The following is a 57671-nucleotide window of genomic DNA, read 5'->3' on the forward strand; positions in this document are numbered from 1 at the left end:
ACACTAGCTCAGTTGGTAGAGCGCAACCTTGCCAAGGTTGAGGTCACGAGTTCGAACCTCGTGTGTCGCTCCAAATTATTCAGATATGGCCATGGCGGTATCTCGATGCCAAGTGCATCAACTTAAAACCAGCGAAAGCTGGTTTTTTTTGTATCTGAAGACTGATAAATTCATACCATCTCTTTTTCATTACCTGTGAGCTTAGCAACCCCATCTCTGTCACGAGTTTCTGATATTAAGTGTGACCTGGTGTTTCGCACCTCAACCAATTTCAGTTTACAATACGCGCTTCCAAAGTATTTGACGAAGACGCATGAGAAATACCGACGATTACATCATTTTCTATCACTTGATCGAGCAAGGTTCATTTAGTGCTGCTGCGAGACATATGTCACTGACTAAATCGGTCGTCAGTAAACGCATTGCCAAGCTTGAACAAGAGCTTGGTGTACAGCTTCTCTACCGAACAACGCGAACGCTAACGTTGACTGAAGCAGGACGAGCGTTTTTTACTCATGCAAAAGCGGTTTATCAAGCGGTGGCAACGGCGGAAGAATCCATTGTGGGTTTAGGTAAAAACTTATCTGGAAACATTAAAATTTCGGTGCCTACTATCTCTGGTGAATTAATTCTTCCTCAAGTGATTAATGAATTTAATCAGAAATACCCAGACATCAATATCGATATGGATCTAGATAATCGTTTCGTCGATATTGTGAATGAACGTTTTGATTTGGCAATTAGAACGGGTGTGTTGCCAGATTCTAGTCTGATTGCAAGAAAGCTGGTGGATGCGAATTGGATCATTTGCGCGTCACCCCAATACCTAGCTAAACATGGCCTACCTAAACAACCTCAAGCCTTGGCTAAACACAATTGTTTAGTCTATTCCTACCAAGAAACCGGAGCGCATGAGTGGGCGTTTAAAGATGGAGACGAGGTATATCAAATCACCGTCGACGGTAACCTCTGTACCAACAATTCTTCTGTATTGAGAAATGTGGCGCTGTTAGGGCAGGGAATCATCTATGTACCGCGTGTATTGGTTTATGAAGACTTAAAGCAAGGCAGTCTGATTCAGTTATTTAAAGACGAAACCGCCAAATGTTTGGGTATTTATGCGGTGTATCCTTACACTCGTCAACAACCAGAAAAAATTAAGATCTTCATTGATCATCTATACACAAGCTTTCAAAGTCAAAACCATCGATTTTAAGCCAATAACTCAACACCGATCGTTATATTGGTGTTGAGCTTATGTTTCCATCTTCATTTCTAAGAATCCTCTTAAATTTAGGGGCTTACGCTTCTCCTCGTTTTCTTCACTAATATTGATAACAAGATACCCCGCACAACTGTTAACAAATGGTTTTGCTATTGTTTCTTTTAAGAAACGGTCTGTTTCTTACGTTAAATTTCTCAAATGTGAAAGATAAGTGACAGAAAAATAAAGAATTATTTTGTTTGTTGTTTATTGATTACGTATTGGTCGTCCGTCTGACATAGACGCAGAGAAATGGACTGCTTATAGTGGCTCAAACGCCATGCCTGCCGCTAAGCGGTGTTGTGAGCGAAGTACAATAACTAGAGATACGGATATGAAACAAAAGCAGCTGATTGAAGAATTTAAAGCCATCGTTGGGGAAGAAAATGTTCTAACCGACGAGGTTAAAACGAAATATTACCGCTCGGGGTTTCGTTCGGGTAGTGGTAATGCGCTTGCTATCGTGTTTCCTAACACTCTTCTGGAACAATGGAAGATTATTAAACAGTGTGTTGAAGCAAACTGCATCATTATCATGCAGGCGGCTAAAACAGGTTTAACAGAGGGCTCGGCTCCGAGTGGTAATGATTATGATCGCGATGTGGTTGTGATCAATATTACCAAAATCAAGAAGATTCACTTATTAGATGGTGGTAAGCAGGCGGTTTGCTTGCCTGGTGCGAGCTTACACTCTTTGGAGAAAGAGTTGAAGGCAGTGAACCGAGCACCGCATTCTATCATCGGTTCTTCATCGCTAGGTGCCACTGTGGTCGGTGGTATCGCTAATAACTCAGGCGGTGCGCTAGTTAAGCGTGGTCCTGCTTATACGGAACTGGCGATCTATGCGCAGGTGGATAAGCAAGGCCAGTTACATTTGGTGAACCACCTTGGTATTGAAGGATTAGGTGAAACGCCAGAAGAAATTCTAACAAACCTGCAAGAAGGGAACTTTGACCCAGCGAAGATCATTCATGATGAGCGAATGGCGTCAGACAAAGAATACGATGAACGTGTTCGAGACGTGACTTCTGACATTCCTTCTCGCTTTAATGCCGATGAACGCCGATTATTTGAAGCCAGTGGCTGCGCCGGTAAGTTGGGGGTTTTTGCCGTTCGGGTGGACAGCTACCCAGTCCCCGAAAAAGAGCAGGTTTTTTACCTTGGCACCAATGACCCTGCGAAACTAACGAAGTTGCGAAAAGACTTCTTATCTACGTTTGATAACTTGCCTGAGATGGGAGAATACTTGCATCGAGATATCTTCAACATGGCAGAGAAGTACGGCAAGGATGTGTTCTTATCCATCGACTTGTTAGGCACAGATAAGCTACCAAAAATGTTCGCACTTAAAGCTAAGGTAGAAAATTTCTTAGAACGCATCCCGTTTGTCAGTAAATATCTACCAGACACCATTTTGTACTACGCGAGCAAGTTGTTCCCACAACATTTACCAGAGCGAATGCTGGATTTCCGTGACAAGTATGAGCATCACCTGGTATTGAAAATGAGTGATGGTGGTATTGCTGAAGCACAAAAATACCTCAAAGAAGTTTGGGCTGTTGAAGACGACTGTGATTTCTTCGAGTGTACGCCGGAAGAAGGTAAAAAAGCTTATTTACATCGCTTTGCAGCAGCAGGTGCAGCAATTCGTTACGAGACGATTCACCGAAAAGACGTAGAAGACATCGTTGCACTTGATATTGCATTGCGACGTAATGATGAAGAGTGGCTAGAAACTTTGCCTGAAGAGGTAAGTAAGAACCTTGTTCAAGCGCTCTATTATGGTCACTTTATGTGTTACGTCTTCCATCAAGATTACATTTTCAAAAAAGGGACTGACACGAAGTTGATGAAAAAGCTGATGCTTGAGCACCTCAATAGCCGTGGTGCCAAATACCCAGCAGAACATAACGTGGGTCACTTGTATGAAGCCGAAAACTCGTTGCAGAAGTTTTACCACGAATTAGACCCAACCAATACCTTTAACCCTGGTATTGGTAAAATGGACAAATATAAGCGCAATTGTAACTGCTGTGCGTAATGTGCTGTCTCTCCATGATTAATAATCGTTGTTCATCGTTAAAATGATGGGCATAAGATAAGCCCTGATGACACTCGTGACATCAGGGCTTTGTGTTTTGGGTCTTTTTATTGATGACTGGTATCGGCGTTGAAACAGCGACTAAAGAGCACGTACTGCAGCGGCGGCGATGATGCCTGCTGCAATTGCGGGTAGAGGCTTTTTCACGATGAACATGACAACGGCAGTAGAAAACAGTGCTGCTCTAGCACCATTATCACCCTCTACTGCTAGCGGAGCTAAAAGCGCAACCAGTACGGAACCTGACATCGCAGTAATGAAACGTTGAACCCGTTCGCTAATTGGAATGAATGACATAACATACACTCCGCCCCAGCGGGTTATGAGCGTGACTAACGCCATAGCGATGATGATAAGCAGTGTGCCACCTAAGGTTGTTTCGATGTTCATGCTTTCTTCTCCTTCCAACAAGCACCCAAGACTCCGCCAGTAATGGCGCCAACCACTACGTGGCTATTCTCTGGCAAATACCAATACGCCAACATAGAAGAGGCTGCTGCTATGGCCCAAATAGCAAAGATTCTTAAGTCTTTCGGCCCGGCCACCACCATAGACAGCAGGAAGCATCCCATAACCATATCGAGCCCTAGGCCCACCGGATCTTTGATTGCGCTACCAAAATAAATGCCGATCCAGGTGCCCACAATCCAAAAAGACCACATCGCTAAGCCGCCACCAACAAGCAAGCCAAAGCCTGGTTCTTTTCTACCAAATGCATTGAGTGCCATTGCCCAGTTAGCGTCTGATGCTACCAGCATTACACCGTAACGTTTTGTTGGTGGGAGTTGTCGTAACCATGGATAAAGTGTGGCTCCCATCAAGAGGTGACGAGCATTAATCGCAAATACAGTAATAAGTACTGGAATGAGAGGGACTTCTGCTCCCCACATTTCTAACGTGGCAAATTGTGAAGCACCGGCGAAGACCAGTGTGCTCATCAACATAGTGGGAAATACATCTAGTCCAGTCTGTACGGCAGCAACACCGAAAGCGAGGCCAAATATGACCACGAACATAGAGAGGGGTAAAAGTTGGGTGAATCCGTTCCAGACGTCAAGCCGATTAAATTCGTGCAACTCAGTGGAGGAGCGTTGAAGATGTTGAGTATTTTCTGTCATAGAGATACCTAGCTAGCAGGCAAAGGGGCAGTGCCATACGAGTGTGTTTGTTATTCTTTTGTAAACTTCATGTTTAACATCAATTAGAGGGGCTTTCAAACACTAAGTGCTATATAAAATTGAGCCATCCAAGCGGCTTTAAGAAACAGAGTGTAGAGAGTCGCACTTGGTAGTGCTAAAGGAGAGTAAAACAACAGAAATAGTAAGCTCTGTTCAATTGATAACATCACGAGCTAGTACAGATTAGTAAATAAGAAAGAAAGCGAGCACGAGGCTCGCTTTTTCGCTCTGTTACGAATAACTGAATAGGTTTATTTTACGTAGACACGAGGGTTCGCGCTTCCCCAAACCGTGTATAGTTCAGGGAAGATGACTTCTGCGTGTTTTTCCATCTCAGCAGCTGAAATCGTTTTGCCTTGTTGGGAGCCAAACAAAACAACTTCAGAACCAGGCTCAACATCTTTGATACCTGTAACATCTACCATTGTAGTGTTCATTGAAGCAACGCCCGCAACTTTTGCACGTTGGCCATTGATCAGAACTTCTGCTGTATTCCCCATTTTTCGTGGATAACCATCAGAGTAACCAACAGGAATGTTCGCCATTAAGCTTTCTTTGCTTGTTGTGTAGCTGCTGTCGTAACCGACTGTGCTATTTTTTGGAAGGTGGTGAACGGATGCCACGCGTGTTTTGAAAGACACGATAGAAGGGTACTCAGGGTTAGTTGGTAAGTCTCCGTATAAAACGCCACCAGGACGAACCATATCAAGCTGGGCCTCAGGAACATTAAGCGCGGTGTAAGAGTTTGCTACGTGCAGTAAAATGTTGTCGCGTTTTAGATTCGCTTCTTTAATCAGCCATGCAGAACTGTCTTTGAATGAAGCTAACTTTTGGCGCACGTCGTCTGCATTGTAGTTAGGGAAATGAGTCATGATACCAACAATACTAACGCCAGCTTGTTGAGCGATTTCTAGCGCTTCTTTCTTGCCCGCTTCTGTCGTCATATCAACACCATTACGTCCCATACCACCGTCGTTCAGAGCAAGGTGAACTTTGATTTCTTTACCAGCTTTCTCGGCTAGTTTAGACAGTGCTTTAGCTTGCTCTGCTGTGCCTATCAACTCTTCGACATTTAGGTCGATTGCGGCTTCAATCTCGCCAATATCCGCTGAGCGTACACGCATGAGTTGGCCTTTAAAGCCACTGTCGCGAACAGTTTGTGCTTCGGCGTTACTTGCAACGGCAACGCAAGGAATTTGTTGTTCGATAATAGTCGGCATCAGGCCTGCGATACCATTACCGTATGCGTCGGCTTTCATCACGGCGCAGATTTTCGTTTTGCCATCCATGTGCGATTTAAACTGCTCAATATTATCGCGGAACTGACCTAAGTTTATTTCTAGCCAAGCGTTAGCACCTTGAACTTGCTCTGCTTTTGCTGCTGTATTGCTAATTTGAAGAGGAGCGGCAGTGGCTTGCATTACAGGAACCGCGATTGCAGCAGCGATAGTCAGTGATAGTAAGGTTTTATTTAAGCGCATAAAGTCTCCGTACGCGTTTTTTGTATTGGTTATGTTATTGAGTACTTGGGGAAAGTACCTGACGAAGTAAAACGCTCCAAGTGGTGCTTTGGAGCGTTTATTAAGATAGTGATTTAATATATACCTAAATATACCTCAGTGATGACATTCAATTTAAGCAAATCGGGATTGATTTGATATCTACTAAGGTATCCACTGAGTTTAACTCAGTTTAAAGCGGCTCATTACATCTTTAAGAGAAATGGATAGCTGGCTTAGTTCGCGGCACGCCTGTGCGGTTTGCTCCGAACCTTGCGAGACCTCTTGAGATGCCAAATGTATGTTTTCAATGCTGCGGTTAAGCTCTTCTGCAACAGAGTCTTGCTGGTTACAAGCCGTGGCGATTTGGGTACCCATGTCTGAGATGTCCGAAATCGAATGCTCAATGTCGCTCATCAGCTGTTTTGATTGAATGCCTTGTTCTGCACATTCTGAAATACTGGTTCTAGAAAGTTCAGTGGCTGATTTTGCGTCTTTTGCAAGTGATTGTAGCTGCTCAATGATCGAAGTGATTTCACTCGTTGAATCTTGCGTACGGCCGGCAAGAGTTCGAACTTCGTCTGCAACGACGGCAAAGCCACGACCAGACTCACCAGCACGCGCCGCTTCAATGGCTGCATTAAGTGCAAGTAGGTTGGTTTGATCGGCGATGTCGCGGATAACATCCACGATCACGTTAATTTTATTCGATTGCTGTTCAAGCTCTGCTACGGTATCGCCTGCAGCGCCAATTACGTTTGAAACTTCTTGAATCGCGTCAACCATACCTTGGGTTTCACGAACACCGTGTTGTGTGCGGCGGTTTGCTTCGTTAGCTTGGTTCGCTGAGTCTTCAGTGTTACGAGCAACATCGGCTACGGCCGCTTTCATTTCTGTCATTGCTGTTGCGATGTGCGTAATTTGCAGCTGTTGATCTTTCATACCAGACGCAGAAATATCGGAGATTTGGTTCATCTCTTCGACAGCGCTGCTTAACTGAGTAACTGCAGCAATCACATTATCGATAACTTGGCGTAAGTCGTCTTGCATCTTAGTGGTCGCGTCTGCCAGTTCACCAAGCTCGTCATTGCCGATTGCTTTACGGTCAATGTCACTTGATAGATCACCTGTCGCGATGGCATTTGCTTGCTCAACAACAAGTTTAAGTGGGCCACAAATTAGGCGAGTCAGCACGTATGTCATGCCTACCATGATCAGTAGAATAATCACGTTACTTGCAATTGAAGAATTACTCAATCCATTTACAGAGGACAGGATATGAGTTTTGTTGCTATCCATAGCTTCTTTAAGGAGACGGATTAGTTCGCCTAACTCTGAGTCAACCGCTTCGAAAGCAGACAAGGAGTTCGCCAAAATAGGGTGGGCCTTGCTTTTGTCGTTAGCTAGCATCGCTTCATTGTACTGGTCCATAGTAACCAAGTACTTTTTCCATTGACGCATAAGACGCTGGTAAGTTTGCTGCTCTTCGCCAGGCCAGATAGTTTCACCGTAAGCGTTGAGCTCTCTAGTGATCTTTTCGCGTTCTCTAATATTGTTAGAAATTTTAGTTTTGACTTGGTCTGCGTCTTCATAAGTGTACGCAGCAAATTGAGCTCGGCGCCAGCGAGACAAGTGATCTCGAATCGAATCGACCCTTTCCATTGCAGGAAGCGTATCGTCGGTATAGTTTAAAAGCTCAGATTTGATGCTTTTGAGCTCTGTAGATAAAAATACGCCAAATGCAATGTTGACGATGGCAATGAGTAAAAACGATAGCGATATCTTTTTCGCTATAGAAAGATTCTTGATAGACATTAGTGATATACCTTGTTTTTCTTATGTTGTGTCGCCAAAGTAAACCACATCCTTATATGTGATATATGTCCATTAAATTACTGCAACTCGTGTAACGTACCATTATTTATTGATATTTTCGATAATGAATTGAGCTTTGTTTGAAAATAAAAAAAGTCAATGATTTTATAAAGGTACGACCACATTCGATATAAAGTTATCGGTAACAAAATATGATGTTCTGTACGCAGTCGTGCCAAGAGCAGGGAATCAAATTGTTACAGATGTTACAGCGGTGAAAAGATCAGCGTTCATAGCGTGATAGTCGCGTGTTTACCTCGAAGCAGTTTCGGACACTAGTATGCGTATGACTTAATAGACAATGAAAGGGAACGGGTGCTTATTGGTCTAATTGAATGCCAAATATACTAGACAGATCGCTTTTTAAGCACTTAAATCAAAAAGATAAAATTTATTGTTGACCAGATAAATTAATCCGTTAAAGTACGCCTCGTTCTCACGGCAAAGGTCGCTGAGACAGATGGTGTCTAACCCATCGCATGATTGCGTTGCCCTGGTGGTGGAATTGGTAGACACAAGGGATTTAAAATCCCTCGGCGTTCGCGCTGTGCCGGTTCAAGTCCGGCCCGGGGCACCATCAGAATCTTTGGTGACAGAGATACAAAATCAGAAAGGCGCCTTGGCAGAGTGGCTATGCAGCGGATTGCAAATCCGTGGACCTCGGTTCGACTCCGGGAGGCGCCTCCACTATTTCGAAAGCCAGTCTTAAATGACTGGCTTTTTTCGTTTTTAGTCCGCCTTTTCGTAACCCTTCGCGCTTTCCTAAAGTCTCCCATGTTTTGATCACCATTCAATATTTTTAACGCGCTACTCATTGATTTTATAAATGTTAGACAACTCAATAATTGTATAGTGTGATTGGTGATAGTTTCTCTTCGATTGTAATCCGAGCTTTTTGTATTACAGGCAGCAACCTAGCTAGCGTCATAGTTAGTATCGCTTGGTGCGTATATACAGAAAGGAGGATTCTAGTCCTCAACGTGAGAGAAAAATAATGAAAACATTCAACCTTAAACCTACACTTTTACCCTTAACTTTGCTGCTCAGTTCGCCTGTAATGGCGGCACAAAATGGCACCATGATGCAGTACTTCCATTGGTATGTGCCAAATGACGGTGCACTCTGGACACAAGTTGAAAACAACGCGTCGGCACTATCTGATAACGGCTTTACTGCGTTATGGTTACCGCCCGCCTATAAAGGTGCTGGTGGTAGCAACGACGTCGGTTATGGCGTTTATGATATGTACGATTTGGGAGAGTTTGATCAAAAAGGTTCGGTGCGCACCAAGTATGGCACCAAAGATCAGTACCTAAGCGCCATCAATGCTGCCCATAAAAACAATATCCAGATTTATGGCGATGTGGTGTTCAACCATCGCGGTGGTGCGGATGGAAAGTCTTGGGTTGATACCAAGCGAGTAGATTGGAACAACCGAAATATTGAACTTGGTGATAAATGGATTGAAGCGTGGGTAGAGTTTGATTTCCCTGGGCGCAACGACAAGTACTCAAACTTTCATTGGACGTGGTACCACTTTGATGGCGTGGACTGGGACGATGCTGGCGAAGAAAAAGCTATCTTCAAATTCAAAGGTGAAGGTAAGGCATGGGATTGGGAAGTTAGCTCGGAAAAAGGCAACTACGATTACCTTATGTATGCTGATCTAGACATGGATCACCCTGAAGTGAAGCAAGAGCTGAAAGACTGGGGCGAGTGGTATATCAACATGACGGGTGTCGATGGGTTTAGAATGGACGCGGTGAAGCACATCAAATATCAATACCTGCAAGAATGGATTGATCACCTACGTTGGAAAACAGGGAAAGAACTTTTCACGGTCGGAGAGTACTGGAACTACGATGTGAATCAGCTGCATAACTTTATCACCAAAACCTCTGGCAGCATGTCTTTGTTTGATGCACCGTTACATATGAACTTTTATAATGCGTCTAAATCGGGTGGTAGCTACGATATGCGTCAAATCATGGATGGTACGCTGATGAAGGACAATCCAGTCAAAGCGGTTACCTTAGTAGAAAACCATGACACTCAGCCTTTGCAGGCGTTGGAATCAACCGTTGATTGGTGGTTTAAGCCGCTCGCTTACGCATTTATCTTATTGCGTGAAGAAGGTTATCCATCCGTGTTTTATGCAGATTACTACGGCGCGCAGTACAGTGATAAAGGGCATGACATCAATATGGTCAAAGTGCCTTACATTAAAGAGCTAGTAACACTGCGTAAAGATTATGCCTATGGCAAACAACATTCTTATCTCGACCACTGGGACGTAATTGGTTGGACTCGAGAAGGTGATGCAAATCATCCACATTCAATGGCCGTGATCATGAGTGATGGACCTGGCGGCTCGAAGTGGATGTATACGGGTAAACCAAGTGCTCGCTACGTAGACAAGTTGGGTATCCGAACTGAAGACATTTGGACTGATGCGAATGGTTGGGCTGAGTTCCCAGTAAACGGCGGATCTGTCTCGGTTTGGGTTGGCGTTGAATAATCCATTCCTGTGATTTTGATACAGAGTAGGCAATTCTTAATAAAACTTTTCAATGAATCAATGTGTTATTTGATATTCATTCAACAAATGAGTAACTTATATTTGAGCATAATCTAGAGGAAGATAAAGAATGGAATCTATTGCTGATGTATTGGTTGTGGCTATTGTGTTCGGTGCCATATTTGGGGGCGGGATAATAAAGTTAATCTTGAACCATCGTAAAGAAGTAAGAGCGTTGGAGATATCTGAACGTAATACGATGAGCCGAGAAGAACAAGATAACCTTAACAAGCAAATTGGTGACTTGAAGCGACGTGTTGAAGTGTTAGAGCGAATTGTCACAGATAACAAATATCAACTTGAAAAAGAAATTGCCTCTCTGTAGATCACCACTTAATCGTAAAGCCGGCGAAGTCCGGCTTTTTCGTGTCTGTACGTCATACCTTTCGGATGTTTAACTCAGCGTTCATCAAAAAAGTCTTTGTCGCGAATGTATTTACTCATAAAGTGATAAGAGAACGGTCGCATTAACCAACTAAATAAGGAGCGCCCAAGCCGTATGAGCGTTGGGGTGTTCTCGTATATTCTCCCGTTATATAACCATAGCATTTTGCCTACATGCCAATACAAAAAAGGTACGGGCGGCATAAAGGTCACGATGTCGATGTCGCAACAAATCCTGTATGTTTTGTGCCCCAAACGGTAGCGTTTCTTAAACGTCCAATCCCCGACAGCGGGCTGTCCGAAAGTGACCACGCGTTTAATGCTTTTTGGGTATTTTTTCTCAATATAGTCAGCAAAAACACTGCCAATCGCGCCACCTGAAGAGTGGCCAGTAATAGTGATTCTTTTCCCCCTGAGAATAAGTGGTACAACGATACCTTCGAGGCGTTCGATCACGGTCAACCCTAACCGATCTTCATTCCGGCTCGGTAAACTTTCTTGGAACAACAGATGATAGAAACCCGCGTGAATGCGATAGTTTAGTCCCAACCTTCGACAGCTTCTCGTCCACATCGCGAAGTTCAACAACCAATCACTGATACTGTGTGAGCCTTTAATCACTACGACCACTTCACTCTGTTTTTTACTCCAGAGCACGCGAATCATAATCTTACCGTGTTCATTTCTAATGACTCGTTGCCCATTAGGATCGAACCCGTATTGAGTTTGCCTGAAGACGCGAGGGTAGGCGAGATTACAAAGCACCGCATAGCGCTCGTATTGGTATCGTTTTAATGGTTTCACGTTAACTTTCTTAGTGGAGCCTAACGGTTGACTGTAATTAATGAATATTAAAAATACGTGAACCTTGATTTAGGGTCGGTAGAGATTCTGTGTATTGGTATCGCGAATGAAAGACTCAAACTGGCTTAAATGCGTCAAGATGGTTTGGCGAGAGAGTTCATGATGTTCGCTAAGTACGTTAATTAGCTTTTTCAAAGCCTTACGATCTTGTTTATTGAGATTTGCTGTCTCTTTGAGTTGTGCGAAAAATTCAATTTGACTTGAAGTGTCGTTAAAGTCACCGAGCTTGTCTTGCAATAGTTTTAGTTGTTTCACGTTGTTTTTGTGCTGTTGGGAAGGATAGAGCGTGGAAAATCCTTCTAACAAATAACGCAGCGCTTTGCACTTTATCCGCATCGAATGAATCACACTGTCACGACTTTTGTCCGAGATCTTGCGTCGTGCTTTATCAACTTTTTTAAATTGATCGGAGATTTTTTGGCTTGCGAAGAGTAACGCAGGTACGTTGCTATCCACTCGTTCGTGTTGCGTACTTCGCAGCAGACTATTCCTGACCAAAGTGCAGTGCGTTGTGTATTCTTCTGTAGCTAGCCAACGCGTAACTTTTGCCTGTTCGTAAGCACGTTCGGCTTCGATAAAGCCAAAAAGCTGCTCAAGAGACGATTTGTGGTTTGGGAGCATTTCAATGTATTGTTTTTTGCCCAAGATAAATACGTCTAAATCACGCAGCTTATTTGTTTTCTTCATCATTATTTTTAAATGAGGTTTCAAAATACTCAGTTCAAAAGGAGGTATCAGTTCGCGAAGTAGTACGCATAGTGAGCGTATGCGCCTTAGTGTGACGCGATACTGGTGTGTATATTCAGGATCCAAGTCTTCGATGATTCCCAGCTCCAGAGAGCGTGCATAATCAAATTCACTAAGGAAGAAGTAGGGCACTACGAAGTCGAGTTCGGAATCAGTATGTAGCGGTAATTGAAATGATGACTTTCGAAACATGATGAGCGCTTATTTGTCCCCTGCAGTACGAGTTAAGTTTATACCCATACTGCCAATTTGTGCGACTTGTCGATTCCTCATTGACATGAAGTGATGAAGCAAAGTAAACGAGAGCAAAGCATGCTGATGTTCTTGTGAGCAAAATGATCGCCCTTTGTTCGTTTGAGTTGACTTTTTAACCATTTGAATAAAAGAGACTAATTTTTTGTTGACCAGATAAATTAATCCGTTAAAGTACGCCTCGTTCTCACGGCAAAGGCCGCAGAGACAGATGGTGTCTAACCCATCGCATGATTGCGTTGCCCTGGTGGTGGAATTGGTAGACACAAGGGATTTAAAATCCCTCGGCGTTCGCGCTGTGCCGGTTCAAGTCCGGCCCGGGGCACCATCAGAATCTTTGGTGACAGAGATACAAAATCAGAAAGGCGCCTTGGCAGAGTGGCTATGCAGCGGATTGCAAATCCGTGGACCTCGGTTCGACTCCGGGAGGCGCCTCCACTATTTCTAAAAACCGGCCTTGTGCCGGTTTTTTACTATCTGGTATTGTCAAACTATTCTAATACACATTTATTATTGAATAATTAATTTTTGTACAAATACCAACCTCAATTATCAGTTAATCACTCTTTAACAGGTTTTCCTGAATTGCTATCTATAGCGTTATATTATCAATGTGATTTTAGTTCAATATTGAAAATAAAGTTGTGCATATATCCTGCTTGTTTCTCTATATGTCTCTAGTTGATATTGCACTGTATCGCTCAGTCTGTCTTTTAATCGAGTATAAAACTAGGTGAGCAAAAAACTTTCACCACTTTAATTTAACGTAAATTTAACAATTAAAGATGGATAATATTACTCATGAGTTGTTGAGGTATATTATTAGAATGACTCGCTATTAAGTTAATGAATTTAAAGGTTATAACTTTATGCGATGAAATTGAGATTGTTTTAGTTAAATTTATAATTGTTTGATTTTTAATGATTTAAATTGGCTGTAGTGCAAGTGATTTATTAAGGTCATTGTTGAATACAAAGGCTGTTCATATAAAACAATCATAAGATTATTTTAAGTAACTGACAAAAATGGATAAATTTATTATTACACAAACTTAACCTAAATTACTTATCACTCTGGTTGAATTTTGACCGGTTGCTTTGCTATGATTCCGGCTCTTATATTTTTGGTGGTTATCCTTTTATAACCATGTTGATGTATATAGGAACATATTTGGCTTTATAGGCTAGGGCATTTTATTTCCTAAAATTTATATTATTTTACCCTACCATTTCTGCTTATATTGGCGGGAAGGTGAACTCGTTATTAAATTAAAATTAGGTGAAGCAGTGATAAAAAATATTAAAATAAATAGAACAATCCTAAATAAAGGGTTGTCATTTTTATTAGTAATATTCGCTTGTTTACAGAGCATCCATTACGCCAGTGCAGCAGGAAGTACGACGGGACAGCAAAATACATTGGTTATCCTGCTGAACTTCAAAGAAAACCCAAATGAGCAGCCATTAACTTTGTCAGAGGCAAATAATCTAATCTTTGGCACAGTAAATGACTTCTACCGTGAAAGCTCTTTTGAGCAAATGTGGCTGTCTGGGAAAGTCGTGGGTTGGTTTAATTTACCGTTGTCTAATCAGGTTTGTGATTTTGCCGCTGTTCAAGATGCAGCGGATCAAGAAGCCATCGCAGCGGGAGTGAAGCTTGAAGAGTACGATCGTATTGTTTACTTGATGACAAAAACGGCATGTGGTGTCGCTGGATCCGCAACTATTGATGGCATGCCTTCACGCGCGCACATCAATGGTGATTTTTCTCCGATGAACATCGCTCATGAGCTTGGACATAACTTTGGTTTGCATCACTCTCGTGCTCTTGATTGTGGCGAGCATACGCTTTCAGACAACTGTACGTTGCGTGAATACGGTGATACCTATGATGTAATGGGTGGTCCAGACATCGGCTATTTGAATACTTTCCAGCGCGAGCGACTAGGATGGCTAGAGGGAGAGCACGCTTCAAAGACACTGGAAGTTACTCAAAATGGTACATACTCCATCGCGAATTACGAGACGACTAGTGCTCAGCCAGTTACGATAAAAGTACCTCGTGGTACTGATCCTTCTACAGGTGCAAAAAAATGGTTTTACATTGAATACCGCCAGTCTATTGGGTTTGACGACTTTTTAGATGCTCGTTCTTACTCGTTCTATCGTGGGGACGTTACGGATGGCATCATCATTCGAAGCGCTGTAGAAGGCGATGGGCGCAGCAGTAATCTGCTTCACTTTAAAACTGATTCTGAATATCGTGCGGTTTTTGGCCGAAATGACTGGTTTGACCCATCTATGCCGGTCGGTGGTAGCTATACTGACCCAGACTCAGGTGTAACATTGAGTTTGGTGAGTGCAGCGAACGGCATCGCCGAAGTAAGCGTTGTCTTTGACGACTCTGACAACGGTAATATCGGGACTTGTACTGTTAATGCTCCATCAGTGACTGCGAAAGCTGCAACAAGCCACTCGGTTGCAGCCGGCGATGAGGTTCAATATCAGGTCACTATTACTAACAAAGATAGTGCAGATTGTTCAGCGAGCAGTTTTTCTGTGAACGCGTCAGTGCCAACTGGTTGGAAAGCAAGCAGCAATGCAATCACGCTAGCAGCAGGTGGAACCGGACAAGTAATGATATCAGTCGTATCTTCGGTTGACGCTAGTGATAAAGACTATGCTTTGAAGATGATCGTGACGCACGGAGAAGACTCAAGTCTGCAAACCGCAGCATCCGTGAATTACTCTGTAACCAATGAAATCTCGCCATCACCAGAGCTCGTTGCTGTTGATGATCAGGTGACTATGTCTTCGAAACAGTCGGTGATTATCGATGTGATGGCAAACGATGTTGTTGGAGAGCAAAACTCTGCAAGCGTGGTTTCTTTTACTAGACCAAGTAAGGGGCGACTAGAGCTGTTATCAGATGGCACCCTGCGTTACACACCTGAGAAGAAATTCAAAAATAATGACAGCTTTACCTATACCATAGGTGATGGTCAAAGCAGCTCGACCGCTCAGGTCTCAGTGAAGTTAGAGTCCTCATCTGGTGGCGATTCTGGCAACTCTGGTAACAATGGAAAAGGTAAGAATAAATAGAACGATATAGTTCGAAAGAAAACGCCTGACGAGTTAACGTCAGGCGTTGTTTTATTAAGTTGTAAGTAGACCTTATTCAGGGCAGTTAACAGGCTCTGGACAAGTTGGACATAGCGTACATTCTGCAGACGCTGTTATCGCTTCTACGACAACATTACCGAAGATAGTTTCACCACTCGCATCCACAGTATCTGTAAACGCTCTGACTTCTTCACCCGGTAATGGAAGGCCTTCACCATCTCCTGGGATTGGCTCGTAGTTACCAGTAAAGTCGTAACACTCAGCAGGCGCAAGCATACCAACCTGGATTGGATTCGAGTCTTTGTTGTCGATTACGACAATGCCGTCAATGGTGACATTGGAGGTATTACATACACTACCACTGTAATTGACTTGAAGACCGTATTCATTAATACCAGTATCTTCAAATCGATTCACGACGACGACACTACAGTCTTTCTCTAGAGACAATGAACCAGGGATGTTTTGGCTTGGGCATTCCCAATCTGCGTTGTCAGAAACCGCAACACCACCACCAGTTTCAAGTGCTGCGCTTACTTCTGCATAGTTAGTGATACCGTTTTGGTCAATAATAAACGAACCATTAAACTCTTGCGTTTGTCCAACGGCGAGCATCGCTAAATTGAACACATGGTCACCAGCAGCCATATCGTTGTCAACGGCTGTAGTGTCTGTTGCCACAACATCATACAATGCAAAGTCACCGGTGTTTTCTACAGTGAGTTTATAGTTGTATTTCAAAGTGTTACCATTGACAACATCACCAAATGTACAAGTTTTAGTGATTTTAATGTCTGGTACGCCTGGTGTGTAACAGAATGAAATATGACTTAAGCCATAGTATCTACCATTTTTCCCTACAGGTGAATGCAGCAAGGCATCATCTTGATACAATAATCCATCTGTGAAGTAGTTATATAGGTTTCCGTCAGGACCACCTTTAACAAAGATAGCTTGCATAATCACAGGGCTATCACCTTGATCCCAACTGAAGGTTTTTGCCCCAGGTTGTTGATCAATAACCACTTCAAGCATGCCATCACCGAAAGTGCCGTCTGTAACTGGCTCAAGCTTGTATTCTATCAAACCATCGATCCCTGGAAGTAATTGTTGACAGGTGTTATTCCCTTCAACAAATATTGGTTGCACGCCTCGGCTTGAAGGGTCGCCAGCGGATGCGTAAACAATTTGAGAGCTCAGCACTAAGCTAACCGCTATGACCCAAGTAAACAGCTTAAACATGCTGCTGATATTGATCGCTGTAAGTATATTCTGGCTACATAAAGTGGAACAACGGTAACTCTTATTGCCCCACCAAGAGTTAAATATGGTTTTCATAAAACCTCCTTGTGTAAGTGGGCTCGCTACGTCCTTGAGCCCACATACGTGATAGTTTTCTCACAGAGTTAAACTGCGTCGGTTGACTAGCATAGAGTGTTCCATATTTAACTTTTTGTATTTGTTGGTTATTTTTTATTTTTGTACAGAGGGGTGAACAGTTTGTTTATATTTTCATAAATGGTTGGGCTAAAACTTATTCGCTAAACTACTGAATATGTTTTAGTTAAATGAGTATTCAATTAGATGTGTAAAGGATGTAACACTATGCAAACAGGTGTTACACATCACCTTCACATTAGTTGGAGCAGGTGAGTAAGCGTATATTTCATATTCATAGTGGACAGTTTCAATACCGTCGTTTTTGTGCACCTGTCACAGGTGTAAACAATAAAGTGTCAATCTGTAACATTATCCTAGAACACGTATATATCTTTGTTATCGTAGGTTTTTTGTCTCTTTTGTTTTCTTTCTCTTTCTTTAAAATTGAACACTCTGTTCATTCTCTTCGCTGTTGAAAATATTTAGTTTAATAAAATCATAACCTTAAGTAGTGGCATGCTCTATGCGTTATACAAGCCGAAACGAAAGTTGTATCTCGCTTTCACTCTTTCTTAAAAGGCAATTAATGACATAGGGACCTTCGTCTAGCTTTAGAAGCGTTCTAAGGAGTAGGTTATGAATTCTTGTAAGTCAGGTATCTGGCATACGATGAAGAGCTTTCTTTATGCAATATTTACAAGTTTGCTAATAGGTAGCTCTGCATTTGCAACACCAACAGATGGCGTATTTGAGTTAGAAGCAAATGCTAATGCGATAGATGACTCTGGAGTGGGAGCTCCAGATGACTGGTCAACGCCGCCAAACAGTGGTGGAGCATTAGTATTTAGCTTTGAGAATGACACGGCAACACCGGATACAATCTTTACTGGTGGTAATAAAGACATCAAAGACATACCAGAACTCGGTTGGAAGACTGGGACGGTACTTGATAAAGGGGATATTCTTCATGCGTATGCAGCGGCATACAACATTAATAATGACCTTGTACTCACCTTTGGTGCAGACCGCTTTGGTAACAGCGGTGATGCCTTCTTAGGTTTTTGGTTTTATCAAGACTCAGTCAGTACAAACCCAGACGGTACATTCACTGGTCAACATATTGCTGGCGACCTTTTGATTCAGGTGAATTATTTGCAAGGGGCAAATGAGGGGCCAGAAATTTTGGTTCTTGAATGGGACACAACTTGTGCGAAAGCTGATAACAATAATCCACAAGATGGTCAGTGTGCTGCGACAAACTTACGTTTGAAAGTTAAGACAAATGCACTGTGTTCACCGGGCGCGCAAGATGTGTGTGCTTCAACCAATACAACTGACTCACCTGCACCATGGGCGTATACGCCAAAAAGTGGTGTCGAAAATGTCTTCCCTCCAGAAACCTTCTTTGAAGGTGGTGTAAACCTTACTGAACTTCTACAAACAGACACCTGTTTTAGCTCATTTGCAGCCGAAACAAGAGCATCAAGCAGTATTACCGCTCAGTTGAAAGACTTTGTGGTTGGTGACTTTGAGTTGTGTAGTGTTGATATCACTAAAACATGTAATCAAGCGGTCGTGAATGAAACAGAAGATGGTTACGTTTACTCATACAGCGGCGACGTGATTAATGATGGTGTTGGTACGCTATACGATGTTGTTGTAGAGGATTTAGAAGCAGGTACTACACATAGCTTAGGTGCCATTGCTTCAGGTGACAGTGCTTCATACAGCGGCAGTTTTGAAAGTACAAATAACGGTCTAACTAATACAGTAAGAGTCACAGCAGCTGCGACTCCGGGTGGTCAAGCGACCATTACTGATACAGCGAGTGATCCATGTGAGTCATTGAGCTTGTCTCCAATGATTAGTGTAACGAAATCATGTGAAAGCGGCTTCAAACTTACTGAAAACGGTATCATTGCAGAAGTGAGCTTCTCGGGAATGGTATGTAACACAACGCCTGGACTTACTTTAGTGAATGTTTCTGTTGTGGATGACTCAGGTACGCCTGAGGATACTTCTGATGACGTGAAAGTGGTAGATAATATCGAACTCGCTTCGGATCAATGTCAGTCTTATACTGGTAGTTATATCCCAACGGCATTTAGCAATGCAGAAACACAATCTTTCCGTGATACTGTGACAGCGGTTGGTTTCTTGAAAATCGATAATACTCAAGCGACGAATACAGCTTCTGCAGACTGTGACATTTGTCCTGCACCAAGCAACTAATTGACGTCTTGTGAATAAAAAGCCTGGAGTATTCTCCAGGCTTTTTCATATTGAATTGCGTGATTTAGTTCGGTTTCCCTTTACCGTTTCCACCACCATTCCCACCAGAACTCGATTGTAAGGTGATGCTAATCGTCGCGGTTGAAGAAGATTGACCGTCACTGATCGTATAAGTGAATGAATCATTATTCTTAAACTTCTTCGAAGGTATGTATTCAATGGAGCCATCGCTCAGTACACGGGCGCTGCCTTTGTTTGGCTTAGCGACCGTAATTGCAAGAGAAGTCGATTGTTCAAATGAGTCATTATTTAACTGTTGGATGCGAACGACGGATTTATCACTGATCGTTACGCTATCATTCACCGCTTCAAGTGGTGACGTTGACTCAGATAACACTGTGTAAGGTAGCTCGGTTTTGGCTGATTGTTCATTTTCAGCATCTATAACGTCAACGGCTATGCTGTAAGAGTTCGGTTGAGCATCGCTGTTTGACGTAACCATGACCGTCGTTTCTGCACTCATGCCGGAAGGAACCGTCAAGGCTCTTGCGTCATAATTCCATCCGTCAGGAACGCTTAAAGCTGTTGTATAGGTCGCGTCTGCACATTCTGTATTGTTCTGGTTCGTCACTTTAAGATTATACGCTAATGTTTCTCCGGCATTAGCATCAGAACCTGAAAGTGGGGTTAGAGAGAGTAGAGGCGATGTCGCAACGCATTGCCCTGATTCACCACCAAATATGACACTGACCTGTGCGTTTTGACCATTAGCACTTTCCAAAGTAATCGACACGCCTGTTTTTGGATCGGTGAACGTTCCACCGATTGGAAGAGCGGGGTCTTCCCAGTCATTACTCCCAAATAATTGTTTGAAAGTGGAGTCAGGCTTCATGTGTAGCAAGCGGCTACTTTTAAGATCACCGTCTGTCGCTAGGCGCACAACCACACCTTCTGTCACATCTTGGCGGTATACGATGTACGAACGGTCACGTAAAAAGCTGTCGTAGCCAAGAGCTTGTCGATATTCAACGTAAAACCATTGGCGCTGGCCTGTAATTGGATCGGTACCTCTTGGGATTTTTAAAACTTTTGATGAAGTACTTTCAAAGTCTTCATAGGCATCAATAGAGTAAACACCATCACTAGAAATGATTTGAGCAGGGGAGGTCTGCCACCCTAAGTTTTCCAATTGGAAGGCGCTAAAGTAACCCATATCGTAGTTACCCATTGTATCGTAGCTATCACCGTACTCTATGACACGGCAATCACCAGCCAACGTACCGTCTTTACAGTCGAGTGCGGAAGCGTGATGCAATCCAAAATTATGTCCTAATTCATGGGCGATAACTCGAGGCTCGAAAACCGCATTTATTGACGCTCTAGAGGGAGTTACTCCTTGACTACCAGAGCCTTCTGATGCACATCCAGTTTTGGTTGTTAAGTAGATAAAACGGTCATAGTTTGATAGTTGATATCCCGCAGTTTCAGCCATTTTGTTGGCTTCCGCAGCTACAGCATCATCATCGCAAATTTGGTTTGATATCGGCAAGGTGAATGTTCCAGCAACATCACCAGTTAGCCAAAGTTGCCCCTGGGACATTTGCGAATAGAAGTCGCTAACGGTACTAAAAACAACTTGATGGGCGTCTTCTTTAGAGATCGGGATCTCTTGAGGGTTTTCTTGGAAATTGACGAGTACAACTAATGTTTTTTGTTCACCACTAGCCACTTGCTCAACATAAGCCTCTGATGAAAAAGAATATGCTGACACGAGGGTTACAAAGCCAAGAGCTAGCAAGCGTAAATTTGACGCAACAAAGCCCAATTGAGGGAGGATGACCTTCTTCAATTTATATACCTACTTAATATTTTGATATTAAATGAAATTACAAATTCATAATGTTTTAAATAAAATAAATAACGAGCTCTACCCAAATAGAACCAGTAATTATCAAGTGTGCATTATGTTTTATAAAGTTTGTTTTATATTTGTGTGTGTTTATTACTTTTAAACACGAGGCGAGATATTATCAGAAGGGGTGGTTAAAATTCAACCATGCATTTAGGTTTTTATAAGTTAATGAATTATAATGTTTAACTAATTTTTACTGGTGGTTTTTATAAAAATAATAAGAGACAATATTGTATGCAACAAAAGTAGTTACAAAGACAGTAGTAATATTACACCGTGTAGTATGCAACACTCATAATTGTTTGTTATTTCTTTTGTTTTATATAAATTACTTATTAAAAATAAGACGTTATCAATTCCATAGAGAAAATTGTCAAATTAAAGAAATATTAATTTCAAAAAACAAGAGACTTATTATATCTGGATATAGGCAACGCCATTTTTGCCATTTTTCTTTATCTCATACATTGCATGATCGGCTTTTTGATAAACTTCATTAAACTGTTGTTTTCCTTTATCAAATAGACAAACACCGATGCTCATTCCAATCGTTACTTTATTTAAGTCCTGATTTATCACAGGAATGATGGAACTTAAGAGTCGATCACAAAGTTGAGATATTTCTTCTTGATTTGAATAAGAGCTTAAAACGACAAACTCATCTCCTCCTATGCGTCCGACTTGAGACTTGCTTGGCGCAAGCTCTGTTAAGCTATTGGCGATATTAATGAGGAGAGTATCACCAGTATGATGACCTAGCTGGTCGTTAACTGCTTTAAAATTATCTATATCAACAAACACTAAGGCAGACTGCTGAGACGGCTTGGTTTGAGGTTGATGATTAAAGTTTTCCTCAATTGCTTTTCTATTTAACAGTCCGGTCAATGGATCACTCGAAGCTAACTTAGCCAGTTGCTGCTCATATCGCTTTTCTTTTGTAATATCGATATGAGTGCCCATCATGCGCAGTGGTTCGCCATCAGAACCATACTCGACGATGCGCCCTCGATCGTAGACCCAACTATCACTGCCGTCTTTATGAATCATGCGATGAACTACCTCATAAAGGTTGGTTTTGCCAGCTAGGTGAGCTTCAAATGCACCCACCGCAAGATCATAATCTTCAGGGTGGAGATTGTTTTTCCACGTTTCAACCGTCGCGGTTAACTCATGGGGCTGATAACCTAGCATTTTTCCCCACTGCATATTGAATATCGTCAAAGTACCTGAAGGAATATGCTGCTCCCACAAACACAGTCCATTACTGTCGAGTGCAGCATTCAACTTTTCTTGTAGTCGCGCATTCTTCCGCTTCAGCTCTTCATTTTCTTTTTCTAAGCAGGCAATTCGAGTTAGATATTCTTCCATTTTGCGCATAATTTACGTCGTTTTCGGAGCGACAATATACGAAAAATACTTTGCAATTTCTATGATTGAGCTTGGAGATATAAGTATTGAATATGCGGTAAATAATAAAGAATCGGTGATGTTACTTAAGAGCTGCAAAGTAAATGCTTGGAAAACAAAGAAGGAAATAGGGGGTAAGCGAGGGGCTCTCCTGGTGCAAAGTCTTAAATGGAGGCCTTTGCACCGGGACTACTGAGGGTTAGCGGTTTAGTGCACCACAACGCTCAGGTTGGTATGTGATATCGACAATTTCAATTGTCTTCACTTGATTATTTGGCATTGGCCAGTCAAGTTTTTGGCCGACAGACAAACCGATCAGTGCGCTGCCTACGGGTGCAAAAATAGAGATATCATCACTGCTTTTCAGTTCAGAAGGGTAAACCAGTGTCTTTGTCATGGTTCTATCTTCACCTGAAAATTTAAACTCTACAGTCGAGTTCATCGTGACCACGTTATCTGGCATTTGTTCTGGCTCAAGAACTGTTGCTCGGTCGAGCTCTGCTTCTAATTCCACAAGCTCCGCTGCGATGTTTGGCATTTTATCCAACAAGGCCGTGATTCGGTTCATATCTAAGCTTGAGATGTAGATAGAATTGTTTTCTGACATTTTATGACTCCCAAATAAAAGGCCGCCTCACAAAAATGGGACGGCACTCTATATGTCAATTACGGTATCAATCATATGGACGCTATTCCATATGAACTAAACCTGATTTTAGTCTTTATAGTGCGACTTAGCTAGTAAAAAATTTTTGTTGTGAAGTTTGATTTTTCTAAATCTTTCAATCACTTCAGATATTGTTCTCTGATCACCTTGAAACGGTGAAGTCAAGTGAGTGCGTCGTTTAGAAGCAAAACAGGACTTATCGTAGGTGTGCTCGGTTTCGATGGTCAACCTAACTTCATAAAAGCAAAACGGTATAGTCCGTTGCTAGCATGGCTTCGGTTATCTCAGTTTGTTAAAACTACCAATATCCGTTAATAAATTACTTTTTATTTCGCAATAGTCAGATAAATACGTTCATCTACCCCTTTAGGGTAGTTTGAAATTGTAATTGATTTACATCATGTATTAATTTTCTTTCACAATTAACAATGAGCTCAGTGATAAGAACCTAACCCTTAGGAATTATAATGAGCAAGTTGAAGCTAGTAGTCATCGGTAACGGTATGGTAGGGCACCGTTATATTGAAGACTTAGTCGAGAAAGCTGATATGTCTAATATAGACATTACGGTTTTCTGTGAAGAACCTCGTGTCGCATACGACCGTGTGCACCTTTCCTCTTACTTTTCTCACCATACTGCAGATGAACTTTCTTTAGTAAAAGAAGGCTTCTACGAGAAACACGGTATTAACTTGCTGATCGGCGAACGCGCGATTAACATCAACCGTGAAAACCGCATTGTTTACTCAAGCACTGGCCGTGAAGTTCAATACGACAAGCTGATTCTTGCTACTGGCTCATTCCCATTTGTTCCACCTATCAAAGGTCACGAAAGCAAAGACTGTTTTGTTTACCGTACTATCGAAGATCTTAAAGCGATCGAAGCGTGTGCGAAGAAGAGCAAATCAGGCGTTGTTGTCGGTGGTGGTCTGCTAGGTCTTGAAGCAGCAGGCGCATTGAAAGCACTGGGTGTAGAAACGCATGTTGTTGAGTTCGCACCGAAGCTAATGGCTGAGCAACTTGACCTTGCTGGTGGTAACCAACTTCGACAAAAGATCGAGCGTATGGGCGTGAACGTTCACACTAGCAAAAACACGCTTGAGATTGCGCCAGAAGGCACAAACGCACGCAACGTTATGCGTTTTGCTGACGGCTCAGAGCTAGAAACAGACTTCATCGTATTCTCTGCAGGTATTCGTCCACAAGACAAACTAGCACGCCAAATGGAGCTAGAAGTGGCACCTCGTGGCGGTGTTGCTATCAACGATCATTGTCAGACTTCTGATGAGAACATCTACGCGATTGGTGAGTGTGCGTCTTGGAACGAAATGTTCTACGGCCTTGTTGCTCCTGGCTACAAGATGGCGACAGTTGCTGTTGACCACCTACTAGGTAACACAGAAAGCAAATTCGAAGGCGCTGACATGTCTGCGAAGCTGAAACTTCTAGGTGTAAAAGTAGGTTCAATCGGTGACGCGAACGGTCGTACTGAAGGCTGTAAGAGTTACGTTTACCAGAACGAAGAACAAGAAGTTTACAAACGTCTTATCGTTTCTAAAGACAACAAGAAACTGCTTGGCGCGGTTATGGTTGGTGACACCTCTGACTACGGCGACCTGCTTCAACTTATGTTGAACGAAATCGACCTACCAGAACACCCAGATGCGTTGATCCTTCCTGCTCACGCAGGCGCTGAGAAACCAGCATTAGGTGCAGACGCTCTACCAGAAAGCGCAGTGATCTGTTCTTGTTTCGACGTGACAAAAGGCAAGATCGCACAGGCGGTTGCTGATGGTAATCATACGCTTGCTGACATCAAAGCAGTGACTGGCGCAGGTACAGGCTGTGGTGGTTGTATTCCTCTAGTGACGTCTGTTCTAAATGCTGAGCTTGCTAAATCTGGTATCGAAGTGAAGAACGACGTGTGTGAGCACTTTGCATACTCACGCCAAGAGCTGTTCCACCTAATCCGTATTGAAGAGATCAAAACGTTTGATGAGCTTCTAGAGAAATACGGTAAAGGTTACGGCTGTGAAGTTTGTAAACCACTGGCTGGTTCTATCTTGGCTTCTTGCTGGGGTGAGCACATTCTTAAGCCACAACTGGTTAAGCTGCACGACACGAACGATAACTTCCTAGGTAACATCCAAAAAGACGGTACTTACTCTGTTATCCCACGTATGGCGGGTGGTGAAGTAACACCTCAAGCACTGGGTGCGTTAGCGAACGTTGCAGCAGAATACAACCTATACACCAAAGTAACCGGTGCTCAACGTATTGGTCTGTTTGGTGCTCAAAAAGACGATCTTCCAGAGATCTGGCGCAAGCTTATCGACGCTGGTTTCGAAACAGGTCAAGCGTACGCAAAAGCCCTTCGTATGGCGAAGACCTGTGTTGGCTCAACGTGGTGTCGTTACGGCGTTCAAGATTCTGTTGGTCTGGGTTCTTACATCGAGAACCGTTACAAAGGCATTCGTACACCTCATAAGATGAAGTTCGGTGTTTCTGGCTGTACTCGTGAGTGTGCGGAAGCACAAGGTAAAGACCTTGGTATTATCGCGACTGACGCAGGTTGGAACATGTACGTATGTGGTAACGGTGGTATGAAACCTCGTCACGCAGACCTACTTGCAAGTGACCTAGATAAAGAAACACTAATCAAGTACATCGACCGCTTCATGATGTTCTACATCCGTACTGCTGCGCCACTACAACGCACATCAGTTTGGATGGAAAACATGGAAGGTGGCGTTGACTACCTACGCGAAGTGATTGTTAACGACAAGCTTGGTATCAACGCTCAACTAGAGGCAGACGTAGCGAAGCTTGTAGACGAGTATGAGTGTGAGTGGACTGCGACCATCAACGACGAATCACAACTGACTCGTTTCGCGCACTTCATCAACTCTGACAAGCGCGATGACAACGTTGTGTTTGTACAAGAGCGTGAACAGCACCGCCCAGCAACCTTCACGGAAAAGCACCCTGAAGCGAAAGGCGACATCCTACACGTAGCGATCACTGAAGCATAAGGGAAGGTTGATTATGTCATTTGAAAAGATTTGCCAAATCAGCGACATCGTACCGGGCACAGGTGTTTGTGCACTGGTTGATGGTCAGCAAGTTGCGGTATTCCGCCCAACACAAGCAGAAGAAGTGCTGGCGATCAGCAACACAGACCCGTTCTTCCAATCAAACGTGCTTTCTCGCGGTTTGATCTGTGAGCACCAAGGCGAGCTTTGGGTGGCTAGCCCACTTAAGAAGCAACGCTTTAACCTGACAACAGGTGCGTGCATGGAAGACGAGCGTTTTAGCGTGAAAGCGTACAAAACCCGCGTAACCAACGGCGAAGTAGAAATCTCTGCGTAAGCTTGGTTTTCATTCCCTCCTCTTAGGGGGAGGGAATGAACTGAAACCTAGATTTAATAGACAAAGGCTTTCCAAGCATCAACTCAGGGGAACAGGGAAGCGAGGTGTTGTAGACAGCGTTCAGGTGTCAACGGGAAGCCTTTCTCTATTCAATCTTTAACTTTTTAACTTTCAATTTTGGATAAGGACACATTCATGTCTACTGATTTTAAGCCTGCAGAATTCGTGCAAACCATGATCAATGTTGGTGAAGCGAAAACCAATACAAGCACGCGAGATCTTCTGCTTCGCGGTACGATGGCTGGCGTTATTCTTTCGCTTGCGGTGGTGGTTGCTATTACCGCGATTGTACAAACGGGTATCGGCCTTGTAGGAGCACTTGTTTTCCCCGTTGGTTTCGTAATTCTAAGTGTGATGGGGTATGACCTAGTGACCGGTGTTTTTGGTCTAGCGCCTCTGGCTAAGTTTGCGAACCGTCCGGGCATCACTTGGGGTCGTATCTTCCGTTGTTGGGGTCTTGTAGGCTTGGGTAACCTTATCGGTTCTCTGATCGTTGCTTACCTAGTGGCTATCTCTCTAACAGGTAACTTCTCTCTAGAACTGAACGCAGTAGCGAAGAAATTTGTCGCTGTTTCTACGGCGCGTAGCCTTGGTTTTGAAAACATGGGTATGGACGGATGGATCACATGTTTCGTACGCGGCATCTTCTGTAACCTAATGGTGTGTCTAGGCGTTATAGGCAACATGACGGCACGTTCGGTGTCTGGTCGCGTAGCAATGATGTGGTTCCCAATCTTCATCTTCTTTGCGCTAGTATTTGAACACACCGTAGTAAACATGTTCCTATTCCCACTAGGTATGATTCTAGGTGCGGATTTTGGTATCGCGACTTGGTTGAACTTCAACCTTATTCCAACCATTCTAGGTAATATTGTTGGTGGTCTCGTAATGACTTGTATTCCACTGTACCTAACTCACGCGAAAACAGCGCCTTCTATCAACGTAGTTGAAGAAGAAGTAAAAGCAGAGCCTGCAATCGCAAAATAAACCGCTTTTATCTGGCCCTACCTATGGTAGGTAGGGCTGTTCAACGGGGTGATTTTAACCTTGAGTTAATGACTTGAGTGTTACTTTTTATGTCCAAATTTTCGATAGGCGTTGATATGACAACTGTTAACTCATCTTTAAACAGCGGCTTTGTTTCTCTTGTTGGTGCAGGTCCTGGTGATCCTGATTTGCTCACAGTAAAAGGCTTAAAAGCCATTCAAGCGGCTGAAGTTGTTGTGTACGACCGATTGGTATCAAAAGAGATTCTTGAGTTGGCTCATGCATCAGCAGAGATGATTTATGTTGGGAAAAAACTCGATTTTCACTGTGTGCCTCAAGATCAAATCAACCAAATCTTGGTGCAAAAAGCGCAAGAAGGTAAGCGCGTTGTGCGCCTAAAAGGTGGGGACTCATTTATCTTTGGCCGTGGTGGTGAAGAGCTAGAAGAGCTAGCCGAATTTGGCATCAAATACGAAGTGGTTCCGGGTATCACAGCAGCAGCGGGTGCAACGGCTTATGCTGGTATTCCATTAACACACCGCGACCATGCACAAAGCGTTCAATTTATCACTGGTCATGTACAAAAAGATGGTCGTGAAATTGAGTGGCATTCACTAGCTCAGTCTAATAACACGCTTGTATTCTACATGGGTTTGAAGCAAAGCGGCCATATTATGGATAAGCTGATCACTCATGGGTTAGATCCTGAGATGTCATGCGCCATTATTGAAAACGGTACGCGCCCAGAGCAGCGCGTGTTCCAAGGAAAGTTGAACGAGCTATCGATCATGGCAGAGCAAGCCGTGAGCCCAGCATTGATTGTGGTTGGTAGCGTGACTCAACTTCACAACAAGTTGGATTGGTTCGCAAAGTAACATTGCCCAGAAGTGACTATATTTTACAGGGGCTTTGCTGCCTCTGCATTTCTTGCTTACGCATAGGCATTTGATCAATGAGGTTGTTGATAAACGGCCAGTCTGTTTCTGCGCCCCAGCGGTGCTTTTCTAGACCATCTTTACCAAGCAAAATAGCGGTGTGAGATCCTTTTTCGACCTCATAAAGACGAGCTAGCATTTTTAGGTCGAACTCTTCTTTAAGCCAAGCAGGAAAAGTATAACCTTGTTCTGTAATGACCAGCGTGACGACATCTCTGTCTTCCAACTCACACTCATTCATAAGTGTTTCTAGCAAGAATTGTTTGACGTATTCATCATTTTCTGGCGCAAAGTAGAGCACACTTCTATGTGGCCAGTATTTGGAGTGCGCTGGATAACCAAATGCTGTCGATGACAAGATACAAGAAAGCAGTATCACTAGTAACTTTCCGCCCATGACAGTTCCCCTAGAAACCCAAATAACTTTTTATACGTTAAGTTTAGTGGAATTGGCTCATTGTGCTTTTTCCAAAACTGGCATAGGGTAGGCAGCAAATAAATTGAGCGTAGAAATAGATGAGTTCGGAAAGCAAACAAAAAATCGCCATTTTGGTTGATGTACAGAATGTGTATTACACCTGTCGCGAAGCGTATCGAAGCAATTTTGATTACAACCAGTTTTGGTATGTTGCCACACAAGGGAAAGAGGTGGTAAGTGCTCGTGCTTATGCAATTGCGAGCAATGATCCCAAGCAACGTCAGTTCCACCATATTCTTCGTGGTGTTGGATTTGAGGTGATGCTTAAACCCTACATCCAGCGTCGTGATGGCAGCTCGAAAGGCGATTGGGATGTGGGTATTACTCTCGATGCAATTGAAATTGCTCCCGAAGTTGAGGAAGTGATTCTAGTTTCGGGAGATGGAGACTTTAGTCTGCTAGTAGAGAGAATTCAGCAGCGCTTCAATAAAACGGTGACCGTTTATGGTGTACCTAAGCTAACATCCCAAACTCTGATTGATTGTGCCGACAATTTTGTCGCGATTGATGACGATTTCTTGCTGTAGTGAATAGTGCAATAAAGAAAGGCGAGTCACTCAGGCTGTACGAAACGTACAATGACTCGCCTCTAATTTATCGTTGATTTGGCTAGTTACGAAGGAATGATCATTTGCCCTAGCAAGTAACCCAAGCAACACGCACCAATCACGCCGATTAAGCCCACAGACATGAATGAGTGGTTGAAGTACCACTTACCAATCTTAGTTGTGCCCGAGGTATCGAAGTTCACAGTCGCGATATCTGAAGGGTAGTTGGGAATAAAGAAGTAGCCGTATACCGCTGGCATCAAGCCGATAAGCAGCGCAGGTTCCAAACCTAAGCCGAGACCAACAGGCAGCATCATGCGAGCCGTTGCAGCTTGAGAGTTCACCACAACCGACACAATGAATAATGCAAGCGCGAATGTCCAAGGATAGTTGGTTACCATCTCTACGATGCCAGATTTAAATTGAGGCATAGCGTACTGGAAGTAGGTATCTGACATCCATGCAATACCGAAGATAGCAATCGCCGCCACCATACCAGATTTAAATACCACCCCATTTGGTACGTCGCGCGGGTCAGTTTTGGTCGCAAGCAAAATGATACCGCCGAAGCAAAGCATCATCATTTGAATCACAACTGCCATGCTGATTGGCTTCGAGCCATCTACGATGGTACGAATGTCTGGCCACATCGCGATAACGACGATAACCAAGATCGATGCAATGAACAGCAATACAGAGTTACGAGCACTTGTTGGTAGTACTTCATCAAGAGACGTCGCAGTTGTGTTGAGGATCTTTTCGCGCCACACAGGATCTTTCAAACGCTCTTGGTATTCTCATCGTCGTCTAGCTCTTTACCACGCTTTAGGCTGTAAAGTGACATCAACAACGTACCGAATAAGGTTGCAGGTACAGTAACGAGCAGAATTGAGAGCAGAGTGATCTCGTGTTGAATATCAGAGAGTTGCGCCAAGTAGTAAACTACGGCCGCTGAAATTGGCGAGGCTGTGATTGCGATTTGAGAGGCGACAGAAGCGGCAGCCATAGGACGCTCTGGACGAATGCCGTTTTTCAATGCAACGTCGCCAATGATTGGCATAATGGAGTAAACCGCGTGGCCAGTACCAAGCAGGAAGGTCATAAAGTAAGTCACGAAAGGAGCAATAAGGGTGACGCGTTTTGGGTTCTTACGAAGCACACGCTCGGCAACTTGCAGCATGTATTTCAAACCGCCAGCGGCTTCAAGAATGGAAGCACATGTTACCACCGCTAAAATGATCAACATGACGGTGACAGGAGGAGAGGTTGGCGGCATCTTAAAGATGAATACTTCAATCACCAAGCCAATTCCGGATACGACACCAAGGCCTATACCACCATAACGTGAGCCGATATACAGCATCACGAGCAAAAATAGAAACTCAAGATACAACATGTGGATTTCCTTATTCAAAACAGAGGGCTACATAGCCAAATTACCTCTTTGTATTGTCTCGATATTCAGAAAGAAAATACTTCATGTTGTTCACAATCCGCTGGATAAGAAACAGCAATATTCAATTATTGGCAATAACTCACGCTACACAGGGAAACTGTTAACACAGTTTTATCAGGGTGTTTTTATGCTGTGTATTTTTGCGGTCATGTCAGCGCTAAATGCGAAGAGGTTTAAGAGTTTGTTGCTATTCATCGCATACTTAACCAGACCTTACAGCTTCACAGAACTCGGAAATACATTCATAACTAACCCTAAAAGTGCTTCTTTGTTATGAAAACGCAAAGGATAATAGTTTGCATTGCGATTGGTGCTTGGGTATAAAGGTGTCAGAATGACTACACCAACAATAAGCCATCATGTCTGAGCAATTTTTCCCGCAACTGTTTCAAACTTCGAGTGAGATTACACCTTACCTACACGGTGATATCGGCGAGATAGGGCAAGAAGCTATCCATATCGAGAATGATATCAACCCGATCATCCAAGGCCTTTACCAGCAAATCTCGGAGGCTCATCCGGAAGCGGGAAAAGCATATTGGTTGACAAGAACGTGGGATTTACTTTGTTGGCAGCCAGTTTATGTCGCATTCATCTCTATTTACGGTTACCACACGTTGCCAAACATTCGCGAGATAGCGCAGCACCTCAAACCTTGTTTTGTTTCTGGGTACCGATTCGCCGACGAAGCGCATATACATGGCGAGCCAGAAGCGTTGATAAAACAGGCGGGGCGTCAAATCCGAGAACTGTTCGACTTCTATCAACAAGAGATGAGTCAATGGACACGCATTCGTCCTGGCTTCACCCATCAATTGATGTCGGACGGAATCATGGCTTGTTTAATTCGTCTCCAACAGCGCTTTCCGCAAATGACTAACTCGACACTTCAGGAGCATGCGGTCTTGTGGCTAAGCGCAATGGGTTTGGATGTTGATAATAGCCGCTCACTTCATGAGACGGAATCAGATCAGTCGCTAAAGTTAGTAAGAAAAAGTTGTTGTTTAGTCTATAAGTGTGAAGGCAGAAAGCTTTGTGCAGATTGTCCTCGTTTAGAGGAAAATCGACAGCTTATGAGCAAGAAGGTGCTTAATTAACATTTATTTAACTTGTGTAACAATGCTCGATTTGAGAGTGAGAATAAGTATCATTGCATGCTCTTGTTGACAACAAAAAGATAAATACAATGATGAAAAGGACGTTTTCTTTCAATCTCATCGTACTTGCGATGAGCAGTGGATACGCAGTTAGCTCAATAGCAGCAGAAGATCTTCAACAAACATCGACTCCGAGCGATGAGCAATTGGTTGTTGTAGGCAGTGTGATGCCGAAATCGATCTCCGATATTCCAGGAACGGTTTGGTTTGTTGGCCAAGAAGAGATTGCTCAGCAATATCGTGCGGGCAAGACACTGGGTGATATTCTTTCTGCAACCATCCCTTCTTTAGACGTCGGTACCGGTGGTCGAACTAACTATGGTCAGAACCTTCGCGGTAGAGCAATGTTGGTAATGATTGATGGTGTCTCGTTACAGTCTTCTCGCCCGATTAGTCGTCAGTTAGACGCAATAGACCCATTCAACATCGAGCGAATTGAAGTACTATCTGGTGCAACCTCCATTTATGGGGCAGGCGCTACTGGTGGTGTTATTAACATTATCACCAAGAAAGCGTACTCGGATGACTTGTCGTTTGAATCCTACGTGAGTGGCACTACAGGTTTTAATAGCAGCGATGACTTTGATTACAAACTCGCTCAGTCTATCTCGGGTGGTAATGAGCGAATTACCGCTAGAGGTTCGGTTGTGTACACCGAGACACAAGGTGCATTTGACGCAAATGGCGACATTGTCACCCCAGACATTTCACAGGGCTCTTTGCAGTATAATTCAACGCTCGATGTTATGGGATCGACCGAGATTCAAATCTCCGATGCCAGCAAGTTAAACCTTGTCGCACAATACTATGACAGCCAGCAAGATTCGCCATACGGTTTGTACATTGTTAACAATAAATTTGTTGATGTACGAGAGGGGTTCGATTCCGACCGTGAACATGGTACAGAGCGAGTTCTCTTAAGTGCGAACTACGCTCACGACAGCGTATTCGGTCATCAACTGATAGGCGAGTTATCTTACCGTAGTGAAGACCAAACCTTTACTCCTTATTACCAAAGTGCCTCTCAACAAAAAACAGAAGTTTTTGCTGGGCGCTTAGCGTTAGCTAAAAGCTGGGAGTCATTCAAACTTGTTTATGGTGTCGATGCGTACTTAGACCGTTTTGAAAGTAACCAGGCTCTGTTCGATCCAACCATTGCGAACAGCTCTGGGAACTTAATTAATCGAACCTATGCCGAAGTGGGGCGTTACCCAGATGTTGATGTGGCGTCTTACGCAATGTTTGTCCAAGGGGATTACCAAATCAATCAAGATTGGTCAGTACAAGCAGGCTACCGCTACCAATACATGGACAATAAGATTGATGATTTTGTTGCCTATAGTATACAAAAGAAGATCGCATCGGGTAATGGTGTATCAGCGGATGCGGTACCAGGTGGCAGCACTGACTACTCTGTGAGCTTATTTAATTTGGGCACCATTTATCAGCTTAACGATGAATCTCAGCTTTGGGCGAACTTCTCTCAAGGTTTCGAACTCGCTGATCCTGCAAAGTACTACGGCCAAGGTAGCTACGATGCCGCGGATGCAAATGGTCACTACGCGTTGAACAATAGCATTAACGTATCTGACTCAAAAATGTCGGGCATCAAAACGGACAGCTATGAAATCGGTTACCGATTAGATACCGATACTGTCGCACTGCAAGCGGCGGGTTACTACTCGGTGTCGGATAACTCAATCAAGTATGACAAGAAGACGCTCCTAATCACCAATGTTGATGACGAGCAACGTGTATACGGTGCCGAAGCAAACATTAACTACTGGGTAAACCGTGATATTTTGTTAGGTGCATCAGGTCACTATGTGGTTTCTGAGCTGAAAACCAACGGTAAGTGGGAAGATCTAAGCGCGGGTAAAGCAAGTACATCAAAAGCGAACGCGTGGGCGGCTTACTATCAGGATGGCTATTCAGTACGTTTACAAAGCCAGACGATGTTTGATTACGAAGATGACGCAAACAATAAACTAGATGGATACACTACGTTTGATCTTCTTGGTAACGTAACACTACCTATCGGGCAGTTAGGTTTTGGTATTCAAAACCTATTTGACGAAGACTACACAACCGCTTGGGGACAACGTGCGCAGATTCTTTATGCAGCACACTACGATGCAGCAGCGTACGACTACAAAGGAAGAGGTCGCACATTCACACTGAACTACAGTGTCGAATACTAAAGCTAACTCTCTCCGAATATCAAAAAAGCCGCTGAAAGCGGCTTTTCTTTTAGGCTTGATCTGTCTGCGCTGTGTCTACAACGTTTTCCGTGTGTTCTGAAGCTTGGTTTTGTTCTTCAGCTTCCATTTTCGCGCGTTCAGCTTTGGAGATATAACGCGGCTTATTGCTCTTATGTAGCTTAGCGTTATGCTTCTTCTGCTTCGCTTTCAAGATCTGATTGATTTTCTTCTTGCGGTTCATGGTGGTGGTCCTTTAATTTAGCGAGGCAGGATAGTTACTTTTTTATCAAGTTACAACTAAATAAGCGCCGGTATCGGTCGCAAAATTCAAGTACGTTCCTATGTCCAATCATCTATCGCGTTTTAATGGAGCCCAAATGAAAACACTGTACACCGAACGTTTGATACTGCGTCTTGTGAGTGTAGATGATGCACCATTTATACTAGAACTTTATAACCACCCAGACTTCTACCGTTTTGTCGGAGACAAACAAATTCGTACCGAATATGAAGCGGCGCGTTACATAAAAGAAAACATGCTACGCATGCAACAAATTAAAGGCGTGAGTTTACTCGTTGTAGAGAAGAAAGAAGATGGGCAACCCATCGGGATTTGTGGGTTGGTTAAACGTGACACATTACAATACTATGATCTCGGATATGGATTTTTACCTTCCGCTTATGGCTTCGGCTACGGAACGGAGTCTGCAACCGCAGTGCTGGAATACGCTAGAGAGGAAATGAAACTCGATAATTTGGTTGCCATCACCAATAATGACAATATTCGTAGTATAAGTTTGCTCAAAAAACTGGGCTTTGAGTTTGAACGAGTTGAGCAGCAATATGATAATGGCCGCACGTTAGAACTTTACACAATGATGTTGTGATTTTTGGATAGCGCATGAGCGATATTTTACTTGGCAAACTCGCCACTGAATTTAAGACAGTAAAAGCCATGGTAGAGGTTTACTGTCATGACCATCATGGAACAAAACGTGACTTATGCTCAGAATGTCGTGAGCTGCTTGAATACGCAGAAGTGCGCCTCGACCGCTGTCCTTATGGAGAGAATAAACCGACGTGTAACAAATGTCCGATTCACTGCTACAAACCAGAGCCGAAAGAACAAATGCGTTTGGTCATGCGTTACTCTGGCCCCAGAATGTTACTGAAACATCCCATCTTGGCGGTTCGTCATTTGCTTCATGAAAAGCGCATGGTACCGGAAAAGCCTGCAGCGAACGCGTCAAACCGTCACAAGCGTTTATCTAAACAAAAATTCGAAGAATAAAAAAACGAGGGCGACATGCCCTCGTTTTCGTTGAGTAGAAGCGGCGTGGTTAGAGGCCAGCGGCCATACGCTGCTTGGTTTTGCTCGCAGCAAGTAGCATGTATACGCCAGTCGCAACCAAAGCGGCAAACAAGTAGCCTAGCAAGCCGTGTTCTTGGCCCATGAATTTATCAGCGACAACAGGACCAGCAACAGAGCCGATGCTGTAGCTAAACAGCATGACTTGTGTCGCAGAGACAATAAAGCGTTCATCAAGTCCTTCGCAACCTAAGTTGATTGCAATCGGGTACAAGGCAAAAGTAGCTGCACCTAAAAAGAATAATGCTGCAGCCAATACCACGGCTGACGAGGAAATAAAGGTCATACCGATCGAAAAAATACCCAAAATACAGAAAAACGCCATTAGCACTGTGCGGCTCATATATTTGTTTAACGCGGTCACCATTGGTTGAACTAGCATGCCACCTAGAATCACTAGCGCCATCAATGTACCAATGTCTTGATGGCTAATTTTACGGTTAGTTAACTCAACTGGCATTAATCCGTAGATCGCGCCTAAGGTCAAACCTGAAACAACACAACCAATAATTGCTGCATGGTTTAGTTTGGCAATTTGCTTAAATGATAAAGCGGTTGATTCATGGCTGTTTGGCTGCTCACACTCAATGAACATTAGCACCAGCATCGCCATTAGGATCAACGTCGTGATCGCAATAAACGGAACGCCGCCACTTACGCCAAGCACGCCAATACCAAACTGGCCTAATGCTGAACCACCATAAAGCGATAGCATGTACAAGCTCAAACGTTTCGCACGCGATGCTTCGTCTCCAGACATTAGCCAAGACTCAACAATGACAAAAACACCAGCAACCGCGATACCCGCAATAAAGCGAGCGGCAAGCCACATCAATCCGTTAGCAAACACGGGTAGTGTGACGATAGTTAGCGAAAATACGGCCAAGCAACCAATAAACGCGTTACGGTGACCAACTTGACGTACGATACGTTCAATAAAAATCGCACCAGTTAATAAGCCGCCATAAAACACACTCGCCAACCAACTCGCGTAATCTGCTGAGATGTTGTATTCACCGAGCATGAGAGGGATCAAGCTCATTAAATAGCCCGAAGCCACCGCATAAAGAGACAGTGCGACGACTGGAACTGTAACTCGTGGTGATGCTGCAGGAACGACTGTGTTTTCCACTGTTTTGCGCCTATAAGTTAAATGAAATCTAAGGGTTATTCGGCGCGAATATGAGGCTAATAGTTAGGCAAGTAAAATGATAAATTTAAGTCGTTTCGACAAATAATATTTATTAACTAGATAGGTTGATAAGTTGCATAAAAACGCCAACCTACAAACAAGGTTGGCGTGGAAGATTATTTAGTAAGTGCTTGATTTAACCATTGATCGAATTGAGTTTTAGGTAACGCACCATTGATCATATCAACACGTTGACCATTTTTGAAAACCATAATGGTAGGAATGCTGCGAATACCAAATTGCGCCGCAAGTTGTTGTTGAGCTTCGGTATCAATCTTAACAAAACGAGCCGTTCCGGCTTGCTCATCAGCAACATCAGAGAAAACAGGAGCAAAACCAACGCACGGGTTGCACCATGGGGCCCAAAAATCTACTACAACAGGCATATCACTTTGTAATAGAGCAGAAAAGTTATCTTGTGTACCTTCGATAGGCGAGCCGTCTAAAAGTGCACTTTTACATTTACCGCAAGTTGCAGATTCGGCAACGCGCTCATTAGGGACACGATTTAGACCGCCGCACGAAGGGCAGCGAGTTTTAAACGATGACATGACTTCTTCCTTTATTACGTATTGATGAAAACATGACTTACCAGTCAGCCTCATTATTTGTATACTTATTTTTTAACCTGCCGAAATAACGCAGCGCAGGTTTGTATTTGAGCCTAAGGTTCTAAGAAATTTTATTAAAATACAACAATAAATAGGTCTGCGATGACAAATTACTACGCTGAAATTACAGGTTGGGGGAAATGTGTTCCGCCAGCCGTGCTCTCTAACGATGATCTTAGCACTTTCCTCGATACTTCCGATGAGTGGATTCGTACCCGCACTGGTATCGAAAACCGCCGTATTAGTCATGTAAACACGTCAGACATGGCGACCGTTGCTGCTAAACATGCATTAGCTCGAGCAGGCGTCGATGCGACAGACGTGGATTTAATCATTGTGGCGACTTGTTCACCAGATTCATTGATTCCAAATATCGCGTCTAAGGTACAGCAGAACCTAGGTATTCGTGCTGCCGCTGCCTTTGACTTAAATGCCGCATGTACGGGATTTGTCTATGGCCTAGAAACGGGCACACGTTTGATTCAATCAGGTAACTATCGTAACGCGATCATTATTGGTGCGGAAAGATTGTCTTTCTACATCGATTGGGCAATGCGAGATACCGCTGTTCTATTTGGTGATGGTGCGGGCGCCGTTGTGTTATCAAGAACGGAAAAAGAAACGGGTTTACTACAGTCTCAAATCGGTTGTGACGCAAAAGGCCGCGATATTCTGTCCGTACCAAAGTTTGGTACTTGTATGGATCGCTTTGCGGAAGACAACGGTTACTGGGATTTCAACTTTGTAGGACAAGAAATTTTCAAACGTGCAGTAAAAGGCATGGGGCTAGCTGCGAAAACCGTACTGAAAGCATCACAGTTAACGACGGAACAAATCGATGTTGTGATTCCGCATCAAGCTAATATTCGTATTATTCAAACCTTGTGTGACCTGTCTGGAATTCCACACGACAAAGCGTTTGTTAACATTCAAAACTATGGCAATACTTCAGCTGCGACGGTGCCAATTGCATTGTGTGAAGCGGTAGAGCAAGGTCGAGTTAACCCAGGTGATAACATGCTTCTCGCTGCGTTTGGTGCTGGTTTGACATGGGGTGCGGCAGTATTGAAATGGGGTGACCGCGTAACGCCAGTTTCTGAAAGTGATGCGGTTCTGCCTGAATGTGAGCAATCCGCGTTAGAATTACTTGAGCGTGCCATTAAGCTGTGTAACGAACGCCGTCGCGACGAGGTGTAACGGACACTCTGCAAACATAAGATGAGTAAGGGAGCGCGAGGCTCCCTTATTTGATGATGAGTTCTACAGCTAACCTGTAAAATATCTTAAGCCATAAAACCCAGGTTTGAATGAGTAAAATTACGGATGTTCGGGAACACGTATTCCAGTGCAGCGTTATCACTCACGCCCATCCACTGTGCTAGTGTTGAACCAACTTGATCAGCGGCAATTTGGGGTATGAGTCGGCCTTGAGAGTAATCATCGTTTCCGCCCAGTATTAGTTCCGGCCATGTACCGATAGGTTGTTTCCCATTTACCGCGCCTCCAATTAATAGTTGATGGCCACCCCAGCCATGATCGGTACCATTTCCGTTGCTCATCATCCGTCGACCGAAGTCAGACATAGTGAAAGAGGTGACTTGCTTGTTTAGCCCTAACCGTTCGACCGCACGATACATTGCTAAAAGGTTTGTCGCGAGATCCTCAAGTAACACTGGATGACGTGCCAATTGCGAATCGTGCAGGTCATACCCAGAGTGTTTAACGAAAAAGACTTGTCGTTGCTGCTTCAGGACATCTTGGCTTGCTATCAATTTGTACACGGTTTGCATCTGCTTGCCGAGCGTCGATGACGTAAACAGCGGCTCGTCAGCAATGTGGTTGAGTTGCTCGCTCAGTACACTGCTCATTACCATCGACTCATCAACCATCAAATTAAAATGACCATTAAATGGATTGTCAGTTTGATGAGAGAGAAGGCGATCATAGATACCCTTGTATAGCGGGTTATCAATCGCGGTAAGCTGAACTGCGCGATCTTTTTTCAGGACGGTTTGGCGGTGTTCCATTGCCCGTAACCAAAGCGAGTTGCCATGCACACTGTATAGCGGTGTTATTTCTGATTCAGAGTTTAATACATCCAACATTCTGCCAGCCCAACCAAGATTTTTAGACTCGCTCATTCCACCAAGTAACCAAGCGTCTGTTTGAGAATTATGAGAAAACAGTTGCTCGGGAAGTGATGCTTCACCTTGCTCAATAGCTTGTTTGGTGACGGGATGGTTGAGAATGCCACTATTGAGCACGATGCTGGCATCGCCTTGTTCGAAAACGGAAGTTAACGCATTTAACTTTGGGTGTAAGCCGAGCTTCACTGGGTGATTTGAGCTATCGACAGCACTCAAATTGATAGGGAGTATGTCTTCTTTGGCGACAGAGAGTGGCCCTCTGACTTTGGAATATTGATGATAATGCGCCTCCGATAATGGCAGTATGGTGTTGAATGCATCGTTTCCGCCTGCTAAATACACACATATTAATGCTCGAAAGTCATTGGATGGCGCTGCGAGAGAGTAACCTGGCAGACTAAGAGAGGCTAATGCGCCCATTGATAGCGTGCTTTGTATAAAATGTCGTCGTGAAATATCCATAATTCACTCCTAATCCTGAATATAGAATTCGTCGCCAGAAATGGCGGTAAATATCACTAGAGCGAGTTTTGTTGTTGGCACATAGTCCCCACGATAATCATTCAGGGCGGTGAGCATGAGCTCTTTCAATTCAGCAGAAGCCGTTCCAGCAAAGAAACGCTCGTTAACCAATTCGACTAAGGCACGGTGATCGTCCAGAAGAAGATAAAACTCGTTAAGATCGAAGTGGTAGGAATCACCACCTCCTCTACGAGTGCTGGTTAACATATAGTTGACCAAATCGGTATAAACAGACCAATTGAGAAGTTCATACTCTGGAGAGTTAATACCAGACTCCGTAAACGCGTTAGACGGCTGATAGTCTGGAGAGTAAAAATTAAACACGGAAGGAGAACGAAGCGGCCCTTGATTAGCGATGTTCATCATCGTTGTTGCGTCTTCGTAACGTGATCCTTTAACCGTAAAACCTGATGCTCGATGAAAATTAGTCAGGACCAGTATCGGTTCTTTCACTTTTATAGGCGGGGTATCCGTCATCCCTAATGCTTCAGGGTCGAGCAATATGGCTCGAACAACGGCGGTTAGATCGCCTTTTTCTCCTTCCCCATTGTTGTTAAATATCGTTGCAACACGCGCGACGTACTCTGGGCTTGGATTTGAACTGACCAAACGTTGGATAAGTAATTTTGAAACAAATGGAGCAACATTTGGGTGAGACATCAACATATCAATCACTTTTGAAAGCTCTTCTTGTGCGGTTAGACCCGATGGGATCACGTTCCCTAGAAATCGCTTCTCGCCGGTGTCGTGTCGCTGACTGATAACTCGCATCGGTTTCACGAATGCGATGTCGGAATTTTTCCATCCAGTTAATGCTCGCGCGAGCTCTTGAATATCAGTTTGATTGTACGTGGGGATAGGTTTGCCTGTTGCGTGGTTTAGCTTTTTACTGCCATCTAAATTGAGTTCATACAAACCGATAGTGAATAACTGCATTAACTCTCGAGCAAAGTTCTCATCGGGAAGCGTTCCTGTCGCACTATTTTCTTTTGCACTACCGAGCATAGACAAATAGCTCCCCATGACTGGATGGATGGAAACGTCATACAACAGGTCTCGGTAGTTGCCAAACGCATGCTCAACCAACAGATCGTAGTAATTCACTAACCCTGTAGGTTTGCTGGAAAGAACGCCGCCATAACGAGAAACGACTACGATCTGACTCAATGCATAAGCCGTTCGCTGCCTAAGCTGATCTTCAGCAGTAACAACAATTTGATACCAAGCATTTTCTCGGTTTGACTGTAGGCCTTTAGAAAAAGGCGTTTGATAAAGTGGTTGATGGTAGGTTGCTGGCAGGTTGATTTGTTTCTGTATCCAATCCTCTAACCCGTTTTCCCTAACCTCATTAATTAATGCAGGTGTTGGTCCAAAAGAGGTTTGATAGAGAAAACGCGCAACGGTTTGATCGGATGGGGATTGCTGTATTTGTGCTGATACATTAGACACATGGCTCAGCAATAAGATAGCCAATCCTAGTACCCAAGCAGAGATTTTATTTAGCTTCTGACGTCTCATAGTTAACTCGCTTACCCGAAGTAACGATTTAAGTCCATTTAACGGGAGTTATTAAGCTCTTTTGAGCTGTTTAGTAAATTTATGAAAATCAAGCAGCTGCATAGGCGAGTATAGTAGCTATAAGTGGTGAACAAAAAACTCAAACGGTGAATTTGGTACTATAGTGCTAGAAGTTTTTGATGCTATTTTTTCTAAGATACTGATATTAAATATGGCCAATGAAGAGTGACAAGCAGAGATATCGCAATGGATATAGAAGGGGGACAGCTAAAGTACGGTTAACAAGAGATTGGTATGTTTGTTAAGGCTTAAGTTAGTTTCAAGAAATTATTGAGCCAATAAATAAAGTCCATTGGTTTGCACAAGAGAAAACCACACGGATGTTCTCTTGTACAAAGCAACAAAGGTTATTTTCGGGCAAGCTTATGGTGAGCACGAGAGAAGTGATCGGCACAAAATGCGCCCACAATCGAGAGTTCGCCAGCTAGACAAAGCGAAGCTGCGACTTCGGCTAACGCTTTCGCATTGCCGTTGCCGTGCAAACCCAAAATATCCAAACATGCTTTTTGCGTTGGAAGGCCAGTACCACCGCCAACCGTTCCCACCATGATGTTTGGCAAGGTCACGCACGCGTACAAGTTGCCTTGAGCGTCCACATCCATACGAGTGATTCCAATGGCAGACTCTGCAACGCAAGCGGCATCTTGACCACAAGCAATGTACAGCGCGGCAAGGGCGTTTGCGTAATGCGCGTTGACGCCAATTGTCCCGCTGAGTAAACCGCCCACTGTGGTCATTTTGCCAAATTGAACCATAGACTCCGGCGTCGTATGCAGATATTTTTCCACCAACTCAGCAGGAATGGTCACTTCGGCGGATACTTTCTTACCGCGTACCGAGCGCAGTGTGTGTGCGTTTGGTTTTTTGTCGCCTGATAAGTTGCCATCCAAGAATGCTTGAGTTGGTTTGATTGGGCTAGTCGCCAAAATATGATGGAACACTTCGTTTGTTGCGATGGTCACCATGTTTTGTCCGGAAGCGTCACCAGTCACGTATTCAAAGACCAAATAAACATGGTTTCCTTCGATATTTACATTGATGTCTTTGAGTTTGCCATGTGAGGTGGTGGATTCCGCAATTTGACGAAATACGTCAAACTGGGTCACAACCCAACTGACGAACTGGCCGGCGTCAGCAAGGTGATTAAAGGCGAATACTGGTGTTCGGCTCACCCCTTCACTTAGTAACAATGCGCTCGCGCCACCAGCGGCGGTGATAAGATTTGCGCCACGGTTGTAGGAAGCGACTAACGCGGCTTCTGTCGTTGCGAGCGGAACCAAAAAGTCATCGTTCGCATACAAGCCGTTGACGCGCAAAGGACCTGCAATGCCGACCGGCACATTAACAGTACCAATGAAGTGCTCGATGTTGTTGGAGTAAGTATCGCAATGTGACTGCGTGAAAGGATCAAGGAGATGATCTTTATTGGTCACGTGTTCCAATACTTGCCAACGGCGCGCCAAATGCTTATCCGACAGGCCAGGGCTTAAGCAGAGACGTTTCTCTGGCTTGTGAAACTTCGGTTCTAATGCCGATTGAATCTTACTGCTGGTTTCGATATCGGAAAGGGCGGAGCTTTGAACAGGGTTATCTTGGTTTAACTTCGGCATACAAACGTTAACTGAAAAATCGAACCAGAGATTGTAGTGATTGAGGCTTTGATTACAACGTTGATTATACGTTTTGCAACAAATACCACTGTGCAAGCGCCTTTATTATCCAAGTGATTTGATATTGGAGCGACGAATTTATCGGACATAAATGGGTTTTGACAATGAATGTTGAGTAAATGGTAGATCCGGGAGGTTATGGCTTTTAGAGAAACTGGCCTGTAGGTGTTTGGATTCGACAAGGTGTAAGCATGAGTGCCTTAAGAGCGGAATGGTTCAATCTATGAAAGGAATAAATTGTCTAACCCAGTCCCTTGGGCCAGACGTTAGTTTGAATCGGTTGTTCAAAAACTAGTTGAAGGCGCGAGCCACACGTCCCGCACTTTTAATACGGTAATGGCCAACGTAAGCAGGAACAAATACCGATTGTCCTTTCGCGGCGGTTAACGTCTCACCGTTATCACTGATGAGTGTCAGGTCGGCATCAATCGCCATCAAAATCTCTGCGCTATTGGCATCAACCACTTCATTGTTCGGTTGGTTAAGAATGCTGAAACTAAAGTCTGCCACTGGGACCGGATAAAGGCTTTGGCAACCATCGGCATTGGGTTCTAGAACAAGGCTGTTAAACGGCTTAGGCACAAAGTCTGTGCATTTAACCAGTTCTTCAACATCCATGTGTTTCGGCGTGAGTCCTGCACGCAAAACGTTATCTGAGTTCGCCATGATCTCTAATCCCGTACCTTTAATGTAAGCGTGTGGCGTTCTTGCGCTCAGGAACATCGCTTCGCCAGGTTGCAGCGTGATGACATTCAACAGTAATGGCGCAAACAAGCCGACATCGCCAGGGTATTGAGTGGATAGATCCAAGATGAGCTGGAAAACGTCGCTGTCAGTGCCTTGCTCCGATTGACGTGAAGCGTGGGCAAGAAGCTGTTTCAGTGCTCGCTCTTTTGTTTCTCCTTCCATGGTAAGAATGTGCACAAAGAAATCGCGTAAACCTTGTGAGTTGATTTCGCGTTTGAATGTGTCAAGAGGCGCGCGTAGCTCATCGATATCGCAAAGGCTAAATGCCTCAATAATCTCGGCATACGAGCGAAAACCGTTCATGGCTTGGTAACTTGTCAGCGCGTACACCAACTCAGGTTTGTGGTTTGGATCCTTGTAGTTACGATGGCTTGCGTTTAGTGGGATCCCGGCACTTTGTTCTTTTTCGAAGCCTATTTCGGCATCTTGTTTGCTTGGGTGAACTTGAATCGACAGTGCATGTTCGGCCGCTAAGATCTTAAACAGAAAGGGCAGGTCGCCAAATTTCGCTGCGGTTTCTGCTGATAAGTAAGCGGGTTGGTTTTGTTTGATCAGTTCAGACAAAGGCAGCGTGTTTTGCTCAATCTGAACTTCAGAGCAGCCGTTTGGGTGAGTACCCATCCATACTTCTGCTTGAGGCTCATTCGTTTCGTTAGAAAAGCCAAACAAATCGTGAATAGAAGAGGTGCTTCCCCAAGCGTAGTTTTGGATTTTGTTGTTCATTTGAAAGAAGCTATGCGATGAAATAGTGTTCAAATTCATGAATTTTTCCCATAGTTAACCCTCCGAACTGAATCGGAAGAAAAATTGAGCAGAGATACGTTAAATAAGGTGGGCGAGCGCGGTTAGGTCACTCGCCAATTTGCCCGAAGGGCGATAAGTCGATTTACAACCGAGGTTTTGGTTCGAGTGGTTTTCGTGATGGTTGCGCTTGCAAAAATGGCAGTAACAAAAGGCCAATGACGGCTGCACAAACTGAAATGGTGATGAAGAAACCCGTCCAATGATATTCTTCAAGAATTAACGCCAGTGGATAACCAGACAATGCTGCGCCCATGTAGGCGAACAAGCCCACGAATCCTGTTGCCGCGCCGGCAGAATCTTTGTGAGAGCACTCCGCCGCCGCCATACCGATCAGCATTTGTGGTCCAAAGACAAAGAAGCCGATGGAGAACAATCCCGCGGCTTGGAATGCAAAGTTAGTCAGAGGCATCAGCCAAAGCGCGGAGACAGATAAGAAAATCCCAATAGCGAACAGCAAGTTCATTGGCCCACGGTTACCGCCAAAGAGTTTGTCTGAGCCCCAACCCGCAACCAATGAACCAACAAAACCGCCGATTTCAAACATCGACAGAGCAGCGTTGGCGTTAATCAGGCTATAGTGATGCTGCTCGGTCAAGTACAGGTTTCCCCAGTCATTGATTGCGGTTCGGACGATGTAAACCAACACATAACTGAACGCGAGTAGCCAGATGTATTTGTTGTTAAATACGTACGATTTCAGAATTTCGCGGTAGGTGAGGCCACGTCCGTAATTTTCTTGCGCAAGTTCTAATGCGTCGTTGCGCCATTGGCCGACACTTGGTAAACCCATTGTTGTGGGTTTGTCGCGCAATCGCCAACAAACGAATAGACCGAGCAATACCCCGATGATGCCGGGTAGAATAAAGCCTTCACGCCAGCTGTAGTGCAACGTTAAATAACCCACCAAAATAGGGATCAGCGCGCCACCAACGTTGTGTGCGGTGTTCCAAATCGCCCATAAGAAGCCACGCTCGGAACGTGAATACCAAGTCGTTAACAGCTTGGAGCATGAAGGCCAGCCCCAGCCTTGGAACCAGGCGTTTAAGATCCACAGAGTAATGAAAGCCGCGAGTGAGCTAGAAAAACCGAACGCGATATTGACCAGACCTGTCGCAATCAATCCTAATCCCATGAAATAACGAGGGTTAGAGCGATCCGAAATCGTGCCAGAAATAAACTTCGAGCAGCCGTAGGTGATGTAGAAAAGTGTACCGATAAGACCCAAGTCGCCTTTATCTAAGCCAAGGTCGGTAATCATCGCTGGTGCTGCGTAGTTAAAGGTCTTACGGGTAAAGTAGAAACCTGCGTAGCCGATGTACATCCCCAACATAATGTGCAAACGCCAATGGCGGTAACGCTGGTCGATTTGCTCGTTGCTCAGGCTCGGTTGAGTAAATTTAGGTGAACGTAAAAATCCAAACATCTTGAGTTACACCTTAGGTAAAGTAATGCTGATTTGTGTGCCGATCATTTGATCGCTGGTGGAGTAGATAACCATTTTTCCACCTAACGCGTGCACACGCTCTTGCATGCCGCGAACGCCCATGCCTTTCATGCTGTCCTGAACTTTGAAGCCGACACCATCATCGTGAATCATTAGTGACACCGCCGCTTCTCCGATCGTCAGTTCAATACTGATCAACTGCGCTTCTGCATATTTGGCGGCGTTATTCAATGACTCTTGGCATAAACGGAATAGGGTGACTTTGAGCGTGTCACTCAAGTTGGTGTAATCGCCTTGCCAGTTCAGTTGAACAGTCGTTCCGTGATTGGCAAATTCCATCTCTCGCGTCAGTTGCTCGACGGATTCTTTCAAGTCCAAATCATCCAGCATTTTTGGTCTTAGCTTGCTTAACAGTCGCTTAGTGGTGTCGTACACGTTGAGGGAAAGTCTTTCAATCATGTCTGCGCAACCTACGCTTGTTTCGGCGTTATTTACCCGCTTAATGATGTTGGCTTGTGTGCGGATCGCCGTGATGTTCTGTCCAATTTCGTCATGTAGCTCGCGCGCAATATCGCGTCTTACCGATTCTTCCGCTTTGATAAGCTGGCGAGACAAATTCTGATTGCGTGCAAGTTCGCCGCGCAGTTTGTGATTGAGGTCTTTTTGTTTCTGAACCCCTAAGCCGAGCATAATGCCGGTGATGGTTTGCGCCGAGAGAGATAATAACAAATCGGTGATTTCTAGATTTGATACGCCGCTGCGAGCCGCAATCAGCGCAATGCTGTTGAGCATGGTGGCGAGTAGAGCACCTTGCCAGCCGTAACGCAGAGCAAGCACGATGATTGGAATCGCCATACAAAACGGCGCAAACCGTTTTAGCTCTTCAGGCAAACTGGTTTGCACCAAAATACTGCCGATCAAAAGCAGCGCATAAAGCACGATATGACGTACCTGAAATACAACGGCATTACTAAGTAGGAGAGAGCTAAGCGGAGACCAACGACTTTGGAACAAATAGCTCCACAACAGGTAGCACATAGGCACCACGAGCAAGCCTCCAGAAATGCTAGCCAGCCATACCATGTAAACAGAAGGCACGTGAAATCCGACCGCCATTACGTTGATGAAGGCGGTAATGATGATCACAATGCCCATGACGGCTAAGTGGCGGTTTTGGTCACCGTAGTAGTATTTTTTCGCAATCAGTGTGACCGGGATACTGGCAATGCTCGCAATCAGCACGGTAAGCCACTGCGGTTGACCCAGTAACATCGCAAGTGCGATGGAAAGTCCCCACTCCGAAAGGTAAATCGTCGGCCAATAAGCGGTGCGAGTGTGAAGGGCGACACCTAATCGTAAAGCGAAAGGAAACAATAAGATCGCCAGCTCGGGATCATTGACAAAGTAGTAGGCGATCACCCACAAACAGAACCAGGCGCAGGCCATAACAAAAAGTCCGCAAATGGTGGTAACAGCATAAGCTCGCATTAAAAGGACTCTTGAGAAAATAGTTTGGCGAGCTCAACGTTGTTTTTCACGCCGAGTTTGTCGATGGCATTCGCACGATGCACATGCACGGTCTTGTGGCTCAAGCCAAGCTCTGCCGCGACAGACTTTACATCCAACCCATTGGCAAGTAGCTGACATACCTCGTTTTCACGTTTTGTCAGTTGGCATAGAGAGGTGGTGTTGTCGCTAGGCGTTGCAAGTTTAAGTGCAATATCTGATGTGAGGTAACAGCCGCCAGAAGCACTGGTTCTCACGGCTTGAATAAGTTCGTCTGGGCTACAGCGTTTACTAAGATAGCCTTTTGCACCTAGCTTTAGTGATTTTTCCACCATCGCAGGGGAGTCATGCACGCTAAGCATCACGCAGGCAATGCCAGTTGGTATTTCGCTAAGAAAGTTTAAGCCGCTTTCATCTGGCATGGAGATATCTAGGATGACGACATGAGGGTGTACCGCAGGCAAGCCTTTGCGCGCTTCGGCGACAGAGCCGAATTCACCGACAACGGTAATATCACTTTCTAAATTTAATAATTGTGCGAAACCTGAACGCACGATGACGTGATCATCAACTAGAGCAACATGAATCATTATTACAACCAAATAGAGCAGACGACTAACAACAATAAGCTCCAACAGGAGCCAATAGAAAAACCTTTAATGATACTGAATTGATCAACTCATTTTAATGATCTTGCGCGCTTTACCGAAGTAAAGCGCGCAGAGAAGTTAGGCTTGGTTTTGTGCAAGTTGAAGCTTCTTCGCGTGTCGAATCTTCTTCTCTTCCGCGATAGCGACGAAAGCAAGCAAAACAATACAAATCATGGCGGAGGTATCTAGAGCTGCGAAGGTACCTTTCCAACCTGTTAAGCCGAAGATAGGTGTACCGTCTGCAATCATACCGAGACCAAGTTTCGCGAAGCTGTCACCGATTAGGTAAGCGAATGTACCTTTTACGCCGTCAGCCACACTGATTGCTTTTTTAGGGACAAAACCAACCGCGGCAACACCGATAAGAAGTTGCGGACCAAACACCAAGAAGCCCAATACAAATAGTGAGGCTAAGTACATGAACTCGCTAGTGGCGTGTTGGTAGAACTCAAGCGATACGATGATCAAACCAAGAGACACACAAGCAACCAATGCGCGGCGACCGTTTGCTAAGTCAGATAAGTAACCCCACATCAAAGTACCCACAAGCGCACCGACTTCGAATAGAGTAAAGCCAGAGATTGCCGTTTCTTTTGACAGACCAAGTTCTTGGTACGCGTATACCGTTGACCATTGGTCGATACCGATACGAACGATGTAAAGGAAGATGTTGGCAAAGCAAAGTAGCCAGATAACTTTGTTTTTAAGAACGTATTCAACAAAGATTTCTTTTTTGGTCATCTGGTTTTCTTCAGCGGCGGTGTCTTCTTCACTCACTGCTTCATCGAAAAGTTCTTCTACTTTACCTAGACCGTAAGCTTCTGGAGAGTCGCTACCAAAGCGCATACCGATAAAGCCGACGATGATCGCGATGATAGAAGGGAACACGAACATGCCGATTACGTGCCCGTCGAATAGGTAGTTGGCACCGAAAAGAGCAACACCCGCTGCGCCCGCACCACCAACGTTGTGTGACATGTTCCACAAGCCGAGGTAAGAGCCGCGTTTGTTACGAGGTGTCCATTTTGTAATGGTTGAGTAACTAGAAGGGCCACCAGTACTTTGGAAGAAACCACTTAGAGCGTAGAAAGCCACCATCAAGAACAGGCTTGCACTACCGCCGCCCATGCTGAAGCTGAAACCAAGCATTGCAAGACCAGAAAGGATCAGCATAAAAGGGAGGAATTGCTTGGTGTTCTTACCGTCAGCGTAGTAAGACACAACGGTTTTACCGATGCCGTATGTGATGGAGAAGCCAAGGCCAATAAGACCTAGGTCTGTCATGCTCAAACCGTAAGTTGAGATCATGTCGTTTTGCGCGACATTGAAGTTCTTACGAATCAAGTACATGGTTAGGTAGCCGATGAATACGACCAAGTAAGATTGGATGAACGGTTTAAACCACATCTTTCTTCTAACTTCGACGGGAAGATCGAGGGTCGGCTTCCGCACCTGTTCGAGGAATTTTAACATGATGAACTCTCTTGTAATTGTTTTAGAAACACAACGGAGACCGTTATGCGCTCTTGTTACCTTTGACTGAGCGGAATTCTAGAGAGTGGTTTTGTGAGGCACATGAGATGGTTGCCTAGATCGGCTAGGAAAAATTCCTAGAAATGCCTAGTAAGGCGGAAAAGCGTGAAAAGAGTCACACAAAATCCTTACTAATCTATGGGTCTTTGACAGGGTTCTATCGGATTGGAAAGCGTTCAAATGCAAGCAGGTTAATATACGCAAGCTTAGTGCTGACAAGGGGTGAGCACGTTTGGTTGGAGAGAATAGTGGCTTGTCGCTAAGTATCAATTGGGAACGAGAAGCAAACAACAGAGACCCAGAGGTCTCTGTTAGAAATATTAGGGATTTGGCTAGGTTGACGTGTTAAGGCGCAGGGCTGTATAGACGTGGCGAGCCGTGTTTTGGTAAGTGAATTAGGTTCAAATGGTTTCTTCTTGCCCATTCGACAGTTAACGCTGTAGGTGCAGATAAGCAAACCAGAGTGGGGATACGCGCGCGAACGGCTTTGTGGATCAACTCTAAGCTGCAACGGCTTGTCATGATAGCGAAGCCACTTTGAGGCTCGATGTGATTGTTGGCCAATGCGCCAATCAACTTATCTAGCGCGTTGTGACGGCCGATGTCCTCTCGGCACAACTTGATGTTGCCTTGTAAATCTGCAAATAAAGCGGCGTGTAACGCGCCAGATTCACGTGCGGCTTCTTGATGCAGTGCGACTTTGTCTCGCAGCCCTTCAAATACATCGGAGCGCGGAGGAAGAGACGGTGTTAGCGGTGCCAAATCAGGCAAAGCTTGTTCCAGAGCCTCTACACCACAAATGCCGCATCCGGTTGTGCCGGCAAGATTTCGGCGCTGTGTTTTTAACGCCCAGAAAGCGCGGTTGCTGATTTCCACTTCCGCATAGTGAGATTCGTGATCGCCACCAATTTCAATGTCTTTAATCTCTTTGAAATCGTGGACGATGCCTGTGCTTAGGCTAAATCCTTTCACGAAGTCTTCCAGATGGCCTGGCGTCACCATCATGACCGCTTGGCTAATGCCGTTATAGCTGATAGCTAAGGCGGATTCACTCGCCAGCGACATTTGTTGCACTGGGCGGCCATCAATCAATTCTCGGTAATTGAACGCACTTGGTTGAGGTGGTGCTTGATTGAAATCGGACAGTTCAAAATAAGATTGAGTAGTACATCTCATGAAATCACCTCATAAGCCGTTATGTATGCCAAAAATTGACGTGTGGATTCTTGTTATCGATTGAATATGTTTTTTGCTTCTGCGAAGCACTGATCGGTTAGCGCGGAGAAGGGTTCTTGTTTTCGCTTTAACAAACCTAGCGGGGCGTGAACGGCGGCTTCTTCGATAGGGATAATGCGAAGCGTATCGTTCAACTCTTCCAATCCACAATTCAGCGGCATAATGGCGCAACAAAGGCCACTGGTTACTGCTTGGATCAAGTGAAAGGTGGAGTTACTTTCAATGACGGTTTGCGGAACCAGCCCTTTACTCACAAAGCTAAGATCAATGGAGTGGCGATAGTGCATGCCCTTCGAAAGCAGCCCTAGCGGAATGTTATTGAGTGACTCCCATAACACTTCAGATTCGGCAAAATCAAAATGACGCTCATCGAATAAAACGCCAAGTTTGGTTGAATCTAGCTCGATAACATCGAAGTAAGCGGTGTTAACTTGATCGACATAACACATCCCCAAATCAAGTTGATTTCGATTGAGTTGGTCTATGATCTGTTCGGTCGTCATGGAGAGTATTTGAAAGCGTAACTCAGGGAACTGTTGAGCTAATGGTTTGAGCAATTGCATAGGGTTTTGGCTGGCGAGTGGCACCATTCCAAGCCGAAGAGAGCCGACCAATTGACCACGGCAGTTGGCGGCTTCGGCTTGCAATCCATCATGAGCTGCTAAGACGGTTTTTGCCCAAGCCAAAATGCGTTCTCCGGCTTCAGTAAATCCTTCAAATCGTTGACTTCTTTGGATTAATTCGAGATCGAGCTCTTCCTCTAGGCTTCGGATCCTCATGGACAAGGTAGGCTGCGTAATGTGGCACAATGCGGCGGCTTGACCAAAGTGTTTGGTCTGTTCAAGTGCGATGAGATATTTAAGTTGTTTGATATCCATAATGGCTTGTTAACCTTGCGTTGTGAGTCACATGTACGGGGGAACTCCCTAAAAAGGGCACAGCACTACCGTACTTTTTAAGCGCTGGAGCGTTTTAACTAGGGAATGGAAAACCAAAACCAAGTCAAGAATAAAACCACACTCAAAATTGATCTGAATCAAGGCTATTCCTGATATTAATTAGGGTCAAATTTAAAGTATCTATAGTGTGATAGATATTATCTATTATCAAGAGTAGCGATTTTATTGAGTTCGTTAATCGAACTAGGTGGAATCGAATGGGAAAACGATTAGCCTCATAAATTGTATTGATTAAAAATGTGATAACCGTCAGTGGAAAAATTCGTCATAGATTTTGTTTATCACTCGGTCAGGATTATCAATTGGACGCATATTGAATATCGACTTAATCTTTGATTTAGATCAAGACGCAGCAATGCAAATTGAATCTACCAGTCTTAGAAACAGTAGGCGGGTATCCGATATCAAGAATCTAGATAAGTAAACGCTCGGACAGGCGAGAGCATGTTGAGTGGTTACTTATTTGGATTAAAAAATACATGGATTAGAAACTAAGCCCTTCAATACTTCCGCATTATCTCAATAAATAACGCGCTTGTTTTCACGGGCACCCTGCTTGCTGGTATATCTGCGAGGAGTAAAGTCGTGAGCCAAAAAGAACAAATAAAAGCATACAAAGGTCCAGCTGGTGGTTGGGGTGCACTGAAAGCCGTAACCAGAAGTTGGTGGGGCAGTGAAAATGCAGTTAAAAACATTCGCACTATGCTCAAAACCAACCAAAATGGCGGTTTCGACTGCCCGGGATGTGCATGGGGTGAGTCGCCAGATAGCGGTAAAGTCAATTTCTGTGAGAATGGCGCGAAAGCGGTAAACTGGGAGGCGACCAATCGTCTGGTTGATCCTGAGTTTTTTGCCAATCACAGCGTTTCTTCTCTCTCAACGCAAACCGATTACTGGTTGGAATACCAAGGCCGTATCACGCACCCAATGCGATACGATGCAGAATCCGATCACTATGTGCCAGTCTCTTGGGATGAGGCTTTTGCACTTGTCGCGAAGCATCTCAATCAATTGGATTCACCGCACCAAGCGGAGTTTTATACCTCTGGTCGTGCAAGCAACGAAGCGGCGTTTTTGTATCAGCTATTTGTCCGCGCATTCGGTACCAATAACTTTCCAGATTGTTCCAACATGTGTCACGAAGCCAGTGCAATAGGGATGAAAGACACCATTGGTGTTGGTAAAGGCACAGTGATCTTTGATGATTTTGAAGAAGCTGATGCGATTTTCGTGATTGGTCAAAATCCGGGCACGAACCACCCACGAATGCTGGAACCTCTGCGCGAAGCGGTAAAACGTGGTGCACAGGTTATCTGTCTAAACCCGCTGAAAGAGCGCGGATTAGAGCGTTTCCAAAACCCACAAATGCCGATTGAGATGTTGAGTAACGGCTCAGAGCCTACCAACACGGCGTACCTGCGTCCTGCTTTGGGCGGAGACATGGCAGTATTTCGTGGCATCGCGAAATTCTTGTTGCAATGGGAACGCGAGGCATTGCAAAACGGTGGAAAAGCGGTATTTGATCGTGAATTCATCAAGCAACACACAACAGGTATTGATGAGTATTTGGCTGAAGTGGACGCAACCTCTTGGGAACACATCGCGGAACAATCGGGTCTTGATTTAAGTGAAATCGAGATGGTGGCGAGCATGTATCGACGTGCAGAACGTGTGATCATGTGTTGGGCGATGGGGTTGACTCAGCATCGTCACTCTGTGCCAACCATTAAAGAAGTCGCAAACGTGCAAATGTTACGAAGTAACGTTGGTAAGCCGGGCGCGGGTCTTTCACCAGTGCGTGGTCACAGTAACGTTCAGGGCGACCGTACGATGGGCATTGATGAAAAACCTTCAGATCTGTTGTTGGATCGCATTGAAAGTCGATTTAACTTTGACGTCCCGCGTGGTGAAGGCCACAACACTGTGCAAGCCATTAAAGCGATGGAAGAAGGGCAAGCGAAAGTATTTATCGGTTTGGGCGGTAACTTTGCACAAGCAACGCCAGACACAGAACGTACGCACAACGCGATGCGAAACTGTAATTTAACCGTACACATTTCGACGAAGTTAAATCGTTCTCACCTTGTCACAGGTAAAGATGCGCTTATTCTTCCATGCTTAGGCCGTACTGAGATTGATCAGCAAGCGACTGGCCCACAAGGCGTGACGGTTGAAGATACCTTCAGCATGGTACATATCTCATTTGGTCAGCTAAAACCGCGTTCGGAGCATTTGCGTTCAGAACCAGCGATTATTGCCGGTATTGCCAATGCTACACTCGGGGCAAAACCAATTGATTGGTTGTGGGCGATTGAAGATTACGACCGTATTCGCGATTTGATTGCCGACACGATTCCGGGCTTTACCGACTTTAACCATAAGCTTAAACACCCGGGTGGATTCCACTTGGTAAACCCAGCTGCCGAGCGTCGATGGAATACACCAAGCGGCAAAGCACAGTTCAGCTCTAGCGAGTTGCCGAAGCAGTTGATCAGCGAAGCGATACTCGAAAAAGGCCAAAAGCCAGATTTGATCTTGCAAACCATGCGCTCACACGACCAATACAATACGACACTTTACGGCTTGAATGACCGTTATCGTGGAGTATTTGGTATGCGCGAAGTGCTGTTTATCAATGAAGCGGATATTCGTAAACTCGGTTTTGAACCGGGCGACAAAGTGGACATGGTGTCATTGTGGGAAGATGGCGTTGAGCGCCGTGTGAGCGGATTTACGCTTGTTGCCTATGATGTACCAGCAGGTCAGGCGGCGGCTTACTATCCAGAAACAAACCCATTAGTTCCTTTGGACAGTTATGGGGATAGAACGTTTACGCCAACCTCTAAGTTTATTGCGATAAAATTGGAAAAATCGACATCCGATAAGATCGCTTTGGTGGAAGCGGAATAGTGACCAAACCGGCACAACGACATTTCCGATAAGCAAACGGCTGATATTAATTATCAGCCGTTTTTAATTGCGCTCAGTCTGCATTTAGTGCGCATAGCTTGTGTATAATGTTAATGACATTATGCTGCTCGATAATAGACAGATAAGGCCGATTTGAATCTAAATTCAAGTAGTAAAACTAATAAGAAGATGCTTATGACCTTGAAAAATATAATTAAATTAACAATCAGTCACTTAGTGGCAGTTTCTATTGGCATTGCGATAGGTGTCTATACTTTACCGATCCTTATTGCACCACCTGCGCCGACCGATGAGCAAGTTGCTAAGAGTAAGCAAGGCGCAGAATACAGCGCAGTGTTTAAGAGGGAACTCAAAGGTAGCGATGCTTTTCATTGGGGAGAGGGAGAAATTCATTTGAGTTCTGAAGTCATTACGTTGGTAGGAAAACTCGCTCCCGGACCAGACTATAAACTCTATCTATCTCCTAAGTTTGTCGAAACGGAACAAGAGTTTAATGACCTTAAATCTGAGATGAGCTTAATTGGTGATGTCAAAACGTTCGATAACTTCGTTGTTGAGGTTCCTCAAAGCACTTCAATTTCTGAATACAATACGGTTGTTGTATGGTGCGAGACATTCGGTGAGTTCATTACTTCGGCAAAGTATCAATAAACCTTAGCAGTAGAGTGAAAGGCTTTTCTTTTCACTTTACGCTAGGATGTTGTTTCGCATAATTAAGAGGCAAAGACTCTTAAACACTCTAAATTTAAGAGCCTTTGTTTAGAGTTATTGACAGAACCATTCGACTTGTAAGTCGTTTGCACCTTTCAGGCTACGTTCTGGAAAAACAAGATTTCGAACTATTTAGAGTTATTCTCTGTTTGGCTTGTTTCGTTCGATGACGCTAATCGCAATAGCTAAAAATAGAATATCTTTTACTAAAAAGAAGTTTGTCACCAAAACCCCATCAGACACTTTCCATGTATTCGGTGTCGTAATTAGAAAGCTGAGTGTCGCAAGAAAAATAATTGCGGCGGCTATGCCAGAAAAATAAGCGACTCGTGTGTTTTTAAGGCCAACGATTAATCCAATAGCGACAATGATTTCTGTTGCGCCAATGATGTTTGATACGGCTTGAACTGACATCACATCATACAACCAACTCATCAGAAAATGATTTTCAACGAGCGGTTGTATAAGCTTGGCCTCTGTAGGTGTGAATTTATAAATACCAATCCATATTAGAACTAAAGAAACGCCGAAAACTCCGATAAGATATCCAATTGAGTCACATTGATGATGGCTTTTTACGTTTTGCATAATTAACTACATTCTCCTGTTTGTTAGCGCTTCCAACAAGACCTATAAGGTTGGTAGAAAATTTCATAGGTTTTTTTCGCTCAAACAACAGATATTAAAAATCACGTGATACAGAATTACGTGTTTGATAGAACTTAAGGATATTTCGTGGAAGTTAAAATTTTTCAGGTTGACTCGTTTACATCAGAGGTTTTCAAAGGTAATCCCGCGGGTGTTTGTATCACAGAGTCAAGCCTTGATGAGGAAACGATGTTGGCCATCGCGGCCGAGATGTCGTTATCTGAAACGGCATTTCTGTCACTCAGTACAATGCAACTTCGTTGGTTTACACCGAGGACGGAAGTTGCTTTGTGTGGACACGGCACACTTGCAACGGCGCACGTTCTGAAAGAGCAGGGGTTATATAATACTGGAGATACGATTGAGTTCGTTACGCTATCTGGGGTTTTAACTGCACAACTCGATCATGAAGAAATTCATTTGGTGTTTCCTGCTCCAACTTTAGATATGCGAGCTAGTATTAACAAAGACTTACTTCATGGTTTGGGGTTAGATGCCGCCAATGTAGTCGCCTACGGTCAGTTTGATAATAAGCAGTTGGTCGTCATTAATGATGAATTTGTGCTTGAACAGCTCGACCCTGATTTTGGTGCGCTTTTTAAACAAAAAGGCCGTGGCGTCGTCATCACTGCTCAATCAAGCACTGACGCCGATTTTGTCTCTCGATACTTCGCGCCTTGGGTAGGTGTTAATGAGGACCCAGTTACAGGCTCTGCACATTGCGCTTTATGTGTTTACTGGGCTAAAGAGCTCAACAAA

At 44.2% G+C, this 57671-nt stretch carries 44 protein-coding genes, 4 tRNA genes and 1 pseudogene (1 of these 49 running past the window's edge); 23 read left to right on the forward strand and 26 right to left on the reverse strand.

The window, feature by feature from the left end; all coding sequences use genetic code 11:
• Nucleotides 1-313 precede the first annotated feature (313 nt).
• Complete coding sequence (locus R7E42_RS07075; protein ID WP_167416008.1) at nt 314-1216, forward strand: LysR family transcriptional regulator; 903 nt, start codon at nt 314-316, stop codon at nt 1214-1216.
• A gap of 382 nt (nt 1217-1598) precedes the next feature.
• Nucleotides 1599-3305 (forward strand): D-lactate dehydrogenase, encoded by a 1707-nt coding sequence (dld, locus tag R7E42_RS07080; protein WP_033907024.1) that lies wholly within the window; start codon nt 1599-1601, stop codon nt 3303-3305.
• Between the two features lie 141 nt (nt 3306-3446).
• Here dld and R7E42_RS07085 read toward each other — a convergent pair whose 3' ends face one another.
• From R7E42_RS07085 to R7E42_RS07100, 4 genes are all read right to left on the reverse strand, one after another.
• On the reverse strand, nt 3447-3755 hold the full coding sequence (locus tag R7E42_RS07085) for an AzlD family protein (protein WP_017820198.1): 309 nt from the start codon (nt 3753-3755) through the stop codon (nt 3447-3449).
• Nucleotides 3752-4483 carry an AzlC family ABC transporter permease gene (locus tag R7E42_RS07090; RefSeq protein ID WP_017820197.1) on the reverse strand — a complete coding sequence of 244 codons (732 nt, stop codon included), beginning with the start codon at nt 4481-4483 and terminating at the stop codon, nt 3752-3754. Before R7E42_RS07090 ends, R7E42_RS07085 begins: the two co-directional genes overlap by 4 nt.
• Nucleotides 4484-4794: 311 nt before the next feature.
• On the reverse strand, nt 4795-6024 hold the full coding sequence (alr, locus tag R7E42_RS07095) for an alanine racemase (RefSeq protein WP_047101038.1): 1230 nt from the start codon (nt 6022-6024) through the stop codon (nt 4795-4797).
• Nucleotides 6025-6225: 201 nt separating this feature from the next.
• Nucleotides 6226-7857 (reverse strand): methyl-accepting chemotaxis protein, encoded by a 1632-nt coding sequence (locus R7E42_RS07100; protein ID WP_005375988.1) that lies wholly within the window; start codon nt 7855-7857, stop codon nt 6226-6228.
• Nucleotides 7858-8407: 550 nt separating this feature from the next.
• On the opposite strand from R7E42_RS07100, the gene R7E42_RS07105 reads away from it, so the two are divergent.
• The 4 genes from R7E42_RS07105 (at nt 8408) to R7E42_RS07120 (ending at nt 10820) form a co-directional block, all read left to right on the forward strand.
• Nucleotides 8408-8494: transfer RNA gene (locus R7E42_RS07105), tRNA-Leu, on the forward strand.
• Between the two features lie 36 nt (nt 8495-8530).
• Nucleotides 8531-8604 (forward strand) — tRNA-Cys (locus R7E42_RS07110).
• Nucleotides 8605-8911: 307 nt separating this feature from the next.
• Complete coding sequence (gene amyS, locus R7E42_RS07115) at nt 8912-10435, forward strand: alpha-amylase (RefSeq protein ID WP_167416010.1); 1524 nt, start codon at nt 8912-8914, stop codon at nt 10433-10435.
• A 130-nt stretch (nt 10436-10565) separates the two neighbouring features.
• Nucleotides 10566-10820 (forward strand): hypothetical protein, encoded by a 255-nt coding sequence (locus R7E42_RS07120; RefSeq protein ID WP_005375990.1) that lies wholly within the window; start codon nt 10566-10568, stop codon nt 10818-10820.
• Nucleotides 10821-10894: 74 nt separating this feature from the next.
• Here the strand turns inward: R7E42_RS07120 and R7E42_RS07125 are convergent, their stop codons facing one another.
• The gene (locus tag R7E42_RS07125) at nt 10895-11683 is read right to left on the reverse strand and encodes a lipase family protein (protein ID WP_005375991.1); all 789 of its coding nucleotides are present in this window, start codon (nt 11681-11683) and stop codon (nt 10895-10897) included.
• A gap of 69 nt (nt 11684-11752) precedes the next feature.
• Nucleotides 11753-12682 carry a CHAD domain-containing protein gene (locus R7E42_RS07130; RefSeq protein ID WP_167416011.1) on the reverse strand — a complete coding sequence of 310 codons (930 nt, stop codon included), beginning with the start codon at nt 12680-12682 and terminating at the stop codon, nt 11753-11755.
• A 301-nt stretch (nt 12683-12983) separates the two neighbouring features.
• Here R7E42_RS07130 and R7E42_RS07135 point away from each other — a divergent pair.
• The 3 genes from R7E42_RS07135 (at nt 12984) to R7E42_RS07145 (ending at nt 15844) form a co-directional block, all read left to right on the forward strand.
• Nucleotides 12984-13070 (forward strand) — tRNA-Leu (locus tag R7E42_RS07135).
• 36 nt (nt 13071-13106) lie between these two features.
• A tRNA-Cys gene (locus R7E42_RS07140) sits at nt 13107-13180 on the forward strand.
• A gap of 981 nt (nt 13181-14161) precedes the next feature.
• Entirely contained in the window at nt 14162-15844 is a 1683-nt protein-coding gene (locus R7E42_RS07145) for an Ig-like domain-containing protein (protein WP_213874409.1), read from the forward strand.
• A gap of 72 nt (nt 15845-15916) precedes the next feature.
• Here R7E42_RS07145 and R7E42_RS07150 read toward each other — a convergent pair whose 3' ends face one another.
• Nucleotides 15917-17203 carry a hypothetical protein gene (locus R7E42_RS07150; RefSeq protein ID WP_137282605.1) on the reverse strand — a complete coding sequence of 429 codons (1287 nt, stop codon included), beginning with the start codon at nt 17201-17203 and terminating at the stop codon, nt 15917-15919.
• 678 nt (nt 17204-17881) lie between these two features.
• Between R7E42_RS07150 and R7E42_RS07155 the strand changes: the two genes are divergently transcribed.
• Nucleotides 17882-19477, forward strand: coding sequence for a DUF11 domain-containing protein (locus R7E42_RS07155; protein WP_151515535.1), 1596 nt, complete (start codon nt 17882-17884; stop codon nt 19475-19477).
• A 64-nt stretch (nt 19478-19541) separates the two neighbouring features.
• On the opposite strand, the gene R7E42_RS07160 is transcribed toward R7E42_RS07155, so the two are convergent.
• The 3 genes from R7E42_RS07160 to rnk form a co-directional block, all read right to left on the reverse strand.
• The gene (locus R7E42_RS07160) at nt 19542-21326 is read right to left on the reverse strand and encodes an Ig-like domain-containing protein (RefSeq protein ID WP_318072541.1); all 1785 of its coding nucleotides are present in this window, start codon (nt 21324-21326) and stop codon (nt 19542-19544) included.
• A 477-nt stretch (nt 21327-21803) separates the two neighbouring features.
• Entirely contained in the window at nt 21804-22757 is a 954-nt protein-coding gene (locus tag R7E42_RS07165; protein ID WP_213886247.1) for a GGDEF domain-containing protein, read from the reverse strand.
• 238 nt (nt 22758-22995) lie between these two features.
• A complete protein-coding gene (gene rnk / locus R7E42_RS07170; RefSeq protein WP_005390213.1) occupies nt 22996-23403 on the reverse strand; it encodes a nucleoside diphosphate kinase regulator in 408 nt (135 codons plus the stop codon).
• Nucleotides 23404-23930: 527 nt separating this feature from the next.
• Between rnk and nirB the strand changes: the two genes are divergently transcribed.
• The 4 genes from nirB (at nt 23931) to cobA (ending at nt 28754) form a co-directional block, all read left to right on the forward strand.
• Nucleotides 23931-26495, forward strand: coding sequence for a nitrite reductase large subunit NirB (gene nirB, locus R7E42_RS07175; protein WP_318072542.1), 2565 nt, complete (start codon nt 23931-23933; stop codon nt 26493-26495).
• A 13-nt stretch (nt 26496-26508) separates the two neighbouring features.
• A complete protein-coding gene (gene nirD / locus R7E42_RS07180) occupies nt 26509-26832 on the forward strand; it encodes a nitrite reductase small subunit NirD (RefSeq protein WP_005387969.1) in 324 nt (107 codons plus the stop codon).
• A 195-nt stretch (nt 26833-27027) separates the two neighbouring features.
• Nucleotides 27028-27879, forward strand: coding sequence for a formate/nitrite transporter family protein (locus R7E42_RS07185; protein WP_025767739.1), 852 nt, complete (start codon nt 27028-27030; stop codon nt 27877-27879).
• Between the two features lie 116 nt (nt 27880-27995).
• The gene (gene cobA, locus R7E42_RS07190) at nt 27996-28754 is read left to right on the forward strand and encodes a uroporphyrinogen-III C-methyltransferase (protein ID WP_025767740.1); all 759 of its coding nucleotides are present in this window, start codon (nt 27996-27998) and stop codon (nt 28752-28754) included.
• 16 nt (nt 28755-28770) lie between these two features.
• On the opposite strand, the gene R7E42_RS07195 is transcribed toward cobA, so the two are convergent.
• Nucleotides 28771-29211 (reverse strand): DUF4174 domain-containing protein, encoded by a 441-nt coding sequence (locus R7E42_RS07195; protein ID WP_005376058.1) that lies wholly within the window; start codon nt 29209-29211, stop codon nt 28771-28773.
• Between the two features lie 119 nt (nt 29212-29330).
• Between R7E42_RS07195 and R7E42_RS07200 the strand changes: the two genes are divergently transcribed.
• Entirely contained in the window at nt 29331-29819 is a 489-nt protein-coding gene (locus R7E42_RS07200; RefSeq protein WP_005387978.1) for an NYN domain-containing protein, read from the forward strand.
• An 86-nt stretch (nt 29820-29905) separates the two neighbouring features.
• On the opposite strand, the pseudogene R7E42_RS07205 reads toward R7E42_RS07200, so the two are convergent.
• Nucleotides 29906-31236: pseudogene (locus tag R7E42_RS07205) on the reverse strand (anaerobic C4-dicarboxylate transporter).
• Nucleotides 31237-31655: 419 nt separating this feature from the next.
• Between R7E42_RS07205 and R7E42_RS07210 the strand changes: the two are divergent.
• Entirely contained in the window at nt 31656-32393 is a 738-nt protein-coding gene (locus tag R7E42_RS07210) for a siderophore ferric iron reductase (protein ID WP_171344601.1), read from the forward strand.
• 89 nt (nt 32394-32482) lie between these two features.
• Entirely contained in the window at nt 32483-34654 is a 2172-nt protein-coding gene (locus R7E42_RS07215; protein WP_005376064.1) for a TonB-dependent receptor, read from the forward strand.
• 49 nt (nt 34655-34703) lie between these two features.
• Here R7E42_RS07215 and R7E42_RS07220 read toward each other — a convergent pair whose 3' ends face one another.
• Complete coding sequence (locus R7E42_RS07220) at nt 34704-34895, reverse strand: DUF2986 domain-containing protein (protein ID WP_005376066.1); 192 nt, start codon at nt 34893-34895, stop codon at nt 34704-34706.
• A 136-nt stretch (nt 34896-35031) separates the two neighbouring features.
• Between R7E42_RS07220 and R7E42_RS07225 the strand changes: the two genes are divergently transcribed.
• Together R7E42_RS07225 and R7E42_RS07230 are read left to right on the forward strand one after the other, a co-directional pair.
• Nucleotides 35032-35541, forward strand: a complete 510-nt coding sequence (locus R7E42_RS07225) for a GNAT family N-acetyltransferase (RefSeq protein WP_054579612.1) — start codon at nt 35032-35034, stop codon at nt 35539-35541.
• Nucleotides 35542-35555: 14 nt separating this feature from the next.
• Nucleotides 35556-35945, forward strand: coding sequence for a nitrous oxide-stimulated promoter family protein (locus R7E42_RS07230; RefSeq protein WP_054575964.1), 390 nt, complete (start codon nt 35556-35558; stop codon nt 35943-35945).
• A gap of 49 nt (nt 35946-35994) precedes the next feature.
• Here the strand turns inward: R7E42_RS07230 and R7E42_RS07235 are convergent, their stop codons facing one another.
• On the reverse strand, nt 35995-37155 hold the full coding sequence (locus R7E42_RS07235; RefSeq protein WP_033907039.1) for an MFS transporter: 1161 nt from the start codon (nt 37153-37155) through the stop codon (nt 35995-35997).
• Between the two features lie 176 nt (nt 37156-37331).
• Entirely contained in the window at nt 37332-37766 is a 435-nt protein-coding gene (gene trxC / locus R7E42_RS07240; protein ID WP_213877365.1) for a thioredoxin TrxC, read from the reverse strand.
• Nucleotides 37767-37928: 162 nt separating this feature from the next.
• Here trxC and R7E42_RS07245 point away from each other — a divergent pair, with 162 nt between their 5' ends.
• A complete protein-coding gene (locus R7E42_RS07245) occupies nt 37929-39023 on the forward strand; it encodes a ketoacyl-ACP synthase III (protein WP_053349917.1) in 1095 nt (364 codons plus the stop codon).
• Between the two features lie 86 nt (nt 39024-39109).
• Here R7E42_RS07245 and R7E42_RS07250 read toward each other — a convergent pair whose 3' ends face one another.
• From R7E42_RS07250 to R7E42_RS07295, 10 genes are all read right to left on the reverse strand, one after another.
• Nucleotides 39110-40435, reverse strand: coding sequence for a DUF1501 domain-containing protein (locus R7E42_RS07250; RefSeq protein WP_318072543.1), 1326 nt, complete (start codon nt 40433-40435; stop codon nt 39110-39112).
• Between the two features lie 9 nt (nt 40436-40444).
• Nucleotides 40445-42013, reverse strand: a complete 1569-nt coding sequence (locus tag R7E42_RS07255; protein WP_318072544.1) for a DUF1800 domain-containing protein — start codon at nt 42011-42013, stop codon at nt 40445-40447.
• Between the two features lie 407 nt (nt 42014-42420).
• On the reverse strand, nt 42421-43683 hold the full coding sequence (locus R7E42_RS07260; protein WP_213886038.1) for a hydroxymethylglutaryl-CoA reductase: 1263 nt from the start codon (nt 43681-43683) through the stop codon (nt 42421-42423).
• 351 nt (nt 43684-44034) lie between these two features.
• The gene (gene manA, locus R7E42_RS07265) at nt 44035-45252 is read right to left on the reverse strand and encodes a mannose-6-phosphate isomerase, class I (RefSeq protein WP_213970857.1); all 1218 of its coding nucleotides are present in this window, start codon (nt 45250-45252) and stop codon (nt 44035-44037) included.
• Between the two features lie 124 nt (nt 45253-45376).
• Nucleotides 45377-46717: an MFS transporter gene (locus tag R7E42_RS07270; RefSeq protein WP_005480243.1), complete on the reverse strand. Its 1341-nt coding sequence runs from the start codon at nt 46715-46717 to the stop codon at nt 45377-45379.
• A 6-nt stretch (nt 46718-46723) separates the two neighbouring features.
• Nucleotides 46724-48226, reverse strand: a complete 1503-nt coding sequence (uhpB, locus tag R7E42_RS07275) for a signal transduction histidine-protein kinase/phosphatase UhpB (RefSeq protein WP_154204415.1) — start codon at nt 48224-48226, stop codon at nt 46724-46726.
• Nucleotides 48226-48834, reverse strand: coding sequence for a transcriptional regulator UhpA (gene uhpA, locus R7E42_RS07280; RefSeq protein WP_005388005.1), 609 nt, complete (start codon nt 48832-48834; stop codon nt 48226-48228). Before uhpA ends, uhpB begins: the two co-directional genes overlap by 1 nt.
• A 138-nt stretch (nt 48835-48972) precedes the next feature.
• The gene (gene uhpT, locus R7E42_RS07285) at nt 48973-50367 is read right to left on the reverse strand and encodes a hexose-6-phosphate:phosphate antiporter (RefSeq protein ID WP_021707729.1); all 1395 of its coding nucleotides are present in this window, start codon (nt 50365-50367) and stop codon (nt 48973-48975) included.
• Between the two features lie 405 nt (nt 50368-50772).
• The gene (gene fdhD, locus R7E42_RS07290; protein ID WP_017447522.1) at nt 50773-51603 is read right to left on the reverse strand and encodes a formate dehydrogenase accessory sulfurtransferase FdhD; all 831 of its coding nucleotides are present in this window, start codon (nt 51601-51603) and stop codon (nt 50773-50775) included.
• A 53-nt stretch (nt 51604-51656) separates the two neighbouring features.
• A complete protein-coding gene (locus tag R7E42_RS07295; protein ID WP_005460961.1) occupies nt 51657-52541 on the reverse strand; it encodes a LysR family transcriptional regulator in 885 nt (294 codons plus the stop codon).
• 666 nt (nt 52542-53207) lie between these two features.
• Here R7E42_RS07295 and R7E42_RS07300 point away from each other — a divergent pair.
• Together R7E42_RS07300 and R7E42_RS07305 are read left to right on the forward strand one after the other, a co-directional pair.
• Entirely contained in the window at nt 53208-55532 is a 2325-nt protein-coding gene (locus R7E42_RS07300) for an FdhF/YdeP family oxidoreductase (protein ID WP_154204413.1), read from the forward strand.
• A 195-nt stretch (nt 55533-55727) separates the two neighbouring features.
• Nucleotides 55728-56204 carry a DM13 domain-containing protein gene (locus R7E42_RS07305; protein ID WP_154204412.1) on the forward strand — a complete coding sequence of 159 codons (477 nt, stop codon included), beginning with the start codon at nt 55728-55730 and terminating at the stop codon, nt 56202-56204.
• Nucleotides 56205-56402: 198 nt separating this feature from the next.
• Here R7E42_RS07305 and R7E42_RS07310 read toward each other — a convergent pair whose 3' ends face one another.
• Entirely contained in the window at nt 56403-56852 is a 450-nt protein-coding gene (locus R7E42_RS07310; protein WP_005376100.1) for a YkgB family protein, read from the reverse strand.
• A 147-nt stretch (nt 56853-56999) separates the two neighbouring features.
• Between R7E42_RS07310 and R7E42_RS07315 the strand changes: the two genes are divergently transcribed.
• Nucleotides 57000-57671, forward strand: partial view of a PhzF family phenazine biosynthesis protein gene (locus R7E42_RS07315; protein ID WP_154204411.1) — the 5' portion only. The gene runs 129 nt beyond the window's last position; only the first 672 of its 801 coding nucleotides appear in the window; the start codon lies at nt 57000-57002; its stop codon lies beyond the right edge, outside the window.

It is taken from the genome of Vibrio sp. Vb1337 (assembly GCF_033338715.1).
Classification (GTDB): Bacteria; Pseudomonadota; Gammaproteobacteria; order Enterobacterales; family Vibrionaceae; genus Vibrio; species Vibrio alginolyticus.

Excerpts from the sequence above, each read along its gene's own strand:
- R7E42_RS07075 (WP_167416008.1), top strand. The coding sequence starts at position 314 with ATGAGAAATACCGACGATTACATCATTTTCTATCACTTGATCGAGCAA.
- dld (WP_033907024.1), top strand. The coding sequence starts at position 1,599 with ATGAAACAAAAGCAGCTGATTGAAGAATTTAAAGCCATCGTTGGGGAA.
- R7E42_RS07085 (WP_017820198.1), bottom strand. The coding sequence starts at position 3,755 with ATGAACATCGAAACAACCTTAGGTGGCACACTGCTTATCATCATCGCT.
- R7E42_RS07090 (WP_017820197.1), bottom strand. The coding sequence starts at position 4,483 with ATGACAGAAAATACTCAACATCTTCAACGCTCCTCCACTGAGTTGCAC.
- alr (WP_047101038.1), bottom strand. The coding sequence starts at position 6,024 with ATGCGCTTAAATAAAACCTTACTATCACTGACTATCGCTGCTGCAATC.
- R7E42_RS07100 (WP_005375988.1), bottom strand. The coding sequence starts at position 7,857 with ATGTCTATCAAGAATCTTTCTATAGCGAAAAAGATATCGCTATCGTTT.
- amyS (WP_167416010.1), top strand. The coding sequence starts at position 8,912 with ATGAAAACATTCAACCTTAAACCTACACTTTTACCCTTAACTTTGCTG.
- R7E42_RS07120 (WP_005375990.1), top strand. The coding sequence starts at position 10,566 with ATGGAATCTATTGCTGATGTATTGGTTGTGGCTATTGTGTTCGGTGCC.
- R7E42_RS07130 (WP_167416011.1), bottom strand. The coding sequence starts at position 12,682 with ATGTTTCGAAAGTCATCATTTCAATTACCGCTACATACTGATTCCGAA.
- R7E42_RS07150 (WP_137282605.1), bottom strand. The coding sequence starts at position 17,203 with ATGAAAACCATATTTAACTCTTGGTGGGGCAATAAGAGTTACCGTTGT.
- R7E42_RS07155 (WP_151515535.1), top strand. The coding sequence starts at position 17,882 with ATGAATTCTTGTAAGTCAGGTATCTGGCATACGATGAAGAGCTTTCTT.
- R7E42_RS07165 (WP_213886247.1), bottom strand. The coding sequence starts at position 22,757 with ATGGAAGAATATCTAACTCGAATTGCCTGCTTAGAAAAAGAAAATGAA.
- rnk (WP_005390213.1), bottom strand. The coding sequence starts at position 23,403 with ATGTCAGAAAACAATTCTATCTACATCTCAAGCTTAGATATGAACCGA.
- nirB (WP_318072542.1), top strand. The coding sequence starts at position 23,931 with ATGAGCAAGTTGAAGCTAGTAGTCATCGGTAACGGTATGGTAGGGCAC.
- nirD (WP_005387969.1), top strand. The coding sequence starts at position 26,509 with ATGTCATTTGAAAAGATTTGCCAAATCAGCGACATCGTACCGGGCACA.
- R7E42_RS07185 (WP_025767739.1), top strand. The coding sequence starts at position 27,028 with ATGTCTACTGATTTTAAGCCTGCAGAATTCGTGCAAACCATGATCAAT.
- cobA (WP_025767740.1), top strand. The coding sequence starts at position 27,996 with ATGACAACTGTTAACTCATCTTTAAACAGCGGCTTTGTTTCTCTTGTT.
- R7E42_RS07195 (WP_005376058.1), bottom strand. The coding sequence starts at position 29,211 with ATGGGCGGAAAGTTACTAGTGATACTGCTTTCTTGTATCTTGTCATCG.
- R7E42_RS07200 (WP_005387978.1), top strand. The coding sequence starts at position 29,331 with ATGAGTTCGGAAAGCAAACAAAAAATCGCCATTTTGGTTGATGTACAG.
- R7E42_RS07210 (WP_171344601.1), top strand. The coding sequence starts at position 31,656 with ATGTCTGAGCAATTTTTCCCGCAACTGTTTCAAACTTCGAGTGAGATT.
- R7E42_RS07215 (WP_005376064.1), top strand. The coding sequence starts at position 32,483 with ATGATGAAAAGGACGTTTTCTTTCAATCTCATCGTACTTGCGATGAGC.
- R7E42_RS07220 (WP_005376066.1), bottom strand. The coding sequence starts at position 34,895 with ATGAACCGCAAGAAGAAAATCAATCAGATCTTGAAAGCGAAGCAGAAG.
- R7E42_RS07225 (WP_054579612.1), top strand. The coding sequence starts at position 35,032 with ATGAAAACACTGTACACCGAACGTTTGATACTGCGTCTTGTGAGTGTA.
- R7E42_RS07230 (WP_054575964.1), top strand. The coding sequence starts at position 35,556 with ATGAGCGATATTTTACTTGGCAAACTCGCCACTGAATTTAAGACAGTA.
- trxC (WP_213877365.1), bottom strand. The coding sequence starts at position 37,766 with ATGTCATCGTTTAAAACTCGCTGCCCTTCGTGCGGCGGTCTAAATCGT.
- R7E42_RS07245 (WP_053349917.1), top strand. The coding sequence starts at position 37,929 with ATGACAAATTACTACGCTGAAATTACAGGTTGGGGGAAATGTGTTCCG.
- R7E42_RS07250 (WP_318072543.1), bottom strand. The coding sequence starts at position 40,435 with ATGGATATTTCACGACGACATTTTATACAAAGCACGCTATCAATGGGC.
- R7E42_RS07255 (WP_318072544.1), bottom strand. The coding sequence starts at position 42,013 with ATGAGACGTCAGAAGCTAAATAAAATCTCTGCTTGGGTACTAGGATTG.
- R7E42_RS07260 (WP_213886038.1), bottom strand. The coding sequence starts at position 43,683 with ATGCCGAAGTTAAACCAAGATAACCCTGTTCAAAGCTCCGCCCTTTCC.
- manA (WP_213970857.1), bottom strand. The coding sequence starts at position 45,252 with ATGAATTTGAACACTATTTCATCGCATAGCTTCTTTCAAATGAACAAC.
- R7E42_RS07270 (WP_005480243.1), bottom strand. The coding sequence starts at position 46,717 with ATGTTTGGATTTTTACGTTCACCTAAATTTACTCAACCGAGCCTGAGC.
- uhpB (WP_154204415.1), bottom strand. The coding sequence starts at position 48,226 with ATGCGAGCTTATGCTGTTACCACCATTTGCGGACTTTTTGTTATGGCC.
- uhpA (WP_005388005.1), bottom strand. The coding sequence starts at position 48,834 with ATGATTCATGTTGCTCTAGTTGATGATCACGTCATCGTGCGTTCAGGT.
- uhpT (WP_021707729.1), bottom strand. The coding sequence starts at position 50,367 with ATGTTAAAATTCCTCGAACAGGTGCGGAAGCCGACCCTCGATCTTCCC.
- fdhD (WP_017447522.1), bottom strand. The coding sequence starts at position 51,603 with ATGAGATGTACTACTCAATCTTATTTTGAACTGTCCGATTTCAATCAA.
- R7E42_RS07295 (WP_005460961.1), bottom strand. The coding sequence starts at position 52,541 with ATGGATATCAAACAACTTAAATATCTCATCGCACTTGAACAGACCAAA.
- R7E42_RS07305 (WP_154204412.1), top strand. The coding sequence starts at position 55,728 with ATGACCTTGAAAAATATAATTAAATTAACAATCAGTCACTTAGTGGCA.
- R7E42_RS07310 (WP_005376100.1), bottom strand. The coding sequence starts at position 56,852 with ATGCAAAACGTAAAAAGCCATCATCAATGTGACTCAATTGGATATCTT.